This window comes from Bradyrhizobium agreste, from assembly GCF_016031625.1.
GTDB classification, from domain to species: Bacteria; Pseudomonadota; Alphaproteobacteria; order Rhizobiales; family Xanthobacteraceae; genus Bradyrhizobium; species Bradyrhizobium agreste.
On the sequence record NZ_JACCHP010000003.1, the window covers coordinates 229,410 to 285,323 of the forward strand.

Genomic DNA, 55,914 nt, shown 5'->3' on the forward strand with positions numbered 1-55,914 from the left:
GGATTGCGCCACCACAGCGCCTTGGCCTGGCTCCAGGTGCCGTCGAGCAGCACCACGCCTTCGAGCTTGCCGAGGATCGCGCGCTGGTTCTCCGCGATTTCGCCCTTGCGGTTGAGCGCGACGATCTCGCCTTCGGCATCGAGGTCGGCAGCGCGCGCCGAGCCGAGATAGAGCACGGCCCAGCGCGCGGCATTCTCGACCGGCCGCCCCAGCGCCTTGGACAGGCTCGGCCAGGACAGGCCGACCCGCACCGTGGCATCGGCGAAGTGCCTGGCCAGCAGCCGCGCCGTGCCGAGCGCCCTGTCCTGCTCCTGCGGATGCTGGAGGATCAGCAGCGAGAGCCGGTTTTCAATCGGCGTGACGCTGTCGCAGATGCACAGCGGCATCGGCTTTTGGCAGTGCGGGCATTCGGGGATCGGCTCGGCCGGCGCGGCGGCAGTCTCGGGCGGCTTGGACATGGCGCCGCTATACGCTTCGCGCGGCGCTGCAACAACCTATTCCGCCGGTGCCGCCAGCGGACGCGGCTCGGAGCGGCGCCGCATGCGGTCGATCAGGAGGTAGATCACGGGCGTCGTGTACAGCGTCAGGATCTGCGAGACGAACAGGCCGCCGATGATGGTGATGCCGAGCGGGCGACGCAGCTCCGTGCCGGGGCCGGTCGCGATGACCAGCGGAATGCCGGCAAACAGCGCGGCCATGGTCGTCATCAGGATCGGGCGGAAGCGCGCCTGGCAGGCCTCGAAGATCGCCTCGGCCGAGGACAGCCCGCGCTGGCGCTCGGCATCGAGCGCGAAGTCCACCATCATGATGCCGTTCTTCTTGACGATGCCGATCAAGAGGATGATGCCGACGAAGGCGATCACCGTCAGCGGCGTGTTGGTGAGCTGCAAGGCCAGCAGCGCACCTAAGCCGGCCGAGGGCAGCGTCGAGATGATCGTGAGCGGATGGGCGAGGCTCTCATAGAGCACCCCGAGGACGATATACATCGCGACCAACGCGCCGAGAATCAGGAGCGGCTGGCGACCGCTGGTCCTGGCGAAGTCGCCGGCGTTGCCGTCGAAGCTGCCGCGAATGCCTTCGGGCATGTGCAACTCGTCGACCGCACGCTGGATGTTCTGGGTCGCCGCCTGAAGCGGCACGTCCGGCATCAGATTGAAGGACACCGTGGTCGATGGGAACGACTGCGAATGATAGACGGCGAGCGCAGCGAGCCCGCGCGTCGTGCGCACCACGGCCGACAACGGCACCTGCGCATCACCCGCGCCGGCGACGTAGATGCGATCGAGATTGGAGGGATCGACCTGGAACTTCGGGTCGATCTCCAGCACGGTCATGTACTGGTTGCGCTGGGTATAGATGATGGAGATCTGCCGCTGTGCGAAAGCATTGTTCAGCGCGTTGTCGATGTCCTGGACCCTGACGCCGAGCGCGGACGCCTTCTGGCGGTCGATGGAGAGCGTCAGCTGCAGCCCGCCGGGGTCACGATCGCTGGAGATGTCGGTGATGCCCTCGACGCTCTCCATGCGCTTGGCCACGATCGGCGCCCATGTCTGCAGCAGGCCGAGATCGGTGCTGGTGAGCGTATATTGGTAGTCGGAATCGCTCTGCCGCCCGCCCGCGCGCACGTCCTGGGCGGCGAACATGAAGAGGCGGATGCCGGGCACGGGATACAGCGCACGCCTGAGCCGGTCGATCACGACCTGCGTCGATACGTGGGCGCGCTCCTCCGGCGGTTTCAGGCTGATGAACATGGTGCCGCGGTTCGAGGTCGCCGGCCCTGGGCCCCCGCCTCCGCTGCCGACCGTCGAGCCGATGCCGGCCACGGCCGGATCCTGCATCACGATCTCGGCGAGCCGCTGCTGCAGGCCGAGCATCGACTGGAACGAGATGTCCGCCGAGGCGCGCGTCGCGCCGATGATGAAGCCGGAATCGTCCGTCGGGAAGTAGCCCTTGGGAACCTTGATGTAGAGCGTCACCGTGAGAGCGATGGTGGCGAAGAACACCAGCAGCGTCAACAGCGGGAATTCCAGCACGGTGCGCAGGCTGCGGGCGTAGAACACGATGGTGCGCGACAGCGCGCCTTCAACGATGCGATCGAACAGCGTTGCCGTGCCGGAGGTGGTCTGCCGGATGTAATGGGCGCAAATCATCGGCGTGACCGTCAGCGATACCAGCGTCGAAACCAGAATGGCGAAGGTCAGCGTCAGCGAGAATTCGCGCAAGAGTCGGCCGACGACGCCGTCCATGAAGATCAGCGGCGTGAACGCCGCGATCAGCGACAGGCTGATCGAGACCACGGTGAAGCCGATCTGCCTGGCGCCCTCCTGCGCCGCCCGGAACGGCCGCATGCCGTGCTCGAGATTGCGGAACATGTTCTCGATCATGACGATGGCGTCGTCGACGACGAAGCCGACGGAGATGGCAAGCGCCATCAGCGACAAATTGTCGATGGAGAAGCCCGCGACCCACATGCCGGCGCACGTGCCGGCGAGTGCCAGCGGCACCGAGATGCCGGCCGCGATGGTCGGGGTCAGCCGCCGCAGGAACACGAACACGACGACCATCACCAAGACGGCCGTTGCCAGCAGCGTCCATTGCATGTCCAGCACGCTGGCGCGGATCGTGCCGGTTCGATCGACCAGGGTCGAGATCTCGACACCGGCGGGTATCCACTGTTTCAGTTCGGGGATCAGCGCCTTGACCCGGTCGACGGTGTCGATGACGTTGGCATCGCCCTGCTTGGTGATCTGAATCAGAACTGCCGGTTGCTTGTTGAACCAGGCGATCGAGCGGACGTTGCGGACGGAATCCTCGATGTCGGCGACGTCGGACAGCCGCACGAAATTGGTGCCCGAGCCCTTGATGACGATGTCGCGGAACTCCTTCGCCGTGCGCATCTGCCTGTTCAGCGACAGCGTTTCGCTTTGGCGCTCGCCTTGGAAGATGCCCACGGGGCCGAGCGCGTTGGCGCCGATGATCGCGGTCCGGATGTCATCGGTCGAAATTCCGGCATTGGACAGCGCAACCGGGTTGAGCTGCACCCGCACGGCCGGCTGGTCGGCGCCGGAGATCGACACGTTGCCGACGCCCGGCACCTGGGAGATGCGTTGCGCCAAAACGCTGTCGGCGACGTCGTAGATCGCCGAGGGAGAGATCGTCTTTGAGGTCAACGCCAGCACGAAGATGGGTGCGCCGGCGGTGTTCGCCTTGCGGAAACGCGGCAGCGACGGCAGGTCGCTCGGCAGGTCGACCATCGCGGCGTTGATGGCCGCCTGCACGTCACGCGCGGCCTTGTCGATGTTGCGGCCGATGTCGAACTGGAGCTGGATGCTGGTCGTGCCGAGGCTCGAGGTCGAGGTGATCTGGTTGATGCCGGCGATCTCTCCCAACCGCCGCTCCAGTGGCGAAGCCACCGTCGCCGCCATCACGGACGGGTCGGCACCGGGCCGGCTGGCGGAGACGAAGATGGAGGGGAAGTCGACGTTCGGGACCGAGGCGACGGGCAGGAACTGGTAGGCGACGACCCCCAGCAGGAACAGCCCGATCGACAGCAGCGTGGTCGCGACCGGGCGGCGGATGAAGGGCTCCGAGATCGATGCCATCACTGCATCCCCTCGGTCGCGCCGGCGACCGGCGGGCCGCCGGATCCGGCCGGCGGCAGCGCCTGCTCGAGACGGCGGTTGATGCGATCGAGCGCGAGATAGATCACGGGGGTCGTGTAAAGCGTCAGGAGCTGGCTGAGCAGCAGACCGCCGATGATGGAGATGCCGAGCGGAAAGCGCAGCTCGGCGCCGGTGCCGCTCTCGATCGCCAGCGGCAGCGCCCCGAACAGCGCCGCCAGCGTCGTCATCATGATGGGGCGAAAGCGCAGGAGACAGGCCTGCACGATGGCTTCATTGGGCGACATGCCCTGCCCGCGTTCGGCATCCAGCGCGAAGTCGATCATCATGATCGCGTTCTTCTTGACGATGCCCATCAAGAGGATGATGCCGATCAGGCCGATCACCGAGAGGTCCTGTCCGCACAACATCAACGCCAGGATGGCGCCGACGCCGGCCGAGGGCAGCGTCGACAGGATCGTGATCGGATGGATATAGCTCTCGTAGAGCACGCCTAACACGATGTAGATCGTGATGACGGCGGCGAGCAGCAGCCAGGGCTGGCCGGCCAGTGCCTTGGCGAATTCGGCGGCATCGCCGGCATAGACGCCGACGATGCTGCCCGGCATGGCAATGCGGGTCTCGATCACCTTCACGGCTTCGACGGCATCGCCGAGCGCCGCGCCCGGCGCCACGTTGAAGCTGAGCGACACCGACGGGAATTGCGCCTGGTGCGAGATCGCCAGCGGCGCCGTGGTCCGCTTCAGCGTCGCCACGGCCGACAGCGGCACCTGGGCATTGGGCGCGCCGGCGGTGGCGCTCGCGGCACCCGGCAGATAGAGCTTTGAGAGGATCGAGGGATCGCGCTGATACATCGGCAGCGCCTCCAGCACCACGCGGTACTGGTTGGCCTGACCGTAGATGGTCGAGATCTGCCGCTGCGCGAAGGCATCGTTCAGCGTGTCGGTGATTCCTTGCAGGCTGACGCCAAGCTGGCCGGCCCGCGTGCGGTCGACATCGAGCTGCGCCCGCAGGCCGCCCTCCTGCGCCTCCGACGAGACGTCCCGGAACAGGGGATCGCGCCGCATCTCCGCAACCAGCTTGCGCGCCCATTCCGAGACCAGCGTCGCATCGGTGCCGGTCAGTGTGTACTGGTATTGCGAGCGGCTCGACTGGGTCGAGATCTGCACGTCCTGCACCGGCTGGAAATACACGGTCATCCCCGGGATGCCGGAGACCCTCTCCTTCAGCCGGGTCACGACCACGCTGACATCGTCGCGGCGCTCGCCGCGCGGCCGCAAGCTCATGACGAGGCGCCCGACATTGGTGGTCGGGTTGACGGAGCCCGCACCGATCACCGAGACCACGCCGACCACATCAGGGTCGGCCCTGATGGCATCGGCCGCCTCGGCCTGTCGCCTCTTCATCTCCGCAAACGACACGTCGGGCCCCGCCTCCGTCACTGCCGTGATCGAGGCCGTGTCCTGCAGCGGCAGGAAGCCCTTGGGCGCGACGACATACAGCACCAGGGTCGCGATCAGCGCGGCGAAAGTCACGACCAGCGTGGCGCGCTGGCGCTCCAGCACCCACAACAGCGATCTGTGATAGGCATCCACCGTGCGGTCGATGAAGCGGCTGATCGCGGCCAGTCCCGGCACGGCCAGCTCCTCGTGCGCGTGCTTGAGCAGTCGCGAGCACATCATCGGCGTCAGCGTCAGCGAGACCACCGCCGAGGTCACGACCGCAATCGTCAAGGTCAGCGCGAATTCGCGGAACATGCGCCCGACGAGGCCCGACATGAACAGCAGCGGGATGAAGACCGCAATCAGCGACACCGTCAGCGAGATCACGGTGAAGCCGATTTCGCTGGCGCCCTTCAAGGAGGCCTCCATCGCGCCATCGCCATTTTCCATGTGGCGCACGATGTTCTCGATCATCACGATGGCATCGTCGACGACGAATCCGGTGCCAATCGTCAGCGCCATCAGCGACAGATTGTCGAGGCTGAAGCCGGCAAAATACATGATGCCGAAGCTCGTGATCAGCGACAGCGGCAGGGCGACGCCGGCGATCACGGTCGCGCGCAACGAACGCAGGAACAATAGCACGACCAGCGTCACCAGCACGACGGCAAGGATCAGCGTGAACTGTACGTCGCGCACCGAGGCGCGGATGGTGACGGTACGATCGGACACGATGGTGAGGTTCACGCCGGCCGGGATCGCACGCTGCAGTTTCGGGATCTCGGCGCGGATCTGGCTGACCACGTCGATGACGTTGGCGCCGGGCTGGCGCTGGATGTCGATGATGACCGCCGGCGTGCCCTGGTACCAGCCGCCGGTGCGGTCGTTCTCGAGACCGTCGACGATCTGCGCGACGTCGGCAATGGTCACCGGCGAGCCGTTGCGGTAGGCGATGATGACGGGCTTGTAGGCGTCGGCCGCGGCAATCTGGTCGTTGGCGGCGATGATGTAGGATTGCTGAGCGCCGTCGAGCGAGCCTTTCGGCCCTGATACATTGGCATTGGCGATCGCGGTGCGTAGATCCTCCATCGCGATGCCGTAGGCCGCAAGCCGCGCCAGATCGGCCTGGATGCGCACGGCCGGCTTCAGCCCGCCCAACACGGAGACGCGCCCGACGCCGGAGATCTGGCTCAAACGTTGCGCCAGGATAGTGTCGGCGATGTCGCTCATCGCCCGCAGCGAGATCGTGTCCGAGCGCAGCGCCAGCGTCATCACCGGCGCATCCGCCGGGTTTACCTTAGCGTAGGTCGGCGGGTAAGGCAGCGTCTTGGGCAGCACGCCCGCGGCGGCATTGATCGCGGCCTGCACGTCCTGCGTCGCACCGTCGATGTCGCGGTTGAGGTCGAACTGCAGCGAGATCTGGCTGACGCCGAACGAGCTCGTCGAGTTCATCGCCGACAGGGACGGGATCTGGCCGAGCTGCCGCTCCAGCGGCGCGGTGATCAGCGAGGCGATCACGTCGGGGCTCGCGCCCGGCAGCTGCGTCGTCACCTGCACGGTCGGGAAATCGACCTGCGGCAGCGCCGAGACCGGCAGTGCGAAATAGCCGAGCAGCCCGCCGATCAGAAGCGCAATGCCGAGCAGCGAGGTCGCGATCGGCCGGCGGATGAAGGGTTCGGAGACACCCATGGGTTATGCCTGCCGCTTCAAGCGGCTGTTGTCGGGATCATGGCTGCTTGGCTCCACTTTCCGATGCCCCCGGCCCCGGCGCCGGTCCTGTCTGCCCCTTCTGGTCGCCTTCGCTGCTCTTGCGCTTGGCGCGCAACTCGCCGTCTTTGCCTTGTCCGTCTTTCTGCCCGTCTTTCTGGCCCTCTTTGGCACCGTCCTTCCTCTGGGCGTCCGGTGCGCGCGAGCGCTTGCGCGGGGCAAGATCAGCCGACGGCGTCTGGTCGTCGCGGCCGACGATCACCTTGGAGCCGTCGGACAGATTGGCAAAGCCCGTGGTGACGACCCTGTCGCTCGCTGTCAGCCCGCTGGCGATCACGGCGTCATGCTCGTTCTGCTGGGTCACCGTCACGGGCTTGGCCGAGACGATGTTGTCCTCGCCGATGACGTAGCTGAAAGTGCCGATCGGGCCGCGCTGCACCGCGGAGGTCGGCACCACCAGGGCCTGCGTCAAGGTTTCGACCTTGAGGCGGACATTGACGAACTGGCCCGGCCAGAGCTGGTGATTGGCATTGGGGAATTCGGCCTTGAGCCTGAGCGTGCCGGTGGTCTGGTCGACCTGGTTGTCGATGCCGGTGAGCTTGCCGGTATCGATCACGGTGACGCCGTCATTGCCGAACACGTCGACTGCGAGCGGGCCCTTCGCCGCGGCCGCATTGACCCGCATGATCTGCTGCTGCGGCAGGCTGAACCACACCGCGATCGGCTGTAATTGCGTGATCACCACGAGGCCCGTGGTGTCGGAGGCATGAATGATGTTGCCCTGGTCGACCTGGCGCAGGCCGGCGCGGCCCGAGATCGGCGCCACGATCTTGGTGTAGCTCAGCGTCGCCGCCGCGTTGTCGATCGCGGCCTGGTCGGCCTTGACCAGCGCCTCGGTCTGGGCGACCAGCGCGCGCTGGGTGTCGGCCTGCTGCTTGGAGCCGGCGTTGGAGGCAGCGAGCTGCTCGTAGCGCGCGAGATCGATGCGTTGGTTGGCGAGCTGAGCCTGATCCTGCGCCTTCTTGGCAACCGCCTGGTCGTACTGCGCCTGATAGATCGCCGGATCGATCTCGCCGAGCACGTCGCCCTTCTTGACGTCCTGGCCTTCCGTGAAGTTGACCGCGATCAGCTTGCCGTCGACCTGCGAGCGCACGGTCACGGTGTTGAGCGCGCGGATCGCGCCGACGCCGTCGAGATAAACCGGCACGTCCTGGATGCGCGGGCTCGCCGCCAGCACCGGCACCGGCAGATCGGGGCGCTGATTGCGGTTGTTCGTCTGCTGCTGATGCATGACGATCCAGCCGACATAGCCGAGGCCGCCGAGGATCGCGAGCGTGATCAGGGTCATCACGAAGCCGCGGCCGCGCGATCTCTTCGCCGTCCCCTCTTCCGCGCCCTGCTTGGTGTCCGGCTTAAAGAGCATTGACCGGTTTCTCCATTCGCGGCTCCCAGCCGCCGCCGAGCGCCTGGTACAGGCTGACGATGGCCAGAAGCCGTGCGAGTTGGGCCTGCGACAGCGCGTCTTCCGCCTGGAACAGGGTCAGTTGGGTGTTGAGCACGGTGACGATGTCGGCGGTGCCGGCACGCAATTGCTGCTCGGAGAGATCGAAGGCGCGGCGCGAGGCGGCGACGACATCGCGCTGCAATTGCAGCTTGATCGTGGTCTGCTTGATCGAGAACAGCGCGTTGTCGACGTCGGCAAAGGCCTGGATGATGGTCTTGCGATAGGTCTGCAGCAGCTCGTCCTGCCGCGCCTTGGCCAATTCGAAATTGCCGAGGATCCTGCCGCCGTCGAAGATCGGTTGCGTCGCGCTGCCGACGAGCTGGAAGAAGGCCGCATGCGGCTGGAACAGCGAGACCAGCGCCGCGCTCTGATAGCCGCCGCTGCCGGTGAGCTGGATGGTCGGAAAGAATTGTGCGCGTGCATTGCCGATGTTGGCCGTGGCGGAGGCGAGCTGCGCCTCCTGGCGACGGATGTCCGGCCGCTGCGTCAGCAGCTCCGACGGCAGGCCGGGCGTCACGCGCGGGATCGCGATCCGGTCCAGAGAGCCGCCGTGAACGCGCACGCTCTCCGGCGGCCGCGAGACCAGTACGGCGAGCGCGTTGACGTTCTGGTCCAGCGTCTGGCGCAGCGGCGGCACCAGTGCCTTCTGGTTCGCCAGCACGCTCTCCTGCTGGGCGACGTCGAGATCGCTGCCGGTGCCGGCCCTGCGGCGCTCCCTGACCGCATCGAGGATGCGCTGCGCGCTCGCGATATTGCGCTGCGAGGTCCTGATGCGGTCCTGCGAGGCCAGCACCTGGAAATAGGCGTTGGCGACGGCGGCGAGCGTGGTCAGCGCGACCGTGTCGCGATCGAAACGGTTGGCGTGCGCCGTCTCCTCCGCCGATTGCAGCGCGTCGCGGTTCTGGCCCCAGAAATCGAGCTGATAGCTCGCACTCAGCGAGGCCGAATAATTGACGACCTCGCGCCCGCCGATCGACAGACCCGAGGAGCTTGCGCCCGAGGTGCGCGAATAGGTCTCCGATCCGGCTGTCGACACGCTCGGCAGCAGCGCCGCGCCGGCCTGCCGCGCCTGGGCGTCGGCCTGGACGATGCGCGCAACCGCGGCGGCGATGTCGAGGTTGACGGTCTGCGCCTCCTCCATCAGCTGCGTCAGCTCCGCAGAGCGGAAGCCGCGCCACCAATCCAGCGACGGCGGCGCATCGCCCTTGCCGGCATATTTGTAGTGCGAGGGAACGTCGAGCGCGGGATCAGGGAGGTCCTGGGTCAGCACGCAAGCCCCCGAGGCGGCGGCGAGGCACAGCACCGCGATCCATCGCGCCGAGTGCAGCGTTCCGAATGCAGAACCGAGAGACCGCCGCGAGGCGATCGCTGGAACTTGTTGTGTCACGTCCACCCCCTGCGGGGCAGATCAAGCCGCCGCCACGCTGCCGGACTAACCGATTCGCGGCGGGGTGGTCGGGAGGCTTTGGACGGCGCGTTCACAGCGATGATGCTTTCTGCGGAACCTGAGTTTCATCCTAGCTGGGCGCGGAACGGCGGGACAGTGCCGCAATTGCGAGGTGTCCGAGCCAACGAGCCGGGAATGGATCAACAAGAATACCAAAAGTGCCTGTGCTGCAGCGGCTTCTTTCATTACGAAGCATCTGGAAACGTAAGCAAGCTTACCAAGATTTCATGTGATATTGCGGCCACACCCGGTGCTGCAGAGGTATTGCATATGAATTTCAGCAGGATTGTCCGCGGGCACGGCTGGTGAGGGCTCTCGCCAACCAGGGACAGCCTCCGCATTCCTCGACAATCCCAATTCCTCGACAATCCCACCGCGAGGCACCCCCAGCCTCCTCCGCAAGCAGGAGAGGAGTCCAGTCCCGATGCCGAAGCATCGCTCGCCCGGCCGCGACCCGTCTCGCCCGTGGCAAGAATTGGTCGCGACAACGCTGATCGGGAGCGCGGTCGTTTCGTGCACTGGCCGGGGGTCGGCCGATTCCTGCTACCGGATGTCCCCCCTCACGGCCGCGCGCATCATCGCTGGTCTCCTCTCAAGCATATCACTGTTTGCGCGGGTGTTTCGGTCGGGTTCGCCGCAGCGCAAAAGCCTTTCCCTTTGGCCTCTCAAGCACTAGGTTCGGGCCAAAGCCGATCAACCCCTTGCCAGTGATTTCCCCTGACATGCCCATTCGCAACGACGTTGTCGAAGCCATCGGCAACACTCCCCTCATCAAGCTCAAGCGCGCTTCGGAATTGACCGGCTGCACCATCCTGGGCAAGGCCGAGTTCATGAATCCCGGTCAGTCCGTGAAGGACCGCGCCGGCAAATGGATGATCCTGGAGGCCGAGAAGCGCGGCGAGCTGAAGCCCGGCGGGCTCGTGGTGGAAGCGACCGCCGGCAATACCGGCATCGGCCTTGCCGTTGTTGCGAGCGCGCGCGGCTACCGCACCCTGATCGTGATCCCCGAGACGCAGAGCCAGGAGAAGAAGGACTTTCTGAAGCTGTGCGGTGCCGAGCTGATCGAGGTGCCGGCCCTTCCCTACGCCAACCCCAACAATTATCAGCATGTCGGCCGGCGGCTTGCCGACGAACTGCGCAAGACCGAGCCCAATGGCGTCCTGTTCGCCGACCAGTGGAACAACCTTGATAACGCCAAGGCGCATTACGAATCCACAGGGCCTGAGATCTGGGAGCAGACCGGCGGCAAGGTCGACGGCTTCGTCTGCTCGGTCGGCAGCGGCGGCACGATCGCCGGCGTCAGCCGCTATTTGAAGGAGAAGAACAACAACATCCGCATCGCCTGCGCCGATCCGCACGGCGCCGGTATGTACGAATATTTCAGGACCGGCGATCCGAAGGCGACGCCAGGCGGCTCGATCACGGAGGGCATCGGCCTCAACCGCGCCACCGCGATCGTCGAGACCGCCGAGGTCGACGATGCCTATCTCATTCCCGACACCGACGCCGTCAGTGCGATCTACGAGCTGCTCCAGCACGAAGGTCTGTGCCTCGGCGGCTCCACGGGTATCAATGTTGTCGGCGCGATGCGGCTTGCGAAGCAGCTCGGGCCCGGCAAGACGATCGTCACCGTGCTGTGCGATTCCGGCAGCCGCTATCTGTCGAAGCTGTTCAACGCGGACTTCATGCGCGCCAAGAACCTGCCGGTGCCGGAATGGCTGGAGAAGCGCAGCAACATCAAGCCGCCCTTCGTCTGATCGTCACAAGAACGCTCGCGTCGCGGATGCACGCCCTCAACGCGGCCGCGGTTCGGCCCGTTCAGGCCACTTCGCCGCGTTCCGCAGCCGCGGCGCAATAGTCGCGCCAGAACTGGCGATCGCGGATTGACCTCGAGCAGGGTCTTGACGCCCGCGATCGCCCGCGCCCCTACACTGGCAGGCCAACAACTATGTGTTCGGCGTGGAAGGCACGATCTCCGGCCTCGACAACAAGGGCACCGTCGTAAACAACGTCTCTGCAACGTCTCTCTCCGGAGGATGGGCCCGAAGAGAGGCAAGCCGATTCGGATAGTGCGAGGCTTGCGGTCAGACCAGCGAGGCCGCCGGTCGCCGAATCTCAGCGCAGAATTTGGCTCAGGAACAGCTTCGTGCGGGCGTGCTGCGGGGCGGCGAAGAACTCGTTCGGGGTGTTGGCCTCGATGATCTGCCCGGCGTCCATGAACACGACGCGATTGGCGACCTCGCGGGCAAAGCCCATCTCGTGGGTGACGACCAGCATGGTCATGCCTTCCTCGGCGAGGTCGACCATGGTGTCGAGCACCTCCTTGACCATTTCGGGATCGAGCGCCGAAGTCGGCTCGTCGAACAGCATCACCTTCGGGTTCATGGTCAGGGCCCGGGCAATCGCGACGCGCTGCTGCTGGCCGCCGGACATCTGCCCCGGAAACTTGTTGGCCTGATGCGGGATCTTGACCCGCTCCAGGAATTTCATCGCGGTCTCCTCGGCGTCCTTTTTCGGGATGTTGCGCACCCAGATCGGCGCCAGCGTGCAATTGTCGAGCACGGTCAGATGCGGGAACAGGTTGAAGCTCTGGAACACCATGCCGACTTCGCGGCGGACCGCGTCGATGTGCTTGAGGTTCGGCCCGAGCTCGATGCCGTCGACGACGATCTCGCCCTCCTGGAATTCCTCCAGCGCATTGATGCAGCGGATAAGCGTGGACTTGCCCGAGCCCGAGGGACCGCAGATCACGATGCGCTCGCCCTTCTGCACCGCGAGATCGATATCACGCAAGACGTGGAATTCGCCGTACCATTTGTTCAGGCCGGAAATCTTGACGATGGGCTCGGACATGGTGGCCTCGATCAGTTGCGGCGGTGGGCGTTGAGGCGGTGCTCGACGAACAAGGAATAGCGAGACATTCCAAAGCAGAACATGAAGTAGATGATCCCGGCGAAGGCGAAGCCGGTGAACGCAGTCGACGGCGTCGACCATTTCGGATCCGCGAACGAGGCGCGCAGCGACCCGAGCAGATCGAACAGAGCCACGATCGAGACCAGCGAGGTGTCCTTGAACAGCGAGATGAAGCTGTTGACGAGGTTCGGAATGACGTGCCGCAGCGCCTGCGGCAGCACGATCAGCGAGGTCGTCTTCCACCAGGACAGCCCGAGGGCAGCGGCCGCCTCGCTCTGGCCACGCGGGATCGCCGCGAGCCCGCCGCGGACGTTCTCGGCCTGATAGGCGCCGGTGAACAGCGCGATGCCGATCAGCGCACGCACCAGGCCATCGACGGTGAAATTGCCGGGCAGGAAAAGGGGCAGCATGTAGGTTGCGAAGAACAGCACGGTGATCAGCGGCACGCCGCGCCAGAACTCGATGAAGGCGATCGAGAAGATCCGGATCAACGGAATGGTCGAGCGGCGACCGAGCGCGAGCGCGATGCCGATCGGCAGCGATGTGACGATGCCGGTGACGGAGACCACCAGCGTCACCAGGAGGCCGCCCCACAGATTCGTCGTCACGACCGGCAAGCCGCCGTGGTCGAGATCCATCAGCTTGATCACGATGGCGATGGCGATGAAGGTGGCGATGCTCGATGCCAGAGCCCGCCCGCCGGTGCGAACACCGCCGCCGAGGACGAAGGTGATCAGGCAGACGATCGCGGCCGTGACGGCGAAATCCGTCCAGACCGACTGGCCCGTGCCCTGGATGTAATCGCGCAGCCAGGTGAGCGGAAAGATCAGCCAATGGATCACAGTGCCGAGCAGCGCGATGAGGCTCCCGAGCACCCACAGCAGCGGTCCGATCGCCGAGGTTTTGCTCGAGGTGAGCAGCGCCTGTCCGGCACCGACGATGCTCTCATCGAACAATTGCAGCAGCCCGGCCGTCCAGCTCAGCCCAAAGCCCTTGATGCCGCCGCCGTGCAGCAGGAAGAACGCCACGACCGGAAAGGCGACGAAGAACAGGCCGGCATTCAGGCCCTTCGCCGGCAGCCGCGGAATGAGCAGCGGCAGCAGCAGGATTGCTGCGAGCAACAGCGTCAAGTTCACCCGCCAACGCTCGGCCTCGGGATAGAAGCCGTAGATCAGTTGCGGGAACTTCGCCTGGATGTAGGGCCAGCAGGCGCCGACCGCAAAGCCGGCGTTCTCGGCGAGGCACGCGGCGCGGTCCTTGCCGCTCCAGACCGCATCGACCATCAGGAACTTGACGGAGGGAACGATGGTGAACCAAAGCAGCAAGGCGCCCAGGATCGTCAGCAGGATGTTGGTCGGCGAGTTGAACAGGCGCGTGCGCATCAGGCCGATGAAGCCCGTGGTCTTCACCGGCGCCGGACGCTCGGCGAGCAGGTCCCGGCGGACGAAGCTGGATGAGATGACATCGCTCATGCGCCGAGACTCCGGCTGACGCGCCACCCGTAGACGCTCATGATCGCGCTGGTGAGGAGCGAGATCAGGAGATAGACGCCCATCGTCATGGCGATGATCTCGATCGCCTGCCCGGTCTGGCTCAGCGACGTGCCGGCAAACACCGACACCAGGTCAGGATAGCCGATCGCGACCGCCAGCGACGAGTTCTTGGTGAGATTGAGGTACTGGTTGGTCAGCGGCGGCACGATGACGCGCATGGCCTGCGGCACGACGATGAGGCGGAGCGTGGCGCCGCGGCTGAGGCCGAGCGAGGATCCCGCCTCCATCTGCCCCTTGTGAACGGACAGGATGCCGGCGCGCACGATCTCGGCAATGAAGGCGGCGGTATAGGTCGACAGCGCCACCGCCAGCGCCACGAATTCGGGGATGATGCGTGAGCCGCCGGCGAAGTTGAACCCTCGCAACTGCGGCAACTCGAAAGTGAAGGGCAGACCGAAAACCAGCATCGTGGCCAGCGGAAGCGCGAACAGCAGGGCCAGCACGGAAGGCCAGATGCGGATCACCTGCCCGCGCTGAAACAGAGCTCGCCTTGCGTAGAAATGCAGGGCCAGCGAGGCGACGATGCCGAACGCCAGCACCGCAAGGAACGGCGCGAGACCGCTCTGGCCGATCGGGCTGGGAACGACGAGGCCGCGATTGCTGATGAAGGCAATGCCGAACACGGAAATGCTCTGCCGCGGATTGGGCAAGGCCGCGAGCACCGCCAGATACCAGAACAGGATCTGGAACAGCAGCGGCAGGTTGCGGATGACCTCGACATAGATCTCGCCGACCCGCGACAGCAGCCAGTTGGGCGACAGCCGGCACAGCGCGACGATGAAGCCGATCACCGTGGCGAAGAAGATGCCCACCACGGAGACTATGAGCGTATTCAACAGCCCGACCACGAACACGCGCAGGAACGTGTCCGAGCCGGTATAGGAGATCAGGGTCTGGTTGACGTCGAAGCCGGCATTGTTCCTGAGGAAGCCGAAACCGGCGGCAATGTGCTGGTTCTCCAGATTGGCACGGGCGTTGGAGACGATCTCGTAGCCGATCCAGCCCAGGATCGCCGCGAAGGCAAACTGGACGGCAACGCCGTTCCAGCCTGCCTTGCCGCCCAGAATGCGCCGGATCTTCAGCGCGATCTGGGGCGGCGGTTTTCGGGCCTCGGTGGTCATGCCGCTGCCGGCCGATCAGGGGCGATTAGCGGATCGGCGGCGCGTACTGAAGACCGCCCTTGTTCCAGAGATTGTTGACACCGCGATTGATGGCGAGCGGCGAGCCGGCGCCGACGTTGCGATCGAACACCTCGCCGTAATTGCCGACGGTCTTCACGATCCGCACCACCCAATCCTTGGTCAGGCCGAGCTGCTCGCCGAAATTGCCGTCACTGCCGAGCACGCGTTTCAGCTCGGGATTCTCCAGCTTCGCCTTCTCGTCGACGTTCTTCGAGGTCACGCCGAGCTCTTCGGCGGTGAGCATCGCAAACAGCGTCCATTTCACGATGTCGAACCACTGGTCGTCGCCGTGGCGCACCATCGGGCCGAGCGGCTCCTTCGAGATGATCTCGGGCAGCACCATATGGTCGTTGGGATTGGCGAGCTTGAGGCGGTTGGCGTACAGGCCCGACTGGTCGGTGGTAAAGACGTCGCAACGGCCGGCTTCATAGGCCTTGACGGTTTCGTCGTTGGTGGCGAACGCGATCACCTCGTACTTCATGTTGTTGGCCTTGAAGTAGTCGGCGAGATTCTGCTCGGTGGTGGTGCCGGTCTGCACGCAGACCGATGCGCTGTTGAGCTCGAGCGCCGAATTCACCTTGAGCGACTTCTTCACCATGAAGCCCTGCCCGTCGTAATAGGTCACGCCGGTAAAGTTGGCGCCGAGCGAGGTGTCGCGCGAGATGGTCCAGGTGGTGTTGCGCGAAAGCACGTCGATCTCGCCGGATTGCAGTGCGGTGAAGCGGTCCTTGGCGGACAGCGGCACGAATTTGACCTTGGTCGGATCGTTGAAGATCGCGCCGGCAATGGCGCGGCAGACGTCGACGTCGATGCCGGTCCAGTTGCCCTTGTCGTCGGGCGAGGAGAAGCCCGGCAGGCCCTGGCTGACGCCGCAGGACAGCATGCCCCGATCCTTGACGGTCTTGAGCGTTTGCGCCTCGGCGGCTTGGGCGGTGAGGCCGGCGGCGAGAGCAAGGGTGAGAGCCAGGGTTACGCGTTTCATGGGCTTTGGCCTTTCAAGGTCGTCTCAAGGTCAGGAATGTTGTCTTTAGGATCGTCTCTGCCAGGCAGGTCTTCTAAGAATCTGGCCTTGCAAGAGTCATGCTGGAAAACCTTGCCGAACACTCGCCGATCTCGGGAGGCCATACCTTCATCCCCGCCGCTGGCGCCCGCCGTTATGGCTGTGGCGCATAGTCCGGTCAGGCAATGGATCGAAGGTCGCAGCAGGCCCCTCAACATGCGGCGACTGAATAGCACCTGCGCATCACAGAACGACTGGCGAGCGGGGTCAAGGGGTTGACGGGACTCTTCTGTGTTCTGTTATTAACGACCGCGGCCTTTCGGCCGCCCCGCGGGCGCGACGCGCCCGGTGGAAACGCGGTTTTGAAAGCAGACGCATGGATTCCTCGCACCCCCAAGAGCAGCACGCCGAGACCCGGCTGGTCACCTCCGGCCGCGACACCAAGGCGCAGAAGGGGTTCGTCAATCCGCCGGTCTTCCACGGTTCGACCGTACTCTATCCAACAGCCGAGGACCTGCACGCCCATCGCAGCGAGTTCACCTATGGCCGCCACGGCACCCCGACGACCAGGGCTTTCCAGGATACTCTAATGGCGCTGGAGGGGCCGCAATGCGCCGGCGTCGGCATCGTGCCGTCCGGCCTGTCGGCGATCTCGACCACCCTGCTCTCGGTGCTGAAGGCCGGCGATCACATTCTGGTTGTCGACAACATCTATCGGCCTTCGCGCAATTTCTGCAACGGCATGCTGACCCGCTATGGCGTCGAGACCACTTATTTCGATCCGCTGATCGGCGCCGGCATCGACAAGCTGTTCAAGCCCAACACCCGGGCCGTTCTGGTGGAGGCGCCGGGCTCACAGTCGTTCGAGATGCCCGACATCCGCGCCATCGCCGAAGTCGCGCATGGGCGCGGCGCGCTCGTCATCGACGACAACACCTGGGCGACGCCGCTCTATCACCGCTCGCTGGAACAGGGCGTCGACATCAGCATGCAGGCCGCCACGAAATATATCGGCGGCCATTCCGACATCATGTTCGGCACGATTTCCGCCAATGCCAAGGCCTGGCCGATGATTGCCGAAGGCATCCGCCTGCTCGGCGTCTGCGCCGGCCCCGACGACGTCTTCCTGGCGCTGCGCGGCCTCCGCACGTTGTCGGTGCGGCTGGCGCAGCATCATCGCTCCGGGCTCGAGATGGCGCGCTGGCTGGCGGCGAGGCCTGAGGTCGCGCGCGTGCTGCATCCCGGGCTCGAAACCGATCCCGGTCATGCGATCTGGAAGCGCGACTTCACCGGCGCCTCGGGCCTGTTCAGCATCGTGCTGAAGCCGGCGCCGCAGAAGGCAGTCGACACCATGCTCAACACGCTCAAGCTGTTCGGAATGGGCTTTTCCTGGGGCGGGTTCGAGAGCCTTGCGATTCCCTTTGATTGCGACGCCTATCGCACCGCGACCAAATGGGCGCCCGGCGGCCCGACGCTACGTCTCCACATCGGGCTCGAGAGCACCGACGATCTCAAGGCCGATCTCGACCGCGGCTTCGCTGCCTTCAAAGCGGCGATGTGAGCATCAGGATTGGGCATCTCGCCTGGCAAACGTGCCACTGCAAAGTCTGATGCAGCCAACTGGCGGGATTGAACGAGCGGAGCCGAATCCTGGATCAGCGGTCCAGCGTCTTCGAGGCGGTGCCGCGGTTCTTCCAGATCAGCATGATGTTTCTGATATAGATGATGGTCGCGAGCGACTGTCCGAGGATGATCACGGGCTCGCGCTTGACGACGCCATAGACCAGCGTCATCAGCCCGCCGCCCATCGAGCAGAACCAGAACGCCATCGGCACGACGCTGTTGCCGGCGCGCTCGCTCGCGATCCACTGTACCAGGAACCGCGCCGTGAAGAAGAGCTGCGCGACCAGGCCGAATGCCAGCCAGAAGTCGAACTTGGCGACGAAGACGTCATAGAGATAATTGCTCAGCGCCTGACCGTATTGAATGATCATGCGTTCACCTCGGTCACCTCAGGCGTCGGCTTCTTGCGGCGGATGAGCCACCAGACGCCGGCGAGATCCATGATGCCGATCCACAGCCGGTCGAAGAAACCATAGTTGGACACGCCCGAATGGCGCGGCCGGTCGATCACGTCGACATAGGCGATGTCGTAGCCTTCGCGGCGGACCAGCGCGGGCAGAAAGCGATGCAGCCCGTCGAAATAGGGCAGCATCAGGAAGACGTCGCGGCGGAACGCCTTCAGCCCGCAGCCGGTGTCGCGCGTGCCGTCCTTCAGGATGGCGTTGCGAACGCCGTTGGCAACGCGTGATTGGAATTTCTTGAAGCCGGTATCCTTGCGCCCGACCCGCTGGCCGGCAGCGAGACCGACGCGCCCTGCCCCCTTCTCGACTGCCGCGATCAGGTCCGGCAGGAAGGCCGGATTGTTCTGGCCATCGCCGTCGAGCGTCGCCACGATCTCTCCCCGCGCCGCGCGCACGCCGCTGCGCACGGCTGCCGACTGGCCGCCGGATCTTGCATGGCGAAGCTGACGCAGATTGCTCCGCTCTTTCATAACAGCGGCAAGCCGATCGCCGGTCGCGTCGGTGGAGCCGTCGTTGACGTAGATGATCTCATAGGGCCAGCGGCCATCGAGTGCCGCGCCGATCTCCGCGATCAGCGGCGCGATGTTGTCGGCTTCATTGCGCACGGGAACGACGATGGAAACCGAAGGCTGGGACGTCGACAAATCGAGGCTCGTGGTTGGAATTGACCTGCCCAAGGGAACCGGCGGTCCCGGCAGGCAGCCGCTTTTATGGGGCGGATGCCCGGTGGGCAACCCTTTTGAGGCGGTTGGAAACCGTCCCAGAAAGCGGCGCAATAGTGCCGTCGGCGCGGATGGCAAAGCCGAGCTTTCGGGCCGCAAACCAGTAGCGGACGGCCATGGCGCCGACCGTTCCGACCAGAGCGCCGGCCACGACATCGCTCGGGTGATGCGCCAGCAGCACCAGGCGCGTCAGCAGGATCACGATTGCGTAAGTGAACATGAAGACGCGCAGGCGCGGCCACAATGCCGATACGGCAAACGCCAGGGCGAACGCAGCCACGGCGTGGCTTGACGGCAGGCTGGCATAAGCCCCGGTGCCCTCGAACGGGACGAAGTTGAACGGATTGGCCTTGCCCCCGACGAACGGACGTCCGCGGCCGATCAGATATTTCAGCATCTCGGCCACGAAGGCTGACAAGGCAACCGACAGAAACATGAATTGCAGCCGCGTGCCGACGCCGAGCAGCAGCGCGCGACGGCTCCCGCGCAGCCCGGCCGCGACCAGAGCCAGCACCACCAGCGCAACCCCCAGCACCGAGAGGATATACTCGTCCTTGCCGAAATCGGTCAGGATGCGGATCGGCCACAGGCTCGGCGTGCCGCGCGGCGGCATCAGCAGGATCTCGGTCTGATCGAACGCGACCATCAGCGCGATGACAAGCGCTGCGCCCGCCGCGGCAAGCCACAGCGAATGCCGCGCCAGCTTCCGGGCGGCCTCGGCGCGGCAAGAATGCGAGGGCGACCGCACGAGCTGCGCCAGCGCGCGCCAGGACACGGCGAGCAATTGCGCGGGATAGCTGGCATCATGCGGCGCGATGTCGGTCGGAGCCCCCATCCTATTCGGTACCTTCCGAGCGGAAGATCGAGATCGAAATCGCGCGCCCTTGCGAGAAATTATAGCCCTCGATGCGCGCGCCGACCTTGTAGCGCAACCCAATCGCCTCGGCGCGCTGCACGAAGCTGCGCTCCGAGCGCTGCTCGATCAGCGCGAAGCGGCAGCTGCCCTGCCGCAGGAAGTCCGCCGCACCGGAGCCGTCGGTGAGCACGGTCCGGGTGCCCGCCAGAAAGACGAGACTCGGCTCGTGATAACCGGCCGCAGCCGCCTTCGGTCCGACGCAGGTGACGTTGCGAAGCGCGCGCGCGATCTCGATACTGGGAAACAGCGGCGTCAGCGACGGCAGCAGGATGCCGTAAATCGTCACGGCCAGCATCAGGGCTGCGACCAGGGCGTTGAGCAATGACCGCTCGGCGCGGTTGGTATCGAACAGCCACCAGGCGAACAGGCCGAAGATCAGCGCGGCTGCGATGAACGGCCAGGCCACGAAGGCGGGCTGCCGCGTCAGCATCACCGCGCCGACCACCGCAATGATCGAGGCCGCTGCGGGGATCGCGAACCACCAGGCCGAGCCGCGCATCAGCCAGGAGTGCGACAGCACGCGCCGCTCCACCGCGCCGGCGGTGAGGATGGCGATCGCAGGATACAGCGGCAGTACGTAATGCGGCAGCTTGGTCAGCACCGCCTCGAACACGATCCAGGACGGGATCAGCCAGGCCAGCAGGAACTGCGCGCCGGGCTCGCGGCGGGCCCGCCACACCGCGGGCGCCGCCATCGCCGCCAGCGGCGCGCCTGGCCAGAACGTGATCCAGAACAGCGCAAGATACAGTCCGGGCGGCGCGCCGTGGGATTCCTGGGCCCCGATCTTGCTCAGCATGTCGCCGCCGACGGAATCGGCGAAGAAGGTCTCGCCCGCGCGCCAGAAGATCGCGACGAACCAGGGCAGCACCAGCACCAGCATCCACATCAGGCCCCAGACCGGCCGCAGCTTCCACAGCCAGGAGGCGTCGCGGTCCTGGATCGCGAGCGCGACGATGGTCAGGCCTGCGAACATCAGGATCAGCGGGCCCTTGATCAGGATGCCCGCGGCGAGCGCGGTCCAGAAGATCGCGGGCCAGCTCCAGGGCGGATGCGTCTCGTCTTCGGCGCGCTGCCAGGACAGATAGGCCCGCGCCATCGCACCCATCGCGGCAACGACGCAGAGCAGCAGCACGGCGTCGGTTTTTGCCAGGCGCGCCTCGACCCCGAGCAGCACCGAGGCGCACATCATCAGCGCCGCCAGCACCGCGGCGCGCCGCGTGACAAAGCCGAGCGCGGCCCAATAGGTCATCAGCACGGCGCCGATCGCGCCCATCAGCGACGGCAGCCGGTAGACCCAGATGCGCAATTCGGCCTTCGGCAGCTTGAGCATCGAGGCGGCTTCGACGGTCGCCGATTGCAACCAGTAGATGCCGACCGGCTTCTTGTAGCGGACATCCTCCTGAAAGCGGATGTCGACATAGTCGCCGCTCTCGACCATCTGCTTGGTGGCCTGTGCAAACCGCGCCTCGTCGCGGTCGATCGGCGGGATGGTGAAGAAGCCCGGCAGGAACAGCAGCAGCGCACACAGCACCAGGAAGCCGACCGCACGCGGGTGGCTGGCCGTGACGATGTCGAGCATGCGCACGAGCCCGCTGCCCGGATTTGCGGGCGATTTCGACTCGCGGGGGGCTCCAAAACGGGGGCGTGGGTAGGTCTCGGCCATTGGTTCCGCTTACGCTGAAACCGCCATCGCCACAACCGCTTAAGGCAGGGTCATTGAATTCGAATGACGACTGTGTCCGCGGCGCCCGTGGCGTCGATCACGGTGAGCCGTGCAAAGCCCGGGCCGGGCGGATCGATCAGCCGTTGCCGGCGGCCGTCGATCTCGCCGAGCGCGGTGCCGTTAACCATGACCGTCATCGGCAGCACGCCGCCGGCGACCTTGACCGGCATGGCTGCGCTTTCTCGGCCACCTGATCGATCCACGTCGATCCGCGAGCCGTTCAGCGGAAACTGGATGTGAAGGGCCTGCTCGCCCCCGCTTCGCACCAGTTCGCCGACCGGACGGAACCGCTTCAAGGGCAGCGGCAGCTTCGCATTGCTTGCGACCAGGGTTCCCTTGGGCGGCTTCGGCAAGGGGGCCAGCGTCCTGCCGCTCCGGGCGAAGGCATCGAAGAGGATGGGCGCGGCGGCGACGCGTCCGATCAGGCCGGGAACCGGCGCTCCGTCCGGACGGCCAACCCAGACGCCGATGGTCATGCGGCCGTCGAACCCGACGGACCAGGCATCACGATAGCCGTAGGAGGTGCCGGTCTTGAAGGCGATGCGGTTGTGGGCGGCGTTCTCCGGCGGCGGCGTGCCGAGCAGGACGTTGCCGACCTGCCAGGCTGCGACCTGATCCAGCAGCCGCAACGGCTCACGATCGTCCGTGGCCGTCACGATCTCGCGCAGCGGCTTGGTGGTCCCAAGCCGGGCGAAGCCGGCATAGAGCTGGGCAAGATCCTGCAGCGTCACGCCGACGCCGCCGAGGCCCATCGCGAGGCCGGGCGCTTCGTCCTTGGGCAGGATGAGGTTGCCGCCGGCCTGCCGCAGCCGCGAGGTCAGCCGGCTCGACCCGACGCGGTCGAGCAGCACGATCGCTGGCACGTTCAGCGACAATTGCAGCGCCTTCCGCACCGGCACCGTGCCCTGGAAGGTCATGTCGAAGTTTTCCGGTGCATAGGAGCCGAAGCGGACCGGGCGGTCGTCGATCAGACTGTCGGGATGAACAAAGCCGTCCTCGAAGGCGAGCCCGTAGATGAAGGGCTTGAGCGTCGAGCCGGGCGAGCGGATGGCGCGGGTCATGTCGACCTGCCCTGCCCGGCTCTCGTCGAAATAATCTGCCGAGCCGACCCGCGCGAGCACGTCGCCGCTCTCATTGTCGACCACGATGATGCCGACCGAGATGTTCGGACCCAGCGCAATCGCACGGTCGCGCGCCAGCGGCTCCAGCACCTTCTGCAGATTCGCATCGAGCGTCAGCTTGATGATCGGCGTGTCCTTGACCGTCGACAGCGCGGAATCGGAGGCATGCGGCGCCAGGATCGGCATGGGCTTGCGCAGTTTCGGCACCGGCACCGCCTTGGCCTGATTGGCGTCATCGGCGCTGACCACGTGCTCCTCGACCATGCGGTCGAGCACGCGGTCGCGTGCCTTGCGCGCAGCCTCCGGAAAGCGGTCGAGCCGGCGCGTCTCCGGCGATTGCGGCAGTGCGACCAGCAGCGCGGCCTCCGCCAGCGACAGCCGCTTCGGCTCCTTGCCGAGATAGGCGATCGACGCCGCGCGAATGCCTTCGAGATTGCCGCCATAGGGCGCCAGCGCCAGATACAGATCCAGGATCTGCTCCTTGCTCATGCTGCGCTCGATCTCGATCGCACGCACGATCTGCCGCAGTTTCGCGTAGACCGAGCGCTGCCGCCGCGGCTCCATCAGGCGGGCCAGCTGCATCGTGATGGTCGAGCCGCCCGAGACGATGTGGCCGCGCGTTCCGAGCTGCAACGCGGCGCGCCCCAGCGCCAGCGGGTCGATGCCGTCATGGGCGTAAAAGCGCTGGTCCTCGTAGGCGAACAGCAGCTTCAGGTAGGTTGGATCGACGTTGGTCCTGGCATCAACCGGCAACCGCCAGCGCCCATCCGCCATCGCATAGGCGCGCAGCAGCTTGCCGTTGCGATCGACGATGGTGGTGGAGACCTGGCGGGCTTCGTCGAACGGGAGCGGGCCGAGCGAATAGACCCAAGAGACGAAGCCGATGATGGCGAGGATGAGCGTGAGTGCGAGGGTGGAGAGGACGCGGTAGCCGTTGCTCCGCGCTCCACTGCCGTCGTTCCGGGATGGTCCGAAGGACCAGACCCGGAACCTCGAGATTCTCAGGCGCGCAATTGCGCGCCGTAGTTCGGCTCTTCGAGCCGCCCCGGAATGACGAGAGCTGCTACCGCCTCCGCTCATCTCACTCACTTCGCCGCCCGCACCTCGACACTGCCCGTGCCGGTCCGCCCATAGCGCGAGGGATTGTACATATCCTCGACATAGGCTTGCGGCAGCACGTATTTGCCGGGCGAGACCGCGCGCACGACATAGGCGACGGTGAAGACCGACTTGGAATCCGAGGCCCGGTCGACGGCCGCGGTGAAGCGGTCGTCACGGAACTCAGTATGTTCAGGCTCCTCGCCGTCCTCGATCCAGTCCAGCGTGCCGCTGTCGCCGGACGAGACCAGTTTTGGATTGTCGATCTCCAGGCCCGCCGGCAGATAGTCGGACACCATGATGTGGCCGTATTCCGGCTTGGCCTCGGTGATCTTCAGCACCACCGCAAAGCGCTGGTTCTGCTTGACCTTGCTGATGTCGGCGGGCTTGCCGTCGAGGGTGAAGTAGCTGCGCTCGATCTTGAAGCCGTTGGACGCCGCCGGCTCCGGCGTGACCGGCGAGCCTGACACCGAGACCACCGCCTGCACCGGCGCATCGCCGGTATTGGTGATCTTCAGCGGCTTGCCGCTCAGCGTGTCCGCCTTGTAGCTGCGATACAAGGCAGTCCTGACCGGCTGGCCATCGACCTCGATCGAGAGGTTCTCCTTGGCGAGCGCGCGCGCCGCCAGCACCAGCCACGCATTCTCCTGGGTGGAGGTGTAGGGCGTCAGCCCCCGTGCAGTCTCGACCCGCGACACCGCCTGCGTCAGCGTCGCCCTCGGCGCATTGCCTTCACTGGCGAGCGACACCAATGCAGCGGCATCGCGCAGCTGCGAGCCGTAATCGGTGCGGCCGAATTCCAGCACGGGCTTGGGCGCAAGGCTGTCGAGCGCAGCAGCATAGACGCGTTCGGCGCGGTTGCGGTCGCCGACCAGGGCCAGCGCCGCCGCAAGCTGCGATTTCGCGATCGGGGTCGCGAGATTGGCGAGCTTGGTATCGGCGAGATAGCGGAGATCGCCGATCGGAGCTGCGCCGTTACGCGCCAGCACGTAGAGGCCGTAGGCGAGATCGCGGCCACCGTCCTTCTCCGGCTCGTTGGCATTGACGACGGAGTTGCGGATACGGTCGAGCGCGTTCTTGAACAGCACGTCCGGCACCGCAAACCCCTTCTCGCGGGCGCGGGTGAGGAAGTCCGTGACATAGGCATCGAGCCAGGCATCGTCGCCGCCGGCCAACCACAGGCCGAACGAGCCGTTCGAGCCTTGGCGCGCCAGCAGCCGCTCGATGGCGTCGCGGATGCGCTGGTCGACCTCGGTGTCCATGGCAAGATGCGCGCCGGCCGCGAGCTCGTTGACATAGAGCAGCGGCATCGCCCGGCTCGTGATCTGCTCCGAGCAGCCATGCGGATAGCGGTCGAGCGCCTTGAGGATCGTTGCCGCATCGAGCGCGGTCGACAGGCTGGCCGAAACCGAGACACTGCCGGTGCCCGGCACGAGGTCGGAGAACATGTCCGAGGTCAGCGTCAGGCTTTCGCCCTTCGCCAGGGTGCGGATCGAACGCCGCGCCAGCACCTGCGTCGCCGCCTTGACGTCGAAGGCATAGTGACGCGCCAGCGCGAGGCCATTCGGCCCCTTGATGTCGACGTCGAGCGTCGCCTGCCCGGCCGCGGTCGCATCGAGCGCGAGCGCGAACGAATTGCGCTGCTTGGCGGCGAGCTTCACGGTGGTTGCGGGATTGCCGGTCATCTTCACCGGGCCGCCCGCCTTCACATTGATGACGTAGTCGCCGGCCTGGCCCTCGACATTATCGATCTCCAGGTTAACCGTGCCGTGGTCGCCGTTGAGCAGGAAGCGCGGCAGCGTCGTCGTCAGCACGACGGGATCGCGGATCACGACATCGGTGTTGGCGCGGCCGAGCTTGGTCGCGGTCCACGCCACCGCCATCACGCGCGCCGTGCCGGCGAACTCCGGAATGTCGAAACTGACTTCCGCGGTGCCGTCGGCAGCGACGGTGACGATGCCGGAATAGAGCGCGAGCGGCTTCTGCGTGGGCGGCGAGCCCTGGAGCTCGCCACCGGCGTCGCCGCCGGACTTGATCTGACCGCGCGTGCCCGACATGCCGTCGATCAGCTGGCCGTAGAGGTCGCGGATCTCCGCGCTGAGGCGACGCTGGCCGAGATAATAATCGTCCGGCGCCGGCGGCTTGTAATTGGTGAGGTTGAGGATGCCGACATCGACGGCGGCGATGACGACCTTGGCGTCCTCGCCCGGGTTGAGGCCGTCGAGCTTGACCGGGATTTTCAGCGTGGAGTTCGGCCGGATCAGCGAAGGCGGCGACAGCTTTACCTGCAAGGTGCGCGCCTGCTTGTCGATGCCGAACCATTTCAGCCCGATCGCCCGGCCCGGCATGCGCTGGGCGGCCGCATCGAGCGGCCGGCGCAGCGTCGCCACCACATAGGCACCGGTGCCCCAATCCTTGCCGATCGGGAGCTTCACCTGCGCGGTGCCTTCCTTGACGTCGATGGTCTGCGTCGTCAGCAGCCGGTCGCCGAGTACGTTGACGGTGAGCTTGCCGGCGCTGCGCACGTTGACGGACACCGTCATGGTGTCGCCGGAGGAATATTGCGGCTTGTCGATCGAGGTCTCCAGGAGGTCCGGCGTGTCGGCGCTGCCGTCGGAATACCAGCCGACGTCGAACTGCACCGAGGTCACCGGGCCGTCGGCGTCGTTCGACTTGACGTCGAGCCGGTAGCGGCCGGGCTGCGGCGTGAGCGAGATCCGCGTCGGCTTGTCGGCCGTAACAGTGACGTCGCCGTCGGCCACGCGCGATGTCGACTTGACCGGCTCGTACTCCCAGTAATTGTTCTGGCGGTACCACTGGTAGCGCGATTCCATCTTCAGCAGCTCATAGCGCAGGCCGTCGCGGCGCAGCCTCTCGCCCTCCGGCGAGACGAACACGACGTCGAACTCGGCCTTGTCGCCCTCGGCGACGTTCTTGTCGCCGAACAGCGGCTTGATGCCGATCTGCGCCGTGGCGGGCGCGACCGGCAGCACGATCTTGCGCTCGACGGCGCGGCCGCCGGTCTCGACCATGCGGACGAAGATCTGCTCCTCCTGCGGACGCGTCGAGGCCGGCTGCTTGTCCAGCGTGACCGGGAAGGTCGCAACGCCACTGGCGTCGGCCTCGGGCAGGTTCTCCAGCGGCGTGCGCTCGTTCGAGGTGGTCTCCTCGTCGTCGACGCCGAACTTGTAGCCGGCAAAGCCGGGCCGCTCGGCCGCGGGCGCGATCAGCATGTCGCCTTCGAGCTGGAGGCCTGAGGCCGGTGCGCCATAGAGGAAATGACCGTCAGCCTTAAGCTCCACTGGAACATTAGCTTTGATCAGCTTGTCCTTGGCCGACAAATCGAATTCGATCCGATCGGGCACGTAATCCTCGACCATGAAGGTGGTCTCGCCGACCGAAGCACCCTTCGGATCGGTGAAGGCGCGCACCCGCCAGGTGCCGGTCGGTACGGCCGAATTGAGCGGCACGGACAGCGTGCGGCCGCCGGCGCCCTGATCCGCCAGCACGGCGCGACGATATTCGACGCCGTCGGGGCGCTCAATCACCAGGGTCATCGGCCCGCCGGTGACGGCATTGCCCTGGCCGTCGCGGAGCAGCGCGGTGAGGAAAACGGTCTCGCTGGAGCGGTAGACGCCACGCTCGGCATAGACGAAGGCATCGGCGCCCGCGGGCACGGCGCGGCCGGAAACGCCGCGGTCGGACAGATCGAAGGCCGACGTCTTCAAGCTCAGGAAGGCATAGTCGGCCTTCTCGCCGGTGACCGTGAGCATCGCCGGCGACAATCCGCCCTCGCCGCGCGCAAGGCCGGCCTCGAACAGCACGTGACCGGCATCGTCGGTCTTGCGCGTCGCCAGGATCTCGTTGTTGCGCGCGACCAGGCGCACCTCGGCCTTGCCGACCGGATCGGTCGAGGCCAGCGAGTTGACGAAAACATGGATGCCGTCATTGCCGGAGTAAGCGGTGATGCCGAGATCGGAGACGATGAACCATTGCGTGGCGAGCTGGTAGTCTTCGTCCGAGCTCCTGGCCGCGGCCGTCATGACGTAGACACCGGGCTGGAGCTCGCCGAGCGCCTGGTCGACCGGGAACGCCGTGGTGACGTCCTGGTTCAGCGTCATCGCGGTCGCAAGCTCGCCGCTCCAGACCTTGACGCCGCGCTCGTCGCCGAGCTCGCTGAGCTGGTACTTGGACAGCGTCTTCTGGAAATCGTTGTCGACCACCGTGTTGATCAGGTTGCGATCACCGATCCGGAAGACGTTGATGTTGACCGCGGGCGTATTGACGCTGACGACAGGAATGCCGCGCTGGCCGGTCCGCGGCAGCACATAGGCGCGGCTGGTGAAGCGCACGAACGGCTTGCGGTCGCGCACATAGATGTTGAACTCGGCCGATTTTGGCAGCCCCTCCTTCACGGTCGACGGCAAACCAGCGCGCAGATTGATGTTGTAGCGCTCGCCGTGCTTCAGCCCGTCGACGCAGAGCTGCTTGCCTTCGGCCGACAGCGCCGGCTTGTCCTGCCCGGCAAGCGCCAGGAACGGCGCGAAGTCGGTGCGCTTGGCCAGTTCCTCGGAGAACTGGAAGCAGGCGCGCGGGCTCGCCGAGTCCGAGTCCACGGTATAGTCGAGCAGCCGGAAACCGTGCTCGTCGCGCATCTTTTCATATTGGCCGCGGACGTCGGCGACCTCGCGCATGTCGAGCGACAGCCGCAGCGCGTCCAGTGCCGGCCGCCACAGCTTGCGTTCGGCCAGCGCCTTGCCGAGCACGGCAAGCGCGTCGGCCTCCTCGCCCGCATTGCCGGCGCGCTGGTAGGCGATATAGGCCGCCGTCGAGGCGCGCTCCAGCAGGAAGGTCTGCTCGCTCGAGCTCTTCGGCGAGATCTGGAAGATGACCTTGGCGAGCCGCAGCCAGTTGCCGGCATCCTCAGGCGTGGTCGCGGCGATCTGGCCAAGCACCGAAAGGCCGGTGCGATAATCATTGCGCCGGAAGGCGGCGTCGGCGTCCGTCTTCAGCGTCGCATTGGTCTTGGCGACCGGCCCGGCCTCGCTCTTGATCTGGGCCTCCAGCTTGATCGCGGAATCGGCGAGGTCATCGCGTTTGAATGCCTTGTCGGCGGCCTGTGCAGCGACGAGGCCGAGCGCCAGCGCGGCGCAGATTGTGACGGCGCGAACAAGACCGATCATGGAGGACTCCCGGAATGCGCGGACGAACGCCGCGGCGGCAAATGAAATGCGCGGAAAGGTGACGGACTCAAGGCGATGGAACCGTAAGGTGCAAAGCGTCGCTTTCGCCATGATAAAGGCAAGCCCAGAGGAGACCGGCCGAGATACCGCCGCGCACGCCGTCCTGATGGCGCAGCATTACCTGACCAATCGACCGGCGGCCGTGTCCCGGAAGCTGTTCAGCGTTCCCGGCGATGTGATCCATCGTCCAGTCCGCTGCCGCTCAACCCGGCACCCTGACACCCCACCGTTCCGCTTTGTCGTCCCACTGAGGAAAACGGTTCGGTTCAGACTTGGCGAAACACCGGTTTTTTCATATTGGCATGTTACAGAACGGCCAGCCGCCTGATCCGGGCGGCCCAAACCGGCCGGCTCAAGACGGTCCCGTAGCTCAACTGGATAGAGTAGCGGATTTCTACTCCGCGGGTTGCAGGTTCGAGTCCTGCCGGGATCGCCACTCACGATTTGCAAAGCCGGCGCTCTTCACGAACGCGTGGGTAACCATATGCCGGCCTTTGAACGGCGCCGATCAGTCCTATGTAACCGCCGGGCGGTATGCGCCCGATAGGTTCTGAATGCAGCAATCCGAATTGACGAGAATGGCGATCGCGTCTGCGGTCGCGATCGTTGCGATCTCGTATTTGGCGGTCGACGCAGGCCTGGTGAACACCAATGTGCTTACGAGGCACATCGAGGTGGCCCAGGCCTCGATCATTGGCGCCGCAACAGGACAACGTCAGCCTGCATTTACCGTTGAGGACTGGGCGCGCCGCGGCCACGCGAAGCCGCAACTGGAGTATTGCCTGGCGGTCGACTGATCGACGCGCTCGCCTATCCACCGTTTGCCCGTTGATGACCGCGCCACCACCGGCCAATGGCCGCGGTGAGATCGTCCCACAGCTCCGTCGGCAGGTCCGGGACCGCCACCCGGACGCTGTACTGGTCCGTCGTCGCGTCGTGAAACCATTCGGTCGCGGCGAAATCGAAGCCGAAGCTGCCGGCGTGGCGGATGGGAAAGCCGTCGCGGCGCAATTCGCAGCTCATGTCCTCGGCCGCCTGCCGCGCTGCCGCCTCGTCGAGCGCGCGCCTTCCGCGAAGGGTCACGTATAGCCCGTGAGCGAAGCGAAGCTGAGCGGCGAGCGCCGGGATCTCGGCGGCAAAGTATCGCGCCGAGCTTCGGCCGTTACGCAAAATCGCCGCCACGCGCCGCTTCGTCAGCGCCCAATAGGCCGCGCTGCCGGCGAAGGGCGGAAAGTGGGCCGGCAATGCCGCGCCGCCGAGCAGCCGCACTGCGTTGCGGGTTTCGGACGCGAGACGTGTCCATTCAACGCGCCCTGCCCGCAGCCGATGCTCAGGCCCGTGCACGAACACGGCCGAGCCGAGCCGGCCATATTCCGCTCCGAGCGAATCGAGCTTGTTGTGGCTTCGCACCAGCACCATCGCAATTCCGCATCGCCCGGCCCACCGCATGACGCGCCTGACGCGGCCTGACCTGCCGGCAAAGCACGTCGTATCGAAAATCAGGAGATCGAGGCCCGAGCCGTCACGGCGCAGCACCGCCTCGATGGCGCCGGCGACGGAGCAGGAATCCAGCAGCAGGATTCGCGGCGAGCTCCCCCGGGCCAACGCATCGCCCAGCGGCAGCTTCAATGCATCGATCCGCAAGTGCGGCATGAAGCTTCGGATCAGCTCCAGCGTCTCACCATAGGAGCCTGGCAGCACCAGGATATCGGCCTTCTCGACGATCCGCGCAGAGGCAAGCAGCACCGCGGAGATCGCAGCCATCCCTGAGGCGGTGTAGATCGCCGTGCTCGTGCAGGCGTCGTCGAGCTGGTAGAACGACGGGCCGCGTACCGTGAGATCGGCCCGCTGGTAGTCGTAGATGAACTCGAACGGCCCGCTGGCGGGAGCGGCCGTGTGCGACCAGGCTGTCTCCGTCGCCTTCCACTCCTGCAGTTCGTGCTCCGCCCTGAGCGCCGCAGTGATCTGGAATTTGAACCTGACGACGTCGTCAACGGAACACGGATGCGCCAAATCGAGCGGGTTTCTCAGGCCGTCGTTCAACAGCCTGAGTTCCTCGTGCTTGCGTTCCAGATAGGCCCGAATGGTCTCCATTGCGCTTCTTGACAGATCCAATCAGGCGTCAACGTCCGGAAATCGCGGCGGGTCCAACAGGCCTGCTGCAACGAACAGGCGCCTGCGCAGTTGTCCCCATGCAAGGAGGACAGCATGGCTGACATCAGAGAGCACATGAAAATCATCGGCAAGGACGGCGCCCATGTCGGCACCGTCGATCGCGTCGAAGGCAACCGCATCAAGCTGACGCGCAAGGACAGCCCGGAAGGTCACAAGGACCATCATCACTACATCGACACGAAATATGTCGGCGCCGTCGAAGGCGACGTCGTCAAGCTGTCGGTGAATGCCGACGTCGTCCCGAAGACGGAAGCCGCGTGAAACACTGAGTCCCTGCGGGGGGCTTTTTGTTTGTTCACGATCCGACTCCGCTTCGTTCGCGAGGCCCGAATCGCGTTCGCAATTTCGGTCACGGAGCATTCGTTAACGATGGCTTCCTGCAACGCCGGAAGGTCGCTGCAATTCGATGCACTTCAGCGCCGCGCATCGGTCGGGAACGAATGCGCGATCAGCGCGTTGGGTAGCCGAACTGAGTGGTGCCGACCCGCCAGCCCCGGTCGGCTTTGAAGGACCCCGTGCTTGTCCCCCGAGCACGGGGTTTTTCTCGTGTCCGCGCTATCGGGCCGGATGCCTGTGCCCGGCTGGATGCGAGGGGCCGGCTTGCTCATCGCGCAGATCGCGGGCGAGTTCGTGCCATGCCAGCGCCAGCTGGATCAGCCGTTGCCTGTCGGCACCCTCGGCCTCCGCGGCACGCTTCATTGCGGCCTCGGCCTCATGTTGCGGATCGTACTCGGTGTACATGAGGCAGACTCTAGCCGGCCATCTGGACAAGCGCGTGGCAATTTCGGTCCGTATGATTGCGGGGTCCCCGCCAGCCTCGTGGACCGATCTGTGAACCACGTCACAGCATGTCCGCGGCATCTCCGCTAAACAGCTGCAGAGGCTTCATTGGTGATGTCCGGCCATGACACGCAAAGCAGCAACCGAAGTCATCGTCCCGACGCAGCGACCTCGCGCGGACCTGCTCGGCGTCGCCTATCTCGGCACCATCGCCGTCGTCATGGTGGCCTGGATCGCCGGCCTGGTCTGGGCCTCGATCACGTTCTTCGACTGGCTCGTGTCCTGACGGACCAAGGCAATTGGCCTGCCCGCCCATCCCGCCTTAGAGCAGGTAGGGCAACGCCTGCGAGAGTTTAATTCCGGCACAAACGATCATGGCCCAGAGCGCCGCGCTGATCTGGATGGCATCCAGCATGTCCCACATCCCCTGCGAATCATCCCGTCATTTTTCTTTGAAATTGACGTGAGGGGGCGACGGGCACCAGAGCTAATTCAAAGCAACCGCCGGCGCGCAAAAGGATGAGGCGGGCCGAAGCCCGCCTCCTGGTCCAATCCCGGACTGGAAAACTCAATAGCAGGCGCGGGGATCGGCCTGCACATATTGGCCGTTCGGGTAGCGGTAGTAGCAGGTGCCCTCCGCCCAGTAATAGCCGGGCTGGGACGCCGCGGTCGCGCCGGCGATTGCGCCCGTCGCACCGCCGAGGACCGCGCCGGCGGCGGCCCCGGTTGCATTGCCTGAGATCAGTCCGCCCAGCAGGCCACCGACGAGCGCGCCGCCAAGCGCGCTGGCGCCGGGATCAGCCGGTGGCGGCGGCGGAGGTGGCGGCGCATAGGCCACCGGAGGCGGGTCGTAGGCCACCGGCACGTCGTCGATATAATCCTCCGAGATGTAGGCCGGCGGGCCAACCATACGCTGCGGATAATAGTACCAGACGCCGCCAACGTCCCACCACCAGCCGGACCGGCCATGGCGGACTTCGTGGCGCCAGCGTCCACCCTCCCAGGCAAGATTGCCGCGATAGGTGTGTCCACCCCAATCACGTGCGGGAGCAGGACCGCGCGCGACGGGACGTCCGGGCTGCGGGCCGCCCGCACTGTGACCCGCATGGGGCTGACCAGCGGGCTGAGCAGGCCGGGTCGCCTGCTGCGACGGAGGGCCCCTGCGCGTGGTGGGATTGGCCTGTGGCGGTGCACCTGCAGCCGGCCCGGCCAGCGGTGGGCCGGCATCTTTCGGCGGCCTGGCCTCTTGCGCCTGCACCGACAGCGCGAGCAACGAGATGGCGGAAACCGCGGGAATGATGATCTTGATGCGTTTGGACGCACTCATGCGTGCTCGCCCCCTGCTCTCTCATGGCCACGATTCCCGGGCGCGATCGACGAATCGCCGCGCGCCGGGCTGATGCCGGCCGAAATCACTGCCCTGCTTGATCGGCTAAGTCCCGTTACAAATGATTAAGATCAGGGCATTCGTTCGGCCCCATCGGCCGTGCTGGAGCGCGCCTAGCGAGCCGGTTCGATCACGTTGCAATTGCTTCGCCCGGACATCAGGCAATCCTGCATCTTGCTGGCTGCCGTCAGATCCCGGGCAAGCCACCAGCCGACGCCGAGGATCACGACCGCGATGATCAATCCTGCGAGCGCGCCGCGGCGGTCGCCGACGGACGGAGGCGTGGACGGACGCTTGGGCCGACGGTTCGGTCGAGCATGGGGCTCCTCGCCCGGCTCGGATCTGGACTCTGGCTTCGACATGGCCGCCTGGTCTCGCTGGCCCGCTGGCTTTACCACCTCTGCGGCGTCGCGTCACATCCCGATCAGCCGACCCTGGTCAGCCCCGCGTCGGCGGGACCGGATCCCTGCGCGAGGTTTCGACCGCAGGGATCGCCTGCTGGACCCGCGGTGCGCAACTCGTGAGCACGAACGCGGTCTGGGTGCACTCCCAATCCGCTCCCAGCACTGCACTTTCAATGGGCTGCGGACGAGCCAGCAGCAGCGCGGCGCCGGCCACGCCCGCCAGGGCGAAGGCAATCGCGAGCGCCTTCAGGCTTGGTCTTGAGATCGTCATGCCCGTGCTCCGTCTCGTAGCGGGCGGACGCTAGGCGTCGCCCGTGTGCTCCCTTATGAGGGAGATCACATTTCAGCAGTTTTTTCGGGCTACGAGAGATCGTCGGGGGGCGATTTTTCGTTGACCTGATCGGCTGCGATTATGGGTGGCTTCGCGACGCGCGAAGATGTACACGCTTCTGCGTCGCGTGGCGCCTGCTATGCCCAGCCGACGTACCAACAGGCACCGATGTAGGATCGAAAGCGAGGAAGACAAGGCTCGTCGATGAGTGGATTCAGGGAACCCGGCTTCGCAGACCGGCAAAAGGCGGCTCAGGACGCCCGCAAGAATCTTTTGAACAAGTTCAAATCGCAGCCAGGCCCCGATGACCCGGCGGTGATCGCGCGCCGCGCTGAACGCGAGGCACTCGCGGCCAAGCGTGCCGAGGCAAAGGCTGCGCGCGAGGCCGAAAAGGCCGAGCAGAAGCGCCTCGAGGAAGAGGCCAAGGCAGCCGAAGCTGCGCGGATCGCGCGGGAAGCCCAGGAAGCCGCTGAGAGGCAGGCTGCGCTCGAGGCCGAGCAGAAGGCCAAGCGCGACGCGCGCTACGCCGCGCGCAAGGCGAAGCGCAAGTAATATTCCCTAGTCACGGTCAATTGAACTTGAATTGAACCGATATTCCGGAGGCGACCTCATATGCCGCCGCCGGAATGCGAGAGCGCGCGGCCCGCCAATGGGCCATGCGCGACGACGACCGGGGATCAGTTCTTCTTCATCATCCCGTCGTCCTTCTTCATGCCGTCCTTCGACATGTGGTCCTTCTTCATCATGCCGTCCTTGGACATGGTGTCCTTCTTCATCATGCCGTCCTTGGACATCGTGTCCTTTTTCATCATGCCGTCATCCTTGCCCATCTTGTCCTGAGCAAAGGCGGCCGGCGCAAACGCGAGGCCTAGCGAGAGAGCGGCAGCCGAGACGCCGAGCACGATGCGGGTGCGAATGGTCATGGTTCATTTTTCCTTCGAGATGGTGTTTGTCAGCGACGGACGCCGCTAATTGATGTCGACGGATCACCAGTCAGCGTTGTTACGCCGCCGCCAATAAATTTTGGCGGGCCCTTCCGGAATCCGACGCTGGCAAAATCCCCGGCGCGCAAGACATCGGGAGTGTGCAGCGCAGCACGGCCGGCACTTGCCGCGGTGTTCGGTCTCGAACTATCAGATGAGAGAATATCGGGTGGGAGACCGGCTAGGATGGGCCTGAACGCCGGTCTGACAAGACCCGACCCAAATCACACCAACAAGAACAGTCCGAGGGAATCACCATGATTACGCGCCGCCATCTGCTCGCGACCGCCGTCGCGGCCCCCGCCATCCTGCGCTTTGGCACTGGCACCGCGCAGGCCGCGACCACGCTGAAGATCTCACATCAATTTCCGGGGGGCACCATCGACAAGGGCGACTTTCGCGACCGGTTGTGTCGCATGTTCGCCGCTGAAGTTGCCAAGCGCAGCAATGGCGACATTGCCGCCGAGATCTATCCGAACTCCTCGCTGATCAAGACCAACGCGCAGTTCTCCGCCATGCGCAAGGGCGCGCTCGATATCAGCCTCTATCCGATGCCTTATGCCGGCGGCGAGCTGCCGGAAACCAATATCGGTCTGATGCCGGGCCTGGTGACCACCTACGATCAGGGCCTGCGCTGGAAGAAGGAGCCCGTCGGCAAGACGCTCACCGACTTCCTCGCCGACAAGGGCATCATCCTGCTTACCTGGGTCTGGCAAGCCGGCGGCGTCGCCAGCCGCTCCAAGCCGATCGTCGCGCCCGAGGATGCCAAGGGCATGAAGGTGCGCGGCGGCTCGCGCGAGATGGACATGGTGCTGCAGACCGCCGGCGCCTCGGTGCTGTCGGTGCCGTCGAACGAAATCTACGCGGCGATGCAGACCGGCGCCTGCGATGCCGGCATCACCTCCTCCACCAGCCTGATCTCGTTCCGGCTCGAAGAGGTCGCGAAGTCGCTGACATCAGGCGCGGGCACCTCGTACTGGTTCATGCTCGAGCCGCTGATGATGTCGAAGACGATTTTCGACAAGCTGCCGAAGAATCATCAGGACATCCTGCTCGCGGTCGGCACCGAGCTCGAAGCCTTCGGCCGCAAGGGCGCGCAGGACGACGATATCGAGGTCGCCAAGGTCTACGAAAAGGCCGGCGCCAAGATCTCGGTGCTCGATGCCGCGACCGTCGGCAAGTGGCGCGACATCGCCCGCGACACCGCGTGGAAGGACTACAGCGCCAAGACCGCGACCGCCGCAAACCTGCTCAAGCTCGCCGTCGACGTCGCGGCATGAGCCACGGTCCGCTTCCGGATCGTGACGACCGGGCGAGCGTTGCCGCAGGGAACGGCCCTGCGGCGGCGATCGATCGCGGTCTCGCCGTCCTCAACAGCATCATCGTCGTGTTCGCCGCGATTGCGCTGGTCGCGGCCTGCATCATCCTGAGCTATAGTGTGCTCAGCCGCGCGCTGTTCAAAGCCGCCAACTACTGGCAGGACGAGGCCGCCGTGTTCCTCCTGGTCGGCGCGACCTTCATGACGGCCGCCTATGTGCAGCAGAACCGCGGTCATATCGGCATCGAGGCCTTCGTCGGCCTGCTGTCGCCATTCGCGAACAAGGTTCGCCTCTGGCTGGTCGATGCCGCCACGTTCCTGTTCTGCGCCTTCTTCACCTGGAAGTCGTGGACCCTGGCCCATGAGGCCTATGTCGACGGCCAGGTCTCCAACTCGATGTGGTCGCCGCCGCTCGCCATTCCCTACGCGCTGATGGCGCTCGGGATGAGCCTGCTCTGCCTCCAGATCCTCGTGCAGCTAGCGCTGCCCTTCACCGGAGCCAAGCGGCCATGAGCGTTTTCGGCATTGGCCTCGCCTACGGCATTGCGACGCTGCTGGTGATGTTCTCAGGGATGCCGATTGCGTTCGCGCTCGGCGCCGTCGCCGTCGTGTTCATGGGCATCTACATGCCCTCGGCCTCGCTCGATACGGTGACACAGAACGTCTACGAGGAGATGGCCTCGATCACGCTGTTGTCGATCCCGCTCTTCATCCTGAAGGGCGCGGCGATCGGCAAGTCGCGCGCGGGCCAGGATCTCTATTCGGCGCTGCATGCCTGGCTGCATCGCGTGCCAGGCGGGCTCGGCGTCGCCAACGTGTTCGCCTGCGCCTTGTTCGCGGCGATGGCGGGCTCCTCGCCCGCGACCTGCTCGGCGATCGGCTCGGCCGGTATCCCCGAGATGCGCAAGCGCGGCTATTCCGGCGGCTTCGCCGCTGGCATCATCGCGGCGGGTGGCACACTCGGCATCCTGCTTCCGCCCTCCATCACCATGATCCTGTTCGCGGTCGCCGCCGAAAAGTCGCTGGGGCGGCTGTTCCTCGCCGGCATCGGGCCGGGCCTGCTGCTGGTCACGCTGTTCGGCGCCTATGCCGTGATCCGCTTCCGCCAGGAATACAGGGCGGCCGAAGCGGTCTACAAGGATGGCGGCCCGGAGGCTGCGATCCTGACCCGGGACGAGTATACGCTTGCCGAACGCTTCAGCGTGCTGCCGCGCGTGATCCCCTTCGTGCTGCTGCTCACCGGCGTCATGATCGCGCTCTATGGCGGCTATGCCACGCCGTCGGAGACCGCCGGCCTCGGCGGCCTCCTCGCGCTGGCGCTGATCGCCGCGATCTACAGTGTGTGGCGCCCGAGCGACCTCGCGCCGATCATGAAGTCGACGATCCGGGAATCGACCATGCTGATGATGATCATCGGCATGTCGCTGCTCTATTCCTACGTGATGAGCTATCTGCACATCTCGCAATCGGTCGCCGAATCCATCGTCGCGATGCACCTGCCGCGCTGGGAGCTGCTGTTCGCGATCCTCGTCATGGTCGTGGTGCTCGGCTTCTTCCTGCCGCCGGTCTCGATCATCCTGATGACGGCGCCGATCATCCTGCCGCCGCTCCGCGCCGCGAACTTCGACATCATCTGGTTCGGCGTGGTCATGACCATCGTGATGGAGATGGGGCTGATCCATCCGCCGGTCGGTCTCAACATCTTCGTCATCCGCAACGTCGCGCCGGACATTCCCCTGCGCGAGGTGATCTGGGGCACCCTGCCCTTCGTGCTCTTGATGATGCTCGCAGTGCTGCTGCTGTGCCTCGTGCCGGGAATTTCAACCTGGCTGCCGGATCTGGTGATGGGGCCGGACGGGAGCAGATGACGCGATCACAACTGCCGTAGGATGGGTAGAGCGCAGCGAAACCCATCGTCTCCCCGCGCGGACGGAATTGATGGGTTTCGCTGCGCTCTACCCATCCTACGGGCGCATCGACTACGCCTCGCCCTTCCGCCGCTGCTTCGGCGCGTTCGCCACCACCTGCAACAGATCCTTGCGCACGGCCTCGATGTGCCGCTCCAAAAACCGGCAGGCCTCCTCCACCTTCTGTGCACGGCACAGCGCGATCAGCTGGGCGTGCTCCTTCTCGGCGATGCCCATCGCCTTGGTGTTGGAGAGCTGCAGGCGCGTGTAGCGGTCGCTGGTCTGCAGCAGCGACAGCACGATCGCGCGCGTGCGCGGCTGCGGGGCGTGGACGTAGAGCGCCATATGGAAGTCGGCGTTGAGCTGGCCCCATTCACTGACGTTGCGCGCCTTGATCGCCTTCTCGAAGCTCCGGTGGATGTCGTCGAGCCCTTCGAAATCGTCTGGGGTGAAACGCGGCGCCGACTGCGCCAGCAGCCGCGGCTCCAGGATGCGGCGCAGGTCGAAGACGTCGTTGATTTCGTCCAGCGACAGCTCCGAGACGATGGCGCCCCTTTGCGGCACGATCCGCACCAGGCCTTCTGCCTCGAGCTGGAATAGCGCCTCGCGCACCGGAATGCGGCTGACGCCATAGGCCTCGCCAAGCGCGTCCTGGCGCAGCTGCGATCCAGCCTGATAGGTGCCGTCGAGGATCGCCTGGCGGAGCTGGTCGACGATCGCGGCCGACAGGGTGCGGTGCTTCAGAGGCTGTTTCATCTGATCGTCCGTTGTCCTTCCCGACTCGTGCGGCCGACGCGGTCCCTGTCTTGCATGTTGAGCTGCCCGGCAAAAGCCGAGCGCTCCCAAACGAGTGCTCAGCAAAAGCGCGCCCTGCCGCTGAAATGACCGCAAACTCCGTTTGACTCCCAAAATGTATAAATTATACATTTGGCAATCGCACGACAAATCTTTCGGGGTTGGGGCCTCTTTCATGATCGAGCAGACCATGCCGGCCACGCGCGCACTCAGCCTCCGACGCACGATCGTCCGGACGTCGAGCGCCCTGCTGGCCTTCGAGCGGCTGGCGCTGATGGGCCTGATGTACCTGCTCACCGGCCTGATCCTGGTGAACGTCGTCACCCGCTACTCGCACTTCCCGATCTACTGGATCGACGAATCCGCCGTTTATTGCGTGGTCTGGCTGACCTTCATCGGGGCGTCCGCGATGACGCGGCTGCGGCTCGATTTCGCAGTGACCATGCTGACGGAACGCCTGTCGCCGCAGCACCAAAAGGTCGCGAAGGTGATCTCGACCGGCCTCGTCGTGGTGTTCGGCCTCGCGCTGATCGTCACCTGCGTGCTCTGGATGGACCCGATCGGCCTCGCCCGCGCCGGCTTCGACGGGCGCAAGCTGGCCGCCGACACCTTCAACTTTCTCTACACCGAGCGCACGCAGACGCTGAACTGGCCGACCTGGGTGCTCTATCTGACGCTGCCGATCTTCGCGGTGTCGATGACCATTCATGGTCTCGCCAACCTGCTGGAAGATCTCGAGCTGGTCCCGCGAACGCCGCCGAGGGGCTTCCAGCTCTCCGAGCTCGACGGGGTCAATTGATGATCACGTCAGCAGCTTTCATGGCGTTCATGCTGGTCGGCGTACCGATCGGCCTCTGCCTCTGCCTCGCCGGTCTCGTCTACATCGCCGCCTCAGGCAACCCGGTGCTGTTCCAATCCTACCCGCTGCAGCTGTTCGGCGGCGTCGACAGCTACGGCCTGATCGCGATCCCGCTGTTCATCCTGATCGGCGAGATCATGAACGGCGGCGGCATCACGCGGCGCATCGTCGACATGGCGATGGCCTTCGTCGGCTCGCTCAAGGGCGGGCTCGCCTACGTCAACATTCTCGCCAACATGTTCATCTCGTCCATCCTGGGATCGGCGACCGCGCAGGTGGCGATCATGGCGCAGATCATGGTCCCCGAGATGGAGAAGAAGGGCTACGACAAGACATTCGCGGCCGGCCTCACCGCCTATGGCGGCATGCTCGGCCCGATCATCCCGCCCTCGGTGATGTTCGTGGTCTACAGCGTGCTGGCGCAGGTCTCGGTCAGCGACATGCTGATCGCCGGCATCGTGCCGGGCGTCATCCTCACCGTGATGTTCTGTCTCGTCATCGCGCTGATGGGCTACATCTACAACTATCCCCGCGCCGACTATCAGACGCCGCGCCAGCGTGTCATGACCATCCTGCGGACCTCGCCGACGCTGCTGATTCCGATCGTCATCGTCGGCACCATCCTCGGCGGCCTCGCCAACGCGACGGAATCGGCCGCCGTCGGCGCCGTTGCCGCGGCCCTGGTCGGAAAGTTCTGGACCAAGGAGTTCGAGTTCTCGCAGCTGCCGCAGATGATGCTGCGAAGCGCGATCTATTCGGCGATCGTGCTGTTCCTGGTGGCGGCCGCCGCCGTGTTCTCCTGGGTGCTGATCTTCGGCAAGGTGCCGCAGGAGACCGCCGCCTGGATCCAGACCGCCGCCAAGGATCCCGTCAGCTTCATGCTGATCTGCAACGTCATCCTGCTGGTGATCGGCACTGTGATCGACGGCATTCCCGGCCTGATCATGACCGTGCCCATCCTGCTGCCGGTCGCAACGGAAATCTATCACATCGATCCCCGGCAGTTCGGCGTCGTCGTGGTGATCAACCTCGTGCTCGGCCTCTTGTCGCCGCCGGTCGGGCTCTGCTTCTTCGTCGCGGCCGCCGTCACCGGCGCCAAGCCCGGCAGGATGTTCATGGTGACGCTGCCCTTCTTCGTCATCTCCTGCGTCCTCCTGGTGCTGCTCTCGCTCTATCCGTCGCTCTCGCTGATCCTCGTCAAATAGTCCCATCCGAAAGGAGCCCGACCATGCCGCTTTCCCGCCGCCGCTTTCTCGCCGCCAGTGCCGCCGCCTCGGTGTTCGCCCCGTCGCTGGCACTCGCCCAGGCCAGGGAATTCCGCCTCGGCCTGATCACGCCCAACGGCCATTCCTGGAACAAGGCCGCGCTCAAATTCGGCGACGAGCTCAAGGCCGCCACCAATGGCCGCCTGACCCTGACCGTGTTTCACTCCGGCCAGCTCGGCAACGAGACCGCGATGATGCAGCAATTGCAGTCCGGCGCGCTCGACATGGGCTTCATCCAGGCCGCCGAGCTCGGCTCGCGCGTGCCGCACATTGCCGCGATCAACGCGCCCTATATCGTGCGCTCGACGCCGGCGGTGGCAAAGTTCGTGCGGCATCCGGCAGCGGTGAAGCTGTTCGAGGTGCTGCCGCAGGAGACCGGCACGATCGGGCTCGGCTGGGGCATCACTGGCATGCGCGCGGTGTTCTCATCCAAGGACCTGAATTCGCTGGCCGACATCAAGGGCATGAAGCTGCGCATCAACCCGACGCCGGTCTACCGCGATTTCTATTCCTCGCTCGGGGCCGCGCCGACGCCGATCCCGACGCCGCAGGTGTTCGACGCCATGGCCAACGGCCAGGTCGACGGCCTCGAAGCCGATCTCGAATTCTCCTGGAACCAGCGCTTCGACAAGGTGTCGAAGGTGATCCTGCAGATGAACGCCGTCTTCATGCCGATGGCCGCGGTCGTCTCCGGCCGCGTCTGGCAATCGTTGCCCGCCGCGGACCGCGAGCTGATCACGAAAACGATCAAGACGACGCTGGACGCGCAGATCGACGAGCTCGCCGGCAACGAGCCCACGCTGATCGAGAACTTCAAGAACGCGCCGATCCCGATCCGCCAGGTCGATGCCAAGGACACCGAGGCCGTGATTGCCGAGTTCGACAAGATCTGGCTGCCCAAGGCCCCCGTCCTCGCCGAGCTACGCAAGGTCGGCGCGACGCTCTGATCCCATCCGCCATCCCTTTCACAAAAGCCGGCGGCTCCAGCCCCCGCCGGCATAATCACTGGAGTCAAATCATGAGCCGCCGCGTTGCCTGGAAAGGCGTCTTCCCGGCCGTCACCACCCAGTTCCACGACGATCTCTCGCTCGACATCGACGCGACCGCCAAGGTGATGGACGGCTTGATCCGCGACGGCGTCTCCGGCCTGATCGTCTGCGGCTCGGTCGGCGAGAACACCTCGCTGGAGCGCAAGGAGAAGGTCGCGATCATGGAGGCCGCGAAGTCGGTCGCGAAGGGCCGCGTGCCCGTGCTGTGCGGCATCGCCGAATTCACCACCGCGTTTGCGGTGGAGACCGCAAAGGAGGCCGCACGCGTCGGCATCGACGGCGTCATGGTGATGCCGGCGCTGGTCTATTCCTCCAAGCCGCACGAGACTGCCGCGCATTTCCGCGCCGTCGCCTCTGCGACCGACCTGCCGGTGATGCTCTACAACAACCCGCCGATCTACAAGAACGACGTCACCCCCGACATCCTCGCCTCGCTCGCCGACGTCGAGACCGTCGTCTGCTTCAAGGATTCCTCCGGCGACACGCGGCGGTTCATCGACACCCGCAACATGGTCGGCGACCGTTTCGTGCTGTTCGCAGGTCTCGACGACGTCATCGTCGAGAGCGTCGCCATGGGCGCCGTCGGCTGGGTCTCCGGCATGTCCAACGCCTTCCCGCGCGAGGGCGAGACGCTGTTCCGCCTCGCCAAGGCGGGGCGCTTCGCCGAGGCGATGCCGCTCTACGAATGGTTCATGCCGCTCCTGCATCTCGACGCCCGCCCGGACCTCGTCCAGTGCATCAAGCTGTGCGAGCACATCATGGGCCGCGGCACCGCGCTGACCCGCCCGCCGCGCCTGGCACTGCTGCCGCAGGAAAAGGCCGAGGTCGAAGCCATGATGGCGAAGGCGCTGAAGAACCGGCCGCGTCTGCCCGATGTCGGGCTGAAGGCGGCTTGAAAGTTCTCTCAATCGTCATTGCGAGGAGCTCTTGCGACGAAGCAATCCAGACCGCCTCAACGGAAAGACTCTGGATTGCTTCGCTTCGCTCGCAATGCCGGAGAACTAGGTGACGGCCCGCTTTTTCTTCGCGTTCAGCGCGGATGCCACGCGGCTCACGGGTGGCTTGCCCAGCACGCCGCTCATCGCGTTGGTCGCCGCCAGCAGCTTGTCCATATCGACGCCGGTCCTGATCCCCATGCCTTCCAGCATGTAGACGACATCCTCGGTCGCAACATTGCCGGTCGCTCCTGGCGCGTAGGGGCAGCCGCCGAGCCCGCCGGCGGCGGCGTCGATGACGCGGACGCCCTCCTCCAGGCCTGCATAGAGGTTGGCGAGCGCCTGGCCGTAAGTGTCGTGGAAATGCATCGCGAGCCTGGCTGAGGGAATGTTGGCGGCAACCGCGCGCAGCATCTCCTTGGCCTTGGTTGGCGTGCCGATACCGATGGTGTCGCCGAGCGAAATCTCATAGCAGCCGAGATCGAACAGCTTATCGGCGAGATCTGCGACCGCCTTCGGCTTGATCTCGCCATCGAACGGGCAGCCGAGCACGCAGGAGATATAGCCGCGCACCTTGACGCCATCGTCCCTGGCCCGCGCCAGCACAGGCTTGAAGCGCTCGATGGACTCCGCAATCGTGCAGTTGATGTTGGCGCGGGAGAAGCCCTCGGAGGCCGCCGCGAAAACGGAGACCACCTTGGCGCCCGCGGCACGCGCGGCGTCATAGCCCTTCTCGTTCGGCACCAGCACGTGAAATTCGGCGTCCTTCACATGGGCAACGCCGCGCAGCACGGCGTCCGAGCTTGCCATCTGCGGGATGGCCTTGGGCGAGACGAAGGCGCCGACCTCCACGGTGTGCAGCCCGGCCGCCACCAGCGCCTCGACGAACGCGATGCGCGCCTCGACGCTGACGGGCGTCTTCTCGTTCTGGAGGCCGTCGCGCGGCCCCATTTCGATGATGCGGACCTCGTCGCTCATGTCACTCTCCTGCAGGCTCGACAACGGCGAGCTCGACGCCCTCCTGCACGATGTCGCCGACCTTGCACTTGATGGATTTCAGCACGCCGGCATAGGGCGCGCGCAGAGTCTGTTCCATCTTCATCACTTCCAGCGTGAGGATCGGCGCGCCCTTCTCCAGCGTGGCCCCCTCCTCCGCCAGCACGGCAACCACCGTGCCGGGCAAGGGCGCTGCGATCTTGTCCTCGCCGACATGCTCCTCGCTCTCGCCGCCGAACGGATCGACCCAGTGCAGATCGAAACGGCCGTTGCGGGTGCGCAAGTACAGCTCATGGCCATCGATCACCGCTGCGACTGACGATTTGACGCCATCGAGCGTCAGGTCGAAGCCACCGTCCTTCGCCGCGATCGTGAACGCCAGCTCGCGCTCGCCGATCACCAGCGTCGATGGTCCACTGCCGTAGTTCAGCGTGATCTTCTGCTCCGGACCATGGCCGACGCGGAAGGCAAAGCTGCGCTGGCGGCGACCGACCGGCTGCCAGCCGAAGGTCTGCCACGGCGAACTCGCCTCGGCCTGCGCGGCTTGCCGCTCGTCGTTGACAACAGCGGCGACTGCGGCGCAGAGCTCGAGCTCTCCAGGCGCCGGCGCCGCAGCGGTCAGCATGGCCAGCTCGCGCTCAATAAAGCCGGTGTCGATCGCGTTCGCGCGCACCTTCGGGTGCGTGATCAGCGCCGACAGGAACGGGATGTTGGTGACGATGCCGCGGATGTCGGTCTCTTCCAACCCGCGGTTCAGTCGCTCGATCGCGACGTCCCGCGTGGGCGCCCATGCAATGGTCTTTGCCAGCATCGCATCGTAGTAAGGCGAGACGCTATCGCCCTCGCGATAGCCGGCATCGATGCGCAGGCCGCCGGTTTCCGCCGGCATGCGCCAGGTCGAGATCTTTCCGACCGACGGCATGAAGCTCTTGGTCGGATTCTCGGCATAGACGCGCGCCTCGATCGCATGGCCGTTGAGTCTGATCTCGTCCTGCTTCAGCGGCAGCGCCTCGCCGAAGGCGACGCGCAGCTGCCATTCGACCAGATCGACCCCGGTGATCAACTCGGTCACGGGATGCTCGACCTGGAGGCGCGTGTTCATCTCGATGAAGAACACGTCCTTGCCGTCGGAGACGAACTCGATGGTGCCCGCGCCGACATAGTTCACCGCAGCCGCCGCTTTGCGCGCGGCGGCGCAGACGGTTTCGCGCTGGGCAGGATTGAGCGTCGGCGACGGCGCTTCCTCGATCACCTTCTGGTGCCGGCGCTGCAAGGTGCATTCGCGCTCGAACAGCGAGAGCAGATTGCCGTGACTGTCGCCGATGATCTGCACCTCGATATGCCGGGGATTGTCGACATACTTTTCAATCAGCATGCGGTCGTCGCCGAATGCGGCCTTGGCTTCGCGTTTGGCGCTGACGATCGCGGGTGCTAACTCATCGGCGGACCGCACGATACGCATGCCGCGCCCGCCGCCGCCGGCGGAGGCCTTCACCAGCACGGGAAAGCCGATCTTGTCCGCCGCCCTCGCAAGCGTCGCCTCGTCCTGGGCCTCTCCGTGATAGCCTGATACCAGCGGCACGCCGGCCTTCTCCATCAGCGCCTTCGAGCCGGACTTCGAGCCCATTGCCGTCATCATCCCAGCGGTCGGACCGACGAAGACGAGGCCGGCGTCATAGCAAGCCTGCGCGAACTCGGCGTTCTCGGAGAGGAAGCCGTAACCGGGATGTACGGCTTCAGTGCCGGTCTTCTTCGCCGCTTCGATCAGCCGCTCAATATTGAGATAGCTGTCGCGGGCACGGGCGGGCCCGAGCAGCACGGCCTCGTCCGCGAGCGCGACATGCATCGCATCGCGGTCCGCCTCGGAATAGACCGCGACCGTGCGCAGGCCCATGGCACGGGCGGTGCGGATGACGCGGCAGGCGATCTCGCCGCGGTTGGCGATCAGGAGCGTGCGAAAACGCCGGTAGAGCTTCGAGCGGTCCATCGCATCACATCCTGAACAGGCCGAATTTGGTGGGCTCGATCGGCGCATTCGACGCCGCCGAGAGGCCGAGGCCGAGCACGAGGCGCGTGTCGGCCGGGTCGATCACGCCGTCGTCCCAGAGCCGCGCGGTCGCGTAGTACGGGTGGCCCTGGCTCTCATATTGCGCGCGGATGGGCTCGCGGAATTTGTCCTCCTCTTCGCTCGACCAGCTGTCGCCCTTGGCCTCGATATTGTCGCGGCGGACCTGGCTCAGCACCATCGAGGCCTGCTCGCCGCCCATCACCGAGATGCGCGCGTTCGGCCACATCCACAGGAAGCGCGGCGCGTAGGCGCGCCCGCACATGCCGTAATTGCCGGCACCATAGGAGCCGCCGATCACGACCGTGAATTTCGGCACCGAGGCGGTCGCGACCGCCGTCACCAGCTTGGCGCCATCGCGGGCGATGCCGCCGGCCTCGTATTTCTTGCCGACCATGAAGCCGGTGATGTTCTGCAGGAACACCAGCGGAATGCCGCGCTGGCAGCACAGCTCGATGAAATGCGCGCCCTTCAGCGAGCTTTCACTGAAGAGAATGCCGTTGTTGGCGATGATGCCGACGGGATAGCCCCAGATATGGGCGAAGCCGCACACCAGCGTCGTGCCATAGAGTTTCTTGAACTCGTCGAACTCCGAGCCGTCGACGATGCGCGCGATGATGTCGCGCACGTCGAACGGCTTGCGGCCGTCGACCGGCACCACGCCGTAGATCTCCTCCGCCGCGAACAGCGGATCGCGTGGCGGATGCATGTTCAGGTTCGGCCGCGTGGAAGGCTTGAGCGTGCCGACGATACGCCGGGCGATGCCGATCGCATGCGCATCGTTATGGGCGTAGTGATCGGTCACACCGGATTGCCGCGAATGCACGTCGGCCCCGCCGAGCTCCTCCGCGCTGACGACCTCGCCGGTCGCGGCCTTCACCAGCGGCGGGCCACCGAGGAAGATGGTGCCCTGGTTGCGCACGATGATGCTCTCGTCCGACATCGCCGGCACATAGGCGCCGCCAGCGGTGCAGGAGCCCATCACGATCGCGATCTGCGGAATGCCCTGGGAGGACATCTGCGCCTGGTTGTAGAAGATGCGGCCGAAGTGCCGCTCGTCCGGAAAGATCTCGTCCTGCAGCGGCAGGAAGGCGCCGCCGGAATCCACCATGTAGACGCAGGGAAGATTGTTCTGCCGCGCAATGTCCTGCGCGCGCAGATGCTTCTTCACCGTCATCGGGTAGTAGGTGCCGCCCTTGATGGTGGCGTCGTTGGCGACAACAACGCATTCACGCCCAGAAATGCGGCCCACCCCCGTGATGACGCTCGCCGAGTGCACGTCACCGCCATAGAGCCCATAGGCCGCGAGCGGCGACAGCTCCAGGAATGAGGTGCCGGGATCGACCAGGAGGTCGACGCGCTCACGCGCCAGCATCTTGCCGCGCGCGGTGTGGCGCTTGCGCGAGGCCTCGCCGCCGCCGCCGGCGACTTGGGCAAGCTTTTCGCGCAAATCGGCGACGAGCGCGCGCATGGCCTCGGCATTGCGCGCGAAATCTGATGCAGACGGATCGATGCTGGAATGGAGCGGCATGGTGATTCCAATTGCGGTGAAGGACCTAAGCCGTCTCGGCCATCAGCTCGCGGCCGATCAGCATGCGGCGAACTTCGGAGGTGCCGGCGCCGATCTCGTAGAGCTTGGCATCGCGCCACAGGCGCCCGACCGGGAATTCGGACGTGTAGCCGACCCCGCCCAGCGCCTGGATCGCCTCGCCCGCCATCCACGTCGCCTTCTCCGCGGAGTAGAGGATCGCAGCCGCCGCGTCCTTGCGCAGGGTGCGCGCGTGATCGGCGCGGTCGCAGGCGCGCCCCACGGCGTAGACATAGGCGCGCGTCGCCTGCCAGGTCGAATACATGTCGGCGAGCTTGCCCTGCATCAGCTGGAAGTCGCCGATCGGCTGACCGAACTGCTTGCGTTCATGCATGTACGGCACGACCGCATCCATGCAGGCCGCCATGATGCCGAGCGGGCCGCCCGAGAGCACCGCGCGCTCATAGTCGAGGCCGGACATCAGCACCTTGACGCCCTCGCCCACCTTGCCCATCACATTCTCCTCCGGCACTTCGCAATCGTCGAAGAACAGCGGATAGGTGTTGGAGCCGCGCATGCCGAGCTTGTCGAGATGCTGGCCATGCGTGAAGCCCTTAAAACCCTTCTCGATCAGGAACGCGGTCATGCCGAGCGGGCCGGCCTCCGGATCGGTCTTGGCATAGACCACCAGCACGTCGGCATCGCCGCCATTGGTGATCCACATCTTGGAACCGTTGAGCACGTAGCGGTCGCCGCGCTTGTCGGCGCGCAGCTTCATCGAGACCACGTCAGAGCCGGCGCCCGGCTCGGACATCGCGAGCGCGCCGACATATTCGCCCGAGATCAGCTTCGGCAGATAGCGCTGCCGCTGCGCGTCGTTGCCGTTGCGGCGGATCTGGTTGACGCAGAGATTGGAGTGAGCGCCGTAGGAGAGCCCCACGGCCGCCGAGCCGCGCGAGATCTCCTCCATGGCGACGATATGGGCGAGATAGCCCATGTTGGAGCCGCCATATTGCTCCGGCGCGGTCATCCCGAGCAGGCCCAGGTCGCCAAGCCGCTTCCAGAGATCCGCCGGGAACAGGTTTGCCTTTTCGATCTCGGCGGCACGCGGGGTGATCTCCGCCTCCACGAATGATCGAACGGTGTCGCGCAGCAGGCTGATGTCTTCGCCCAGATCGAAATCGATGCTCGGGATGTTCAAGGCGATTCCTCCCTATTTGGGCTCCGAACCTAGCCCGGTCCCGGCCCTCTTGCAGTCGAAAAGGTTGCATTTTCCGCCAAACTTGGCGAGGATTTCCGAAAGGAATTCCGATGCCTTTTCAAGCCGTCACCGCGATTCCGCGCCGCGCCGTCACGCCCGCCGCCTTCGTCCGCGGCGTGGTGGCCGCCTATGAGCGATACGGCCGCGATCCCGCCGAAGCCTTGAGCCGGGGCCAGGTCGCGCCGGAGCTTGTCAATTCTCCGGACGGGCGCGTCACCGCGGCCCAGTTCGAGGCGCTGGCGGGCCATGCCATGCGCGAGCTCGATGACGAGGCGCTCGGCTGGTTCTCGCGCCGCCTGCCATGGGGCACCTATGGCATGCTGTGCCGAGCCTCGATCACCGCACCGACGCTGGAGGTCGCGCTCAAGCGCTGGTGCCGGCACCACCGCCTGGTCACCGAGGATGTATTGCTCGATCTCGAGGTTGGCGAAGAGACCGCGGTCGTGTCGATCCGTCAGCTCCGCGACCTCGGGCCGTTCCGCGAGTTCTGCCTCGTCACCCTGTTCCGCTACGTGCTCGGCTTCTCGTGCTGGGCTGTCGATTCCCAGATCGCGCTTCGCGCGGCTGAGTTTCCTTATCCGGAGCCCGGCCACGTCTCGCTCTATCCGACCATCTTTTGTCGGAGCGTCCGCTTCGATGCGGACCGCGCGGCCATCATTTTCGACAAACACTATCTTACGCTGCCGCTGACGCGCAGCGCGGCCGATCTCGACAACATGCTCAAGGGCGCGCTTCGGCTTACCGTGCTGCCTTACCGGCGCGACCGCCTGCTGGTCGAGCGCGTCCGGCGCGTCCTGCGCGACGCGCGCGGACGGCTCCTCGGCGCCGAGGACGTCGCGCGCGAGCTCGCGCTCTCCACCCGCACCATGCATCGCCGCCTGCGCGAGGAGTCCACCTCGCTGCGCGATCTCAAGGAGGAGGCGAAATTCGAACTGGCCAAACAGGAGCTGATGCGCGGCCGCACGCCGATCAAGCGCATCGCCGAAATCGCCGGCTTCCGCAACGAGAAGAGTTTTTCGCGGGCCTTTCGGACCTGGACCGGCACCTCCCCGCGCGAGTTTCGGGGGCGGTATCGCTGACGCTTCTCTGAAATTCGATTTGCCGCCAGCGGCAATATTCTGAGCCCTACCCTGCCGGCTCGGCCACCGCGACCTCCTGCAGCGGCAGCGGCACGTCCTTGGCAACCCCGAGCACGGGGAAGCTGCGGACGTTCTTGACGTCAGGCATCGCAGCGAAATGCAGGAGCTGCTGGCGCATGCTCTCGACACTCGGCGCCACGCATTTGAGGAGATAGTCGGTGTCGCCGGAAATCCGCCAGCATTGCTGGATGCGCGGGATCGCGGCGATCGAGCTCTCGAACGCCTCCAGCACCGGCTGGGCCTGGCTGCCGAGCTGGATCGAGACGAACGACACCACCTCATAGCCGAGCAGCCGCTCGTCGATCACGGCGCGCACCGCCCGGATCACGCCGCGGCTGAACAGCGATTTCAGCCGCCGCAGGCAGTTCGGTGCGGACACACCGACCCGCAACGCCAGCTCGTTGTTGCGAACCCGCCCGTCCTGCTGCAGTTCGGATAGGATTTTCAGATCGACGCCGTCGAGCTGGTCACGCCCCGCCATACCCCGCCTCGCCATGGTCGTGTCATGCCGGGCAGCGAAGCACGGTGGGACATGGCTGCCAAGTGTTCTTGGGCTCGGGAGACCAGCCGCTCCCTTCGTCATGGCCGGGCTCGTCCCGGCCATCCACGTTCTTCATCAGTCACCAAAAACGTGGATGCCCGGGACGAGCCCGGGCATGACGGCACTTTGGATGCTTCGGATGAGAATGGCCCCTCAATGCGTCCAGGGCTCGCCGCGGCGGAACGAGAAATTGTCGGCGTAGGCAACCGGCCGGCGGATCGACTCCTTGGGCTCGATCACCTGATAGGCAATGCCCTTGCGCTCACAATAGGCGATCGCCTCCTCCTTGCTGTGGAAGCGCAGCGTAATCTGCTGCTTCATGTCGGCCGACGACGTCCAGCCCATCAGCGGCTCGACCGACCGCGGCTGCTCCGGCTCGTAATCGAGCTGCCATTCCTTGGTCTTGGACCGGCCCGATTGCATCGCGTTCTTGGCAGGCTTGAAAATGCGTGCGGTCATGACTGGTGCGGGCCTCTTGGTCTTTTGGTTCGATCTCGATGCGTCACGGTGGCAGTTGGTGGAAATCTCGGGGATAGTATAGGAAACCGGTTGGGAACTGATCTTGATTCCGGTCCCGGCACCCTCGCCAACGGTATAGTCATTATGCTGCACCGTGACAATTGCGTACCCGCCTTCCGCGCCGGGATCCCGCCCGGCGCCGTCTCGACGATACCAGCAGATCCGTCCTCTTCGAGAGCTTCCGTCGCATGGCCTTCCTGAACATCAACGCAACGCTGCCCGAGAAGGGCCGTGACCTCAGGCTCGACCTGTTTCGCGGTGTCGCGAACTGGGCGATCTTTCTCGACCATATCCCCGACAACGTCGTGAACTGGATTACGACCCGCAACTACGGCTTTTCCGACGCGGCCGACCTGTTCGTCTTCATTTCCGGCTACACCGCCTCCTTCGTCTATGCACGGATGATGCTGGACCGCGGCTTCATCGTCGGCGCCACGCGGCTGACCAAGCGGGTCTGGCAGCTCTATGTCGCCCATATCATCCTGTTCGTGATCTACATCGCCTCGATCAGCTATCTCGCGCTACGCTTCGGCGATTCCGAGATGATCAACGAGTTCAACGTCGCCGGTCTCGTCGACCACGCCACCGAGACGCTGCGCCAGGGCCTGTTCCTGCGCTTCAAGCCGCTCAATCTCGACGTGCTGCCGCTCTACATCGTGCTGATGGGCCTGTTTCCGCCGGTGCTGTGGTTCATGCTGCGCAAGCCGGACCTGACGATGATCCTGTCGATCGTGCTATGGCTGGTCGCGCGCCATAACGGCTGGAATCTGACCGCCTATCCGGCCGGCCAGTGGTACTTCAACCCCTATTGCTGGCAGGTGCTGTTCGTGTTCGGCGCCTGGTGCTCCATGGGCGGCGCGCGGCGCTCGATGACGCTGATCAATTCGCCTGTTACGCTGTGGGTCTGCCTCGGTTATCTCCTCTTCGCGCTGGTCATGACCATGGCCGGCCGCTTCCCCACCTTCGGCGGCATGTTCCCGGAATGGCTGTTCTCGGCCTTCAACCCCAATGACAAGACCAACCTCGCGCCGTATCGCTTCCTGCATTTCGTGGTGATCGTGATCCTGGTGATCCGCTTCGTGCCGAAGGAGTGGCCGGGACTGGAGTGGAAGGTGTTCGACCCCTTGATCGTCTGCGGCCAGCAGTCGCTCGCCGTGTTCTGTGTCGGCGTATTCCTGTCCTTCGTCGGTCATTTCGAGCTGTCGATGAGCTCGGGCTCGCTGCTCGCGCAGATCTTCGTCAGTGTCGCCGGCATCGCGATCATGACCACGGTGGCCTATTACATCTCGTGGTCAAAGAAGCAGGACAAGCCGCTGAAGCCGCCGCCGGCCAAGCCGGCTGCCGAGGCGAAGGCGGCCTGAGAGAGGCGGCAGCTAGGCCGCCTCTTCGCCGTCGAACTCGGTGAACTTCTTGTAGATCCAGTCGCGGCCGTCGTGGCGACGCCATACCTTGCCGAGCACGAATTGCCCGTTGATGGAGCGGCGCGGCACGATCACCGTCCAGAGGTGCCAGATCTCGGTCCAGTTCGACTGCGGACCGACGGTCCCGATGTTGCGGTCAGAAGACATAGCAGAACTCGCTGGCGCAGAATTCAACTGATCCGCGCGCCGCGACGAACAATCATCCGTGGTCGCACAGAGTGAAAGCAGCCCATCGCGAGCCGGCACCGACCTGATAGCAGCCAGCCAAACGATCGCAACAGCCGCTCGCCTTTAACCTTGCCGATCAACCTTACTTCTTGGGATGGAGCGGCGCATTTGGTTGAAAGCGCGCGCCGGTTTTCCTAGAATGCCCGTGATTTGAGGACGGGCGCGCCGTTTCGGCGCACGGTGATTTTTAGACTGAACTTTGCCGACGATCGCACGTTTGGAAGCAAGTGGATTGCTGGGGGACGACAATGATGAAATTGCAATGTGCGCGTCTGCGCCTCGCATTGCGCGTGGTGCCGCCCGCGCCAATCGTGAGCATGGCGTCGCGACAGCCGCCGCAAGCCGCCAACGACAACCACTTGGCCTGGTCGTACGTCCCATTTCCGCCCGGCTGGTACGCTTCGAACTGATGAGCGCGGCCGGCCAAAGCGCGACGCCGCGCAAGCGGAATATTCATCGCTTGGCGGCGTCCGTTTAGACATTGGGCGCTGAAATCCCCAACACGGATTTGTCGATCGCAACGCCCGAAGGTTCGATGAGGCCTTGCCGATGCCGCCGCAAAGCAGGTGGCTGGACGCGGGAATCGGGCTGGCCCTTGCCGATCGGGTGCTGACTTGAGGGCAAGCACCGCCCGGGACTGGTCGGGGCAACAGGATTCGAACCTGTGACCTGCAGTACCCAAAACTGCCGCGCTACCAGGCTGCGCTATACCCCGAATATCCGGCGAGCCCCGTCGATACACGCTTCCGAAAGCGCCAGCAAGCTTTCCAAAGCCGCCGGCCGGGCCGCAATCGCCCTGCCCGCCCTATTTGCCGCCGAACAGGGGGTGGCCGACGCGGTCGCCGGGACGGATGCCGTACTTCTGCGCCGTTCCCGCCACCACCTCCAGCACGGCCCGGGCCGGCCCTCGGGAGGAGATGATCTTCGTCGACAACGGCTCGGTATTCTCCGCAATGCGCAGGATGCGGCCATCGGCGCGGATGAAGATCATGTCGAGCGAAACATAAGTGTTCTTCATCCACATCGAGATTTCCTGCTCGGGATTGAAGTCGAACAGCATGCCTTTGCCGTCGGCCAATTCCTTGCGATACATCAGGCCGGTCTCCTTCTCCTCCGGGGTCGTTGCCAGCTCGACCGAGAACACCTGCACGCCGTTCTTGGTCACGATCTCGAGCGGCTGGAAGCTGGCGGCGCCGACCGGCGCGCCGGCGACGGCGAAGCCGGCGATGACGAGGGTGGCGGCCAGCCAGCCCTTCAGAGCGGACCAGATGGTCTTTCGATCGGAATTCATGGGGGCTCTCGTGGCGTGGGACTTAAGTCAGTCCTTACGCGGCGACCGCCGGAAAAGGAAGAGGCGCGCCGGACTTGCAGCGCGCCTCCGCTCACGATTGCGGGAATTCATACCCTTAGTGCGACTGCAATCCCGGTGATCCGGTCTCGGGATGGATCTCGGCCGCCATCATGCCCTTGGAGCCGGGCCCGAAGCGGACCAGCACATACTGGCCAGGCCTCAGCTCGGTCATGCCGAAGCGGCGCAGCGTCTCCATGTGCACGAAGATGTCGGGGGTGCCCTCGCCGCAGGTCAAGAAGCCGAAGCCGCGCAGCCGATTGAACCACTTCACCTGGGCCCGTTCCAGCCCGCTGGTCGGGGTGACCGTGACATGGGTGCGCGGCGGCAGCATCTGCGCCGGGTGGATCGCGGTCGACTCGTCCATCGAGACGACGCGGAAAGCCTGGTAGCCCTTGGCGCGCTGGATGCACTCGACGACGATGCGGGCGCCTTCATAAGCGGTCTGGAAGCCGTCGCGCCTGAGCACGGTAACGTGCAGGAGCACGTCGGGCCAGCCATTGTCGGGAACGATGAAGCCGTAACCTTTGGAGGCGTCGAACCATTTGATGACGCCGGTGACCTCGACGAGGTTGGCGCTGGCTTCGCCCAATCCGGTGAAGGGATTGAGTGCACTGTCGCGGCCGGCGCTGCCATGCTCGCCGGACGTCAAGCGCCCCGGCGAACTGCCCTGTCCGGGAACTCCAAGCTTCTTGGACTCAAATCCGTCCGACGACCCCATAACCCCGGACCCCACACTGCCATGCAACCCGCCACATTGGCGGCGCTCGAATCACGCGTCTTAAGAGAATGTTCTCAATTCGACGCGACGCGAATCTTTCGACTCAAAAGATAACACTCCCGGTTGCGACGCATAGACAAAAATGAGATTCGCCGGAACCTATGAACAGCTTGCACAGCCGCGAATCAAATTGATGCCTCAATTGCCGACAAAGGGCCCGAGCGTCTCGCCGATGTCGTGATGGATGACGAGGTCGGCGATGTCGTCCTGCTCGGTCGGCTCGCGATTGATGATCACGAGACGTGCACCGGCGCGCTTGGCCATCATCGGAAAGCCGGCCGCCGGCCAGACCACGAGCGAGGAACCGATCGCGATGAAGAGATCGCAGGCCTGCGACAGCGCCGTCGCGCGCTGCATCTCGTTGTCCGGCATCATCTGGCCGAACGAAATCGTGGCGGTCTTCACCGGCTTGTCGCAGGCGGTGCAGTTGGGCGCGGTGCCATCGTCGTCGAAACGGCGCCTCACCCAGTCGAGCGGATAGGCCTGCCCACAACCGATGCAGCGCGCATAAGTGGTATTTCCGTGAAGTTCAACCACATGCTCCGGCGCGAAGCCCGAGGCTTGGTGCAGATTGTCGATGTTCTGGGTGATGACGGCGGGAACCTTGCCGGCGCGGTAGAGCGAT

At 65.2% G+C, this 55,914-nt stretch carries 47 protein-coding genes, 2 tRNA genes and 1 pseudogene (2 of these 50 running past the window's edge); 17 read left to right on the forward strand and 33 right to left on the reverse strand.

The features are described 5' to 3' along the window. The 5 genes in view from HZZ13_RS05880 to HZZ13_RS05900 are tightly spaced (at most 37 nt apart) and all read right to left on the reverse strand, a layout consistent with a single transcriptional unit that may run on beyond the window. Window positions 1-458: the 5' portion of a tRNA-uridine aminocarboxypropyltransferase gene (locus tag HZZ13_RS05880; RefSeq protein WP_197958695.1), read on the reverse strand. Its footprint begins 283 nt before the window's first position; 458 of the gene's 741 nt are visible here — the first part of the coding sequence; its start codon is at window positions 456-458; the stop codon falls past the left edge of the window. 36 nt (window positions 459-494) lie between these two features. Then, entirely contained in the window at window positions 495-3,602 is a 3,108-nt protein-coding gene (locus HZZ13_RS05885; RefSeq protein ID WP_197958696.1) for an efflux RND transporter permease subunit, read from the reverse strand. After that, window positions 3,602-6,751 (reverse strand): efflux RND transporter permease subunit, encoded by a 3,150-nt coding sequence (locus HZZ13_RS05890; RefSeq protein ID WP_197958697.1) that lies wholly within the window; start codon window positions 6,749-6,751, stop codon window positions 3,602-3,604. Before HZZ13_RS05890 ends, HZZ13_RS05885 begins: the two co-directional genes overlap by 1 nt. A gap of 37 nt (window positions 6,752-6,788) precedes the next feature. Next, the gene (locus HZZ13_RS05895) at window positions 6,789-8,192 is read right to left on the reverse strand and encodes an efflux RND transporter periplasmic adaptor subunit (RefSeq protein WP_197958698.1); all 1,404 of its coding nucleotides are present in this window, start codon (window positions 8,190-8,192) and stop codon (window positions 6,789-6,791) included. Then, the gene (locus HZZ13_RS05900) at window positions 8,182-9,666 is read right to left on the reverse strand and encodes an efflux transporter outer membrane subunit (RefSeq protein ID WP_197958699.1); all 1,485 of its coding nucleotides are present in this window, start codon (window positions 9,664-9,666) and stop codon (window positions 8,182-8,184) included. Before HZZ13_RS05900 ends, HZZ13_RS05895 begins: the two co-directional genes overlap by 11 nt. Window positions 9,667-10,442: 776 nt before the next feature. Here HZZ13_RS05900 and HZZ13_RS05905 point away from each other — a divergent pair. Then, window positions 10,443-11,477 (forward strand): cysteine synthase A, encoded by a 1,035-nt coding sequence (locus HZZ13_RS05905; RefSeq protein WP_197958700.1) that lies wholly within the window; start codon window positions 10,443-10,445, stop codon window positions 11,475-11,477. A 172-nt stretch (window positions 11,478-11,649) separates the two neighbouring features. After that, window positions 11,650-11,727 (forward strand): annotated as a pseudogene (locus HZZ13_RS37340) (outer membrane protein); the annotation flags it as partial. 108 nt (window positions 11,728-11,835) lie between these two features. Here HZZ13_RS37340 and HZZ13_RS05910 read toward each other — a convergent pair. Genes HZZ13_RS05910 through HZZ13_RS05925 form a run of 4 tightly spaced genes read right to left on the reverse strand, consistent with a single transcriptional unit; the run spans window position 11,836 to window position 16,349 of the window. Then, complete coding sequence (locus tag HZZ13_RS05910) at window positions 11,836-12,573, reverse strand: amino acid ABC transporter ATP-binding protein (RefSeq protein WP_197958701.1); 738 nt, start codon at window positions 12,571-12,573, stop codon at window positions 11,836-11,838. Window positions 12,574-12,584: 11 nt separating this feature from the next. Further along, window positions 12,585-14,105, reverse strand: coding sequence for an amino acid ABC transporter permease (locus HZZ13_RS05915; protein WP_197958702.1), 1,521 nt, complete (start codon window positions 14,103-14,105; stop codon window positions 12,585-12,587). After that, window positions 14,102-15,307 carry an amino acid ABC transporter permease gene (locus HZZ13_RS05920; RefSeq protein ID WP_197958703.1) on the reverse strand — a complete coding sequence of 402 codons (1,206 nt, stop codon included), beginning with the start codon at window positions 15,305-15,307 and terminating at the stop codon, window positions 14,102-14,104. Before HZZ13_RS05920 ends, HZZ13_RS05915 begins: the two co-directional genes overlap by 4 nt. Window positions 15,308-15,332: 25 nt before the next feature. After that, complete coding sequence (locus tag HZZ13_RS05925) at window positions 15,333-16,349, reverse strand: amino acid ABC transporter substrate-binding protein (RefSeq protein ID WP_197958704.1); 1,017 nt, start codon at window positions 16,347-16,349, stop codon at window positions 15,333-15,335. A 394-nt stretch (window positions 16,350-16,743) separates the two neighbouring features. Between HZZ13_RS05925 and metC the strand changes: the two genes are divergently transcribed. After that, complete coding sequence (metC, locus tag HZZ13_RS05930) at window positions 16,744-17,928, forward strand: cystathionine beta-lyase (RefSeq protein WP_197958705.1); 1,185 nt, start codon at window positions 16,744-16,746, stop codon at window positions 17,926-17,928. 94 nt (window positions 17,929-18,022) lie between these two features. Here metC and HZZ13_RS05935 read toward each other — a convergent pair whose 3' ends face one another. The 6 genes from HZZ13_RS05935 to HZZ13_RS05960 all read right to left on the reverse strand — a co-directional run bounded on the left by HZZ13_RS05935 (window position 18,023) and on the right by HZZ13_RS05960 (window position 29,214). Next, complete coding sequence (locus HZZ13_RS05935; protein ID WP_025036223.1) at window positions 18,023-18,361, reverse strand: lipid-A-disaccharide synthase N-terminal domain-containing protein; 339 nt, start codon at window positions 18,359-18,361, stop codon at window positions 18,023-18,025. Continuing rightward, window positions 18,358-19,095, reverse strand: coding sequence for a glycosyltransferase family 2 protein (locus tag HZZ13_RS05940; protein ID WP_197958706.1), 738 nt, complete (start codon window positions 19,093-19,095; stop codon window positions 18,358-18,360). The genes HZZ13_RS05935 and HZZ13_RS05940 overlap by 4 nt, the downstream gene beginning before the upstream one ends. A 64-nt stretch (window positions 19,096-19,159) precedes the next feature. Beyond that, window positions 19,160-20,008 (reverse strand): phosphatase PAP2 family protein, encoded by an 849-nt coding sequence (locus HZZ13_RS05945; RefSeq protein WP_197958707.1) that lies wholly within the window; start codon window positions 20,006-20,008, stop codon window positions 19,160-19,162. A 1-nt stretch (window position 20,009) separates the two neighbouring features. Further along, complete coding sequence (locus HZZ13_RS05950) at window positions 20,010-21,752, reverse strand: ArnT family glycosyltransferase (protein ID WP_197958708.1); 1,743 nt, start codon at window positions 21,750-21,752, stop codon at window positions 20,010-20,012. A 50-nt stretch (window positions 21,753-21,802) separates the two neighbouring features. Then, complete coding sequence (pbpC, locus tag HZZ13_RS05955) at window positions 21,803-24,013, reverse strand: penicillin-binding protein 1C (protein ID WP_246504321.1); 2,211 nt, start codon at window positions 24,011-24,013, stop codon at window positions 21,803-21,805. Between the two features lie 5 nt (window positions 24,014-24,018). Continuing rightward, a complete protein-coding gene (locus tag HZZ13_RS05960) occupies window positions 24,019-29,214 on the reverse strand; it encodes an alpha-2-macroglobulin family protein (protein WP_197958709.1) in 5,196 nt (1,731 codons plus the stop codon). Window positions 29,215-29,633: 419 nt separating this feature from the next. Here HZZ13_RS05960 and HZZ13_RS05965 point away from each other — a divergent pair. After that, window positions 29,634-29,710: transfer RNA gene (locus HZZ13_RS05965), tRNA-Arg, on the forward strand. 118 nt (window positions 29,711-29,828) lie between these two features. Beyond that, complete coding sequence (locus HZZ13_RS05970) at window positions 29,829-30,071, forward strand: hypothetical protein (RefSeq protein WP_197958710.1); 243 nt, start codon at window positions 29,829-29,831, stop codon at window positions 30,069-30,071. Window positions 30,072-30,084: 13 nt separating this feature from the next. Here HZZ13_RS05970 and HZZ13_RS05975 read toward each other — a convergent pair whose 3' ends face one another. Further along, window positions 30,085-31,368, reverse strand: a complete 1,284-nt coding sequence (locus tag HZZ13_RS05975; protein WP_197958711.1) for a hypothetical protein — start codon at window positions 31,366-31,368, stop codon at window positions 30,085-30,087. Window positions 31,369-31,482: 114 nt separating this feature from the next. Here HZZ13_RS05975 and HZZ13_RS05980 point away from each other — a divergent pair, with 114 nt between their 5' ends. Beyond that, the gene (locus HZZ13_RS05980) at window positions 31,483-31,710 is read left to right on the forward strand and encodes a DUF2171 domain-containing protein (RefSeq protein WP_197958712.1); all 228 of its coding nucleotides are present in this window, start codon (window positions 31,483-31,485) and stop codon (window positions 31,708-31,710) included. 294 nt (window positions 31,711-32,004) lie between these two features. On the opposite strand, the gene HZZ13_RS05985 is transcribed toward HZZ13_RS05980, so the two are convergent. Continuing rightward, on the reverse strand, window positions 32,005-32,190 hold the full coding sequence (locus HZZ13_RS05985) for a hypothetical protein (protein ID WP_197958713.1): 186 nt from the start codon (window positions 32,188-32,190) through the stop codon (window positions 32,005-32,007). 163 nt (window positions 32,191-32,353) lie between these two features. Here HZZ13_RS05985 and HZZ13_RS05990 point away from each other — a divergent pair, with 163 nt between their 5' ends. Next, entirely contained in the window at window positions 32,354-32,515 is a 162-nt protein-coding gene (locus HZZ13_RS05990) for a hypothetical protein (RefSeq protein WP_197958714.1), read from the forward strand. A 282-nt stretch (window positions 32,516-32,797) separates the two neighbouring features. Here the strand turns inward: HZZ13_RS05990 and HZZ13_RS05995 are convergent, their stop codons facing one another. The 3 genes from HZZ13_RS05995 to HZZ13_RS06005 all read right to left on the reverse strand — a co-directional run bounded on the left by HZZ13_RS05995 (window position 32,798) and on the right by HZZ13_RS06005 (window position 34,291). Continuing rightward, complete coding sequence (locus tag HZZ13_RS05995; RefSeq protein WP_197958715.1) at window positions 32,798-33,556, reverse strand: hypothetical protein; 759 nt, start codon at window positions 33,554-33,556, stop codon at window positions 32,798-32,800. Between the two features lie 173 nt (window positions 33,557-33,729). Then, window positions 33,730-33,978 carry a hypothetical protein gene (locus tag HZZ13_RS06000; RefSeq protein WP_197958716.1) on the reverse strand — a complete coding sequence of 83 codons (249 nt, stop codon included), beginning with the start codon at window positions 33,976-33,978 and terminating at the stop codon, window positions 33,730-33,732. Between the two features lie 76 nt (window positions 33,979-34,054). Beyond that, window positions 34,055-34,291 (reverse strand): hypothetical protein, encoded by a 237-nt coding sequence (locus HZZ13_RS06005; RefSeq protein ID WP_197952631.1) that lies wholly within the window; start codon window positions 34,289-34,291, stop codon window positions 34,055-34,057. A 264-nt stretch (window positions 34,292-34,555) separates the two neighbouring features. On the opposite strand from HZZ13_RS06005, the gene HZZ13_RS06010 reads away from it, so the two are divergent. Beyond that, window positions 34,556-34,903, forward strand: coding sequence for a DUF6481 family protein (locus HZZ13_RS06010; RefSeq protein ID WP_197958717.1), 348 nt, complete (start codon window positions 34,556-34,558; stop codon window positions 34,901-34,903). Between the two features lie 125 nt (window positions 34,904-35,028). On the opposite strand, the gene HZZ13_RS06015 is transcribed toward HZZ13_RS06010, so the two are convergent. Continuing rightward, on the reverse strand, window positions 35,029-35,274 hold the full coding sequence (locus tag HZZ13_RS06015) for a pentapeptide MXKDX repeat protein (protein WP_124160874.1): 246 nt from the start codon (window positions 35,272-35,274) through the stop codon (window positions 35,029-35,031). 317 nt (window positions 35,275-35,591) lie between these two features. Between HZZ13_RS06015 and HZZ13_RS06020 the strand changes: the two genes are divergently transcribed. From HZZ13_RS06020 to HZZ13_RS06030, 3 genes are read left to right on the forward strand one after another with little or no spacing between them, the layout of a single operon-like run. Beyond that, complete coding sequence (locus HZZ13_RS06020; protein ID WP_197958718.1) at window positions 35,592-36,614, forward strand: TRAP transporter substrate-binding protein; 1,023 nt, start codon at window positions 35,592-35,594, stop codon at window positions 36,612-36,614. Beyond that, entirely contained in the window at window positions 36,611-37,165 is a 555-nt protein-coding gene (locus tag HZZ13_RS06025) for a TRAP transporter small permease (protein WP_197958719.1), read from the forward strand. The genes HZZ13_RS06020 and HZZ13_RS06025 overlap by 4 nt, the downstream gene beginning before the upstream one ends. Beyond that, the gene (locus HZZ13_RS06030) at window positions 37,162-38,520 is read left to right on the forward strand and encodes a TRAP transporter large permease (protein WP_197958720.1); all 1,359 of its coding nucleotides are present in this window, start codon (window positions 37,162-37,164) and stop codon (window positions 38,518-38,520) included. The genes HZZ13_RS06025 and HZZ13_RS06030 overlap by 4 nt, the downstream gene beginning before the upstream one ends. Window positions 38,521-38,631: 111 nt before the next feature. On the opposite strand, the gene HZZ13_RS06035 is transcribed toward HZZ13_RS06030, so the two are convergent. After that, complete coding sequence (locus HZZ13_RS06035) at window positions 38,632-39,315, reverse strand: GntR family transcriptional regulator (RefSeq protein WP_197958721.1); 684 nt, start codon at window positions 39,313-39,315, stop codon at window positions 38,632-38,634. Between the two features lie 229 nt (window positions 39,316-39,544). Between HZZ13_RS06035 and HZZ13_RS06040 the strand changes: the two genes are divergently transcribed. The 4 genes from HZZ13_RS06040 to HZZ13_RS06055 all read left to right on the forward strand — a co-directional run bounded on the left by HZZ13_RS06040 (window position 39,545) and on the right by HZZ13_RS06055 (window position 43,423). Next, complete coding sequence (locus HZZ13_RS06040; RefSeq protein WP_197958886.1) at window positions 39,545-40,153, forward strand: TRAP transporter small permease; 609 nt, start codon at window positions 39,545-39,547, stop codon at window positions 40,151-40,153. Continuing rightward, the gene (locus tag HZZ13_RS06045; RefSeq protein WP_197958722.1) at window positions 40,153-41,418 is read left to right on the forward strand and encodes a TRAP transporter large permease; all 1,266 of its coding nucleotides are present in this window, start codon (window positions 40,153-40,155) and stop codon (window positions 41,416-41,418) included. The genes HZZ13_RS06040 and HZZ13_RS06045 overlap by 1 nt, the downstream gene beginning before the upstream one ends. Window positions 41,419-41,441: 23 nt before the next feature. After that, on the forward strand, window positions 41,442-42,425 hold the full coding sequence (locus tag HZZ13_RS06050) for a TRAP transporter substrate-binding protein (RefSeq protein ID WP_197958723.1): 984 nt from the start codon (window positions 41,442-41,444) through the stop codon (window positions 42,423-42,425). Between the two features lie 71 nt (window positions 42,426-42,496). Next, window positions 42,497-43,423: a dihydrodipicolinate synthase family protein gene (locus HZZ13_RS06055; protein WP_197958724.1), complete on the forward strand. Its 927-nt coding sequence runs from the start codon at window positions 42,497-42,499 to the stop codon at window positions 43,421-43,423. Between the two features lie 105 nt (window positions 43,424-43,528). On the opposite strand, the gene HZZ13_RS06060 is transcribed toward HZZ13_RS06055, so the two are convergent. From HZZ13_RS06060 to HZZ13_RS06075, 4 genes are read right to left on the reverse strand one after another with little or no spacing between them, the layout of a single operon-like run. Beyond that, on the reverse strand, window positions 43,529-44,440 hold the full coding sequence (locus HZZ13_RS06060) for a hydroxymethylglutaryl-CoA lyase (RefSeq protein ID WP_197958725.1): 912 nt from the start codon (window positions 44,438-44,440) through the stop codon (window positions 43,529-43,531). 1 nt (window position 44,441) lies between these two features. Then, window positions 44,442-46,445, reverse strand: a complete 2,004-nt coding sequence (locus HZZ13_RS06065) for an acetyl/propionyl/methylcrotonyl-CoA carboxylase subunit alpha (protein WP_197958726.1) — start codon at window positions 46,443-46,445, stop codon at window positions 44,442-44,444. A gap of 4 nt (window positions 46,446-46,449) precedes the next feature. Next, window positions 46,450-48,054, reverse strand: coding sequence for a carboxyl transferase domain-containing protein (locus HZZ13_RS06070; RefSeq protein ID WP_197958727.1), 1,605 nt, complete (start codon window positions 48,052-48,054; stop codon window positions 46,450-46,452). Between the two features lie 25 nt (window positions 48,055-48,079). Beyond that, entirely contained in the window at window positions 48,080-49,252 is a 1,173-nt protein-coding gene (locus HZZ13_RS06075) for an isovaleryl-CoA dehydrogenase (RefSeq protein WP_197958728.1), read from the reverse strand. 110 nt (window positions 49,253-49,362) lie between these two features. Between HZZ13_RS06075 and HZZ13_RS06080 the strand changes: the two genes are divergently transcribed. After that, window positions 49,363-50,391, forward strand: coding sequence for an AraC family transcriptional regulator (locus HZZ13_RS06080; RefSeq protein ID WP_197958729.1), 1,029 nt, complete (start codon window positions 49,363-49,365; stop codon window positions 50,389-50,391). 46 nt (window positions 50,392-50,437) lie between these two features. On the opposite strand, the gene HZZ13_RS06085 is transcribed toward HZZ13_RS06080, so the two are convergent. Together HZZ13_RS06085 and HZZ13_RS06090 are read right to left on the reverse strand one after the other, a co-directional pair. Further along, window positions 50,438-50,932, reverse strand: coding sequence for an Lrp/AsnC family transcriptional regulator (locus HZZ13_RS06085; protein ID WP_197958887.1), 495 nt, complete (start codon window positions 50,930-50,932; stop codon window positions 50,438-50,440). A gap of 213 nt (window positions 50,933-51,145) precedes the next feature. Further along, the gene (locus HZZ13_RS06090) at window positions 51,146-51,451 is read right to left on the reverse strand and encodes an ETC complex I subunit (protein ID WP_172789567.1); all 306 of its coding nucleotides are present in this window, start codon (window positions 51,449-51,451) and stop codon (window positions 51,146-51,148) included. A 248-nt stretch (window positions 51,452-51,699) separates the two neighbouring features. On the opposite strand from HZZ13_RS06090, the gene HZZ13_RS06095 reads away from it, so the two are divergent. Beyond that, on the forward strand, window positions 51,700-52,872 hold the full coding sequence (locus tag HZZ13_RS06095) for an OpgC domain-containing protein (protein WP_197958730.1): 1,173 nt from the start codon (window positions 51,700-51,702) through the stop codon (window positions 52,870-52,872). Window positions 52,873-52,884: 12 nt separating this feature from the next. Here HZZ13_RS06095 and HZZ13_RS06100 read toward each other — a convergent pair whose 3' ends face one another. From HZZ13_RS06100 to HZZ13_RS06120, 5 genes are all read right to left on the reverse strand, one after another. Further along, on the reverse strand, window positions 52,885-53,079 hold the full coding sequence (locus HZZ13_RS06100; RefSeq protein ID WP_197958731.1) for a hypothetical protein: 195 nt from the start codon (window positions 53,077-53,079) through the stop codon (window positions 52,885-52,887). Between the two features lie 719 nt (window positions 53,080-53,798). Further along, window positions 53,799-53,875: transfer RNA gene (locus HZZ13_RS06105), tRNA-Pro, on the reverse strand. A 90-nt stretch (window positions 53,876-53,965) separates the two neighbouring features. Continuing rightward, the gene (locus HZZ13_RS06110) at window positions 53,966-54,451 is read right to left on the reverse strand and encodes a DUF192 domain-containing protein (RefSeq protein WP_197958732.1); all 486 of its coding nucleotides are present in this window, start codon (window positions 54,449-54,451) and stop codon (window positions 53,966-53,968) included. A gap of 115 nt (window positions 54,452-54,566) precedes the next feature. Further along, complete coding sequence (locus tag HZZ13_RS06115; RefSeq protein WP_197958733.1) at window positions 54,567-55,229, reverse strand: cold-shock protein; 663 nt, start codon at window positions 55,227-55,229, stop codon at window positions 54,567-54,569. Window positions 55,230-55,427: 198 nt separating this feature from the next. Next, a protein-coding gene (locus tag HZZ13_RS06120; protein WP_197958734.1) for an SIR2 family NAD-dependent protein deacylase crosses the window boundary here: on the reverse strand, window positions 55,428-55,914 show its 3' portion. Its footprint extends 275 nt past the window's final position; the window shows 487 of its 762 coding nt (coding positions 276-762); its start codon lies beyond the right edge, outside the window; it ends in the stop codon at window positions 55,428-55,430.

What these genes read in the sequence shown, in the direction of transcription:
- HZZ13_RS05885 (WP_197958696.1), bottom strand. Translation starts at nt 3,602, where the DNA reads ATGGCATCGATCTCGGAGCCCTTCATCCGCCGCCCGGTCGCGACCACG.
- HZZ13_RS05890 (WP_197958697.1), bottom strand. Translation starts at nt 6,751, where the DNA reads ATGGGTGTCTCCGAACCCTTCATCCGCCGGCCGATCGCGACCTCGCTG.
- HZZ13_RS05895 (WP_197958698.1), bottom strand. Translation starts at nt 8,192, where the DNA reads ATGCTCTTTAAGCCGGACACCAAGCAGGGCGCGGAAGAGGGGACGGCG.
- HZZ13_RS05905 (WP_197958700.1), top strand. Translation starts at nt 10,443, where the DNA reads ATGCCCATTCGCAACGACGTTGTCGAAGCCATCGGCAACACTCCCCTC.
- HZZ13_RS05910 (WP_197958701.1), bottom strand. Translation starts at nt 12,573, where the DNA reads ATGTCCGAGCCCATCGTCAAGATTTCCGGCCTGAACAAATGGTACGGC.
- HZZ13_RS05915 (WP_197958702.1), bottom strand. Translation starts at nt 14,105, where the DNA reads ATGAGCGATGTCATCTCATCCAGCTTCGTCCGCCGGGACCTGCTCGCC.
- HZZ13_RS05920 (WP_197958703.1), bottom strand. Translation starts at nt 15,307, where the DNA reads ATGACCACCGAGGCCCGAAAACCGCCGCCCCAGATCGCGCTGAAGATC.
- HZZ13_RS05925 (WP_197958704.1), bottom strand. Translation starts at nt 16,349, where the DNA reads ATGAAACGCGTAACCCTGGCTCTCACCCTTGCTCTCGCCGCCGGCCTC.
- metC (WP_197958705.1), top strand. Translation starts at nt 16,744, where the DNA reads ATGGATTCCTCGCACCCCCAAGAGCAGCACGCCGAGACCCGGCTGGTC.
- HZZ13_RS05935 (WP_025036223.1), bottom strand. Translation starts at nt 18,361, where the DNA reads ATGATCATTCAATACGGTCAGGCGCTGAGCAATTATCTCTATGACGTC.
- HZZ13_RS05945 (WP_197958707.1), bottom strand. Translation starts at nt 20,008, where the DNA reads ATGGGGGCTCCGACCGACATCGCGCCGCATGATGCCAGCTATCCCGCG.
- HZZ13_RS05950 (WP_197958708.1), bottom strand. Translation starts at nt 21,752, where the DNA reads ATGGCCGAGACCTACCCACGCCCCCGTTTTGGAGCCCCCCGCGAGTCG.
- pbpC (WP_246504321.1), bottom strand. Translation starts at nt 24,013, where the DNA reads ATGAGCGGAGGCGGTAGCAGCTCTCGTCATTCCGGGGCGGCTCGAAGA.
- HZZ13_RS05960 (WP_197958709.1), bottom strand. Translation starts at nt 29,214, where the DNA reads ATGATCGGTCTTGTTCGCGCCGTCACAATCTGCGCCGCGCTGGCGCTC.
- HZZ13_RS05970 (WP_197958710.1), top strand. Translation starts at nt 29,829, where the DNA reads ATGCAGCAATCCGAATTGACGAGAATGGCGATCGCGTCTGCGGTCGCG.
- HZZ13_RS05975 (WP_197958711.1), bottom strand. Translation starts at nt 31,368, where the DNA reads ATGGAGACCATTCGGGCCTATCTGGAACGCAAGCACGAGGAACTCAGG.
- HZZ13_RS05980 (WP_197958712.1), top strand. Translation starts at nt 31,483, where the DNA reads ATGGCTGACATCAGAGAGCACATGAAAATCATCGGCAAGGACGGCGCC.
- HZZ13_RS05985 (WP_197958713.1), bottom strand. Translation starts at nt 32,190, where the DNA reads ATGTACACCGAGTACGATCCGCAACATGAGGCCGAGGCCGCAATGAAG.
- HZZ13_RS05990 (WP_197958714.1), top strand. Translation starts at nt 32,354, where the DNA reads ATGACACGCAAAGCAGCAACCGAAGTCATCGTCCCGACGCAGCGACCT.
- HZZ13_RS05995 (WP_197958715.1), bottom strand. Translation starts at nt 33,556, where the DNA reads ATGAGTGCGTCCAAACGCATCAAGATCATCATTCCCGCGGTTTCCGCC.
- HZZ13_RS06000 (WP_197958716.1), bottom strand. Translation starts at nt 33,978, where the DNA reads ATGTCGAAGCCAGAGTCCAGATCCGAGCCGGGCGAGGAGCCCCATGCT.
- HZZ13_RS06005 (WP_197952631.1), bottom strand. Translation starts at nt 34,291, where the DNA reads ATGACGATCTCAAGACCAAGCCTGAAGGCGCTCGCGATTGCCTTCGCC.
- HZZ13_RS06010 (WP_197958717.1), top strand. Translation starts at nt 34,556, where the DNA reads ATGAGTGGATTCAGGGAACCCGGCTTCGCAGACCGGCAAAAGGCGGCT.
- HZZ13_RS06015 (WP_124160874.1), bottom strand. Translation starts at nt 35,274, where the DNA reads ATGACCATTCGCACCCGCATCGTGCTCGGCGTCTCGGCTGCCGCTCTC.
- HZZ13_RS06020 (WP_197958718.1), top strand. Translation starts at nt 35,592, where the DNA reads ATGATTACGCGCCGCCATCTGCTCGCGACCGCCGTCGCGGCCCCCGCC.
- HZZ13_RS06025 (WP_197958719.1), top strand. Translation starts at nt 36,611, where the DNA reads ATGAGCCACGGTCCGCTTCCGGATCGTGACGACCGGGCGAGCGTTGCC.
- HZZ13_RS06030 (WP_197958720.1), top strand. Translation starts at nt 37,162, where the DNA reads ATGAGCGTTTTCGGCATTGGCCTCGCCTACGGCATTGCGACGCTGCTG.
- HZZ13_RS06035 (WP_197958721.1), bottom strand. Translation starts at nt 39,315, where the DNA reads ATGAAACAGCCTCTGAAGCACCGCACCCTGTCGGCCGCGATCGTCGAC.
- HZZ13_RS06040 (WP_197958886.1), top strand. Translation starts at nt 39,545, where the DNA reads ATGCCGGCCACGCGCGCACTCAGCCTCCGACGCACGATCGTCCGGACG.
- HZZ13_RS06045 (WP_197958722.1), top strand. Translation starts at nt 40,153, where the DNA reads ATGATCACGTCAGCAGCTTTCATGGCGTTCATGCTGGTCGGCGTACCG.
- HZZ13_RS06050 (WP_197958723.1), top strand. Translation starts at nt 41,442, where the DNA reads ATGCCGCTTTCCCGCCGCCGCTTTCTCGCCGCCAGTGCCGCCGCCTCG.
- HZZ13_RS06055 (WP_197958724.1), top strand. Translation starts at nt 42,497, where the DNA reads ATGAGCCGCCGCGTTGCCTGGAAAGGCGTCTTCCCGGCCGTCACCACC.
- HZZ13_RS06060 (WP_197958725.1), bottom strand. Translation starts at nt 44,440, where the DNA reads ATGAGCGACGAGGTCCGCATCATCGAAATGGGGCCGCGCGACGGCCTC.
- HZZ13_RS06065 (WP_197958726.1), bottom strand. Translation starts at nt 46,445, where the DNA reads ATGGACCGCTCGAAGCTCTACCGGCGTTTTCGCACGCTCCTGATCGCC.
- HZZ13_RS06070 (WP_197958727.1), bottom strand. Translation starts at nt 48,054, where the DNA reads ATGCCGCTCCATTCCAGCATCGATCCGTCTGCATCAGATTTCGCGCGC.
- HZZ13_RS06080 (WP_197958729.1), top strand. Translation starts at nt 49,363, where the DNA reads ATGCCTTTTCAAGCCGTCACCGCGATTCCGCGCCGCGCCGTCACGCCC.
- HZZ13_RS06085 (WP_197958887.1), bottom strand. Translation starts at nt 50,932, where the DNA reads ATGGCGGGGCGTGACCAGCTCGACGGCGTCGATCTGAAAATCCTATCC.
- HZZ13_RS06090 (WP_172789567.1), bottom strand. Translation starts at nt 51,451, where the DNA reads ATGACCGCACGCATTTTCAAGCCTGCCAAGAACGCGATGCAATCGGGC.
- HZZ13_RS06095 (WP_197958730.1), top strand. Translation starts at nt 51,700, where the DNA reads ATGGCCTTCCTGAACATCAACGCAACGCTGCCCGAGAAGGGCCGTGAC.
- HZZ13_RS06100 (WP_197958731.1), bottom strand. Translation starts at nt 53,079, where the DNA reads ATGTCTTCTGACCGCAACATCGGGACCGTCGGTCCGCAGTCGAACTGG.
- HZZ13_RS06110 (WP_197958732.1), bottom strand. Translation starts at nt 54,451, where the DNA reads ATGAATTCCGATCGAAAGACCATCTGGTCCGCTCTGAAGGGCTGGCTG.
- HZZ13_RS06115 (WP_197958733.1), bottom strand. Translation starts at nt 55,229, where the DNA reads ATGGGGTCGTCGGACGGATTTGAGTCCAAGAAGCTTGGAGTTCCCGGA.